Genomic DNA, 57,671 nt, shown 5'->3' on the forward strand with positions numbered 1-57,671 from the left:
GCTTGTCTGGATGAAAATGACATAGAAATGATGCGTGAATGCATCAAACGCTGTCTGGATTGTGCCGATATGTGCAACTTATGCGCCCGATCTGAACAAAGAACCTCTGCTTTCATGCAGGAAATCTGTCAGCTCTGTGCGCAAATGTGCGATTACTGCGCCAAAGAATGCAGTAAGCATGAAGCTGAACATTGCAAGCAATGCGCAGAAACTTGCCAGCAATGTGCGGCCGAATGCCGTAACATGGCTGCCTAAATTAAAGCACATGATCATGCAGAATATTGATGTGAAAATTATTGAGTTATCGGACTAGATATCCCGCTTTATAGGAACAACCATGTTCAGTACAACTCGCTGCACAACATTAAGTCCATAAATAAAAAACCCGCAGGCCTTCACTTGCGGGTTTTGCATCTAAAATTTAAAAAATCTTAGAATAAACGGTTCATACCATTCAATGTCGCTACACGGTACGCTTCCGCCATCGTCGGATAGTTGAACGTCGTTTCAACAAAATACTTGATGGTATTGTTTGGACTGTTCATCACGGCCTGACCAATGTGGATAATCTCTGAGGCATTATTACCGAAGCAATGTACACCCAGAACTTCCAAAGTATCGCGATGAAACAGGATTTTTAATTCGCCAACTGTATCGCCGGTAATTTGTGCACGTGCCAGATGACGGAACGATGCCTGACCCACTTCGTAAGGAATTTTCTCTTCAGTCAACTGTTGTTCAGTCTTACCAATCGACGAAATTTCCGGAATGGTATAAATACCTGTTGGAATATCCGTTACCGGTTTAACATTCTCTTCACCGCTCATGTTTGAACCGGCGCAGCGCCCTTGGTCGTAAGCAGCAGATGCCAGTGATGGCCAGCCAATCACGTCGCCAGCAGCGTAGATATTTTCCACTTCTGTCTGGTACTGTTCATTCACCGTCAATTGACCACGGCTGTTTGGCCTAATGCCTACATTTTCAAGCCCTAAACCATCGGTATTACCCGAACGGCCGTTACACCATAAAATGGCATCGGCTTTAATTTTCTTACCGCTTTGTAAATGCATGACCACGTGATCATCAAATGTTTCAAGATGATCCAGTTGTTCGTTATGACGAATCAATACACCCTGCTCGCGCAAACGGTAAGACAAGGCATCGGAAATTTCATCATCCAAATAGCTGAGTAATTTGTGCTGAGTGTTGATCAGATCAACTTTATGGTCCAGACCAATGAAGATCGATGCATATTCACAACCAATCACACCGGCGCCATAAATGATAATTTTTTGGATGGAAAAATCCAGATCCAGAATTTTGTCTGAATCGAATACACGTGGGTGATTAAAATCAAGCGCCGCTGGACGGTATGGACGTGAACCTGTCGCAATCACTAATTGCTGGAAAACGATTGTTTCAGTTATGCCTTCAGGACTAAAGATCAGTACGGTATTTTGATCTTGGATGTAGGCACGACCATGATAAATATCAATCTTGTTGCGGTCATAAAAACGGGAATGGGTTTCGACCTGTTGCTGAATCACTTTATGGGCATTACGCAATACCTGTTTCATGGTGAACTGTTTCCAGTCGCCCACTTTCTGGAACATTGGGTCACGCTGATAACGTAAAATGCTCGATACCGTTTGACGTAATGCTTTACTTGGAATGGTTCCTACATGCGTACAGTTACCACCCAACTGCTCACGTATATCAACAATTGCAACACGCTTGCCAGATTTGGCAAGTTTCATTGCCGCGCCTTCACCCGCAGGGCCTGAACCGAGAACTACCGCATCGTATTTAACGAAAGTTCCACTAACGACCTCTTTTTTACGTGGCATTCAACGCTCCTATCTTCAATATTGGTCTATCTTGGCTATATTATGACGTAAATACTCGCAATTTTCTGTATTTACCTCACATATATTAAGTGATGACTACATTTATTAAATGAATATCCTTTTTGCCCCATTTAGACTCAAGTCCGTTATAATGAGAGACCTAATATATCTAGTATCTCCCCCGTCAAAAAACAGTGGAAAAGTTGAATATGTCTGAAAACCGTAAACCTGAACAGGGTGTCAAACTTCGTGGCGCAGAAAAAGTCGCTCGTATTCCTGTAAAAGTTGTACCTACGGTTGAAACGCCACGCAAGCCGGACTGGATTCGCGTTAAGATGGCGGCACCAGATGAAGTTCAACGCATCAAAACCACCTTGCGTGCACAAAAACTGCATACGGTGTGTGAAGAAGCCGCTTGTCCTAACCTGCCCGAATGTTTTGGTGGCGGTACTGCAACCTTTATGATTATGGGTGACATCTGTACCCGTCGCTGTCCTTTCTGCGACGTAGCACATGGTCGTCCAAATGCGCTTGATCCAGATGAACCGCGTCACATGGCTGAAACCATTGCCAACCTGGGTTTAAAATATGCGGTGATTACTTCGGTTGACCGTGATGACCTTCGAGATGGCGGTGCGCAGCATTTCGTGGACTGCATTAAAGAAGCTCGCAGTTTAAGCCCAAAAACATTATTAGAAATTCTGGTACCCGATTTCCGTGGCCGTATGGACGTGGCGCTGCGCATTATGACCGAATGCCCGCCTGACGTGTTTAACCACAATATTGAAACTGTACCGCGTTTATATAAAGCGATGCGTCCAGGTTCTGACTATCAGCATTCTTTAGACTTGTTGAAAATGTTCAAGGAATATTGCCCGGATGTTCCAACCAAATGTGGTTTGATGGTCGGGATTGGTGAAACTGAAGAAGAAGTGATTGCGCTTTTAAATGACTTAAAAGCACATGACGTAGATTATGTGACGATTGGTCAGTATCTCCAGCCTTCCAAAGAACATGCACCGATTGACCGTTTCGTGACTCCAGAAGAATTTGAACGCTATACCGCCCATGGGCAAAAACTTGGATTTAAAAATATCTGGGCAGCACCAATGGTTCGTTCAAGCTACTTTGCTGACCGTCAATATTATGGTGAACCTGTTCCAGCGGTACGCCGTAAAGTTGACCCTGCAAAGAAAATTGCCGTTCAGACCATTGAAGCTTAATTCCGCCCCAGCTTGAAACCCATCTGATTAATGAATGCCAATCTAAGAAGTTTAGATTGGCATTTTTATTTCTGACTAAAAAAGATAAAAATGAGACATAAAAAATCCCCTATTTGAATAGAGGATTTCTTAAATAAGATAACACAATAAAAATTTAAGCAGCCTGACTCGGCACACCACTATGGAAACGGAAAGTATCATCTTCTGACAGAATCAGATTCTTTTCCACTTCACGAATATGCTCAATACGTCCCTGAATATCTTCTTCCGGATCTTTCATTTTAGAAGTCTTTGCAACGTCTAAAGCCAATGCCAAATAGTCTTCATAATGGCGTGATTCAGACTTGAGCAGATAACGGTAATAACGCCCCAATTCTTCATCAACGAATGGCGCAAGCGCATAAAAACGCTCACAAGAACGTGCTTCTACAAAGGCGCCAATAATCAGGATATCGATTAAAGCTTCAGGCTCATAGGTCCGGATTTCCTTACGCAGAATGCCTGCATAACGGCCTGCGCTCAGAGCTTTCCATTCCTGTCCACGTTTAGACATGAATTCCAGCACTTGCTCATAATGCAGCATCTCTTCACGTACCAGCTGTGCCAACTTGACCTGCAAGTCGGTAAAAAAACTGTAGCGGAACATCAAGTTCATGGCTGTTCCGGCTGCCTTTTTTTCACAATTGGCATGGTCTTGCATCAGTAACTCTAGGTTATTGAGTGCTTCATCTAACCAGACTTTTGGCGTTTCACATCCCAAGAAGCCAATGACTGGCTTCATGAGATCATAATAATTTGTTAATGACATAATCTAAAAACTTATCTTGCTGCTTTAATCACAGCTTTCATTTGTTGAACAGCTTGAGCCAAACCGACAAACACCGCATCGGCAATAATAGAATGACCGATATTGAGCTCATGAATCTGTGGAATGGCAGCAATCGGGGTGACATTTTCCAGGTTCAAACCATGACCTGCATTCACGATCAGACCTTTCGCAGCTGCATATTCCGCGCCTTTGACAATACGCTCAAGTTCATGCTGCTGGGCTTCTGCGGTTTCAGCATCGGCATAAGCACCTGTATGTAACTCGATAGTTGGCGCACCGCAAGCCACGGCTGCATCAATTTGCGCAAAGTCGGCATCAATAAATAAAGACACTTCACAGCCAATTGCCGACAAGGCCTGAGTAGCAGCTTTGACATCTTCAAAATGACCCACCACATCCAGGCCGCCTTCAGTGGTCACTTCCTGACGCTTTTCTGGCACAAGGCACACATGATGCGGCTTGATTTCCTTGGCAAATTCCACCATTTCCGGTGTTACAGCCATTTCCAGATTCATATGGGTCTTTAACACCGGACGCATGCGACGCACATCATCATCCTGAATGTGACGGCGGTCTTCACGCAAATGCAGGGTGATGCCCTCTGCGCCTGCCTGTTCGCAAATTAAAGCCGCATTCACCGGATCTGGATAAGTGGTTCCGCGCGCCTGTCGCAAAGTCGCCACATGGTCAATATTTACACCAAGCAATGCAGCCATAACAATTTCCTAACGATGTTTTAAATTAAGATTGAGTATTTTGAATCCACAATTGACGGCTTTTCAGCGGTCGGTCGCCCAAAAGAGCGGTAATGATCTGCCGATACAGCTTAGCCAATAATTGTAACTGCTCGGAATTAAAATCCCTACCTTTTTCATAATCCTGCATCGAAAGAATCTGCCGCCCAGATAAAGTCGAACGTGACTGTTGTACTGTAGGAATAAAACCATCATTGAGCTGAAACAGATAAGATTGCGATTCCTGAATTTTATGTTGCTGTGCATCCACGGTAAAATCAAGTGCATAGCCCAGATCTTCTAACAGTGCATGTTCGAACTGACGTAAAATTTGTCTTAAGAAAAGATCAGGATGCTCCTGCTGTGCCAATTGTTGCAATTGCTGCAAGGTTTGATGGTATTGCACAAAGGTTTGCGGCATTTCCACTTCAACAGGACATAAACGTAGGATAATTTCATTCAGATAGAAACCGGAAAAGAACGCATCGCCAAAAAAGAAAATCGGCTGATTGACAATTTCCAGCTTGGTAAAATTTTTAAGCTCAGATTTACCGGAAGCCTGTACACAAATCGGTTGGTATTGCGGAGGTGGGGTTTGTCTCAAAATTCCATCCACACGGCCATACTCCTGAGTAAACAGATGCACAATATGGCTGCGCTCACGGTATTTACGATGATGGATTAAATAACCATGCAACAGTTCATTTCGCATGAATAATTCAGTCTAATCCTTTTTCTTTTCCGAATCAGAATCTTCGTCATCCCCATCCGGGATGATGGCACCCACCACAGCTGTTGTACCTTTAACCACGCCTTTCGTGGTTTTATAAGCCACTTTGACCGGAACCGTAACGATCTTGTGAATACAGCCTTGCAAGAACAATACACATGCAACAATAGTCAGTACTTTCATCATTAGGGTTCCTTTCAAAGTGAAAACTTAGATCCTAGATATCACTATAACCCAAGCTTTTTAATGCACGTTCATCATCAGACCAGCCACCTTTGACTTTCACCCAAAGCGTGAGCATGATTTTCTGTTCGAACATTTTTTCCATATCGGTACGGGCATCCATACCAATTTTTTTCAGCTTAGACCCTTTTTCACCAATTACGATGGCTTTTTGCCCTGGACGATCGACAAAAATGGTCGCATCAATATAAGTACATGCCGCTTTAGGACGACCTGTCTTCGGATTGATAGTGGCTTCTTCGGTCTTGAAAGATTCAATTTGCACAGTTAAATCATACGGCAGCTCTTCACCCAATTGACGCATAATTTTTTCACGAATCACTTCTGAAGCGAGGAAACGCTCTGAACGGTCAGTAATCTGATCCAGTGAATAAAGTGGCGGCTGGAAGGGCAAATACGTTTCAATGGTATTACGAAGATGCTCAAGGTTGGCACCACGTAACGCCGATACGGGCACAATCTCGGCAAAATTCATCAGCTTGGCACGCTCTTGAATCAATGGCAGTGCTTGATTCTTGTTTTCAAAAGTATCCAGCTTATTGATGACCAGGATGACCGGCATTTCTGCGTTTTTCAGTTTTTCCAATACAAGCTCATCGTTTTGGGTCCACTTTTGAGCATCCACCACGAACAGCACTAGATTAACATCACGCAGTGCAGAATGTGCAGCACGGTTCATCATTTTGTTGATGGCACGTACTTCTTTTTTATGCATCCCCGGCGTATCGACAAAAACTGCCTGAGATTTCTCGCGGGTATCAATCCCGACAATCTTATGGCGCGTAGTTTGCGGTTTACGTGAAGTAATCGAAAGCTTTTGACCCAATAAATGGTTCATTAATGTTGATTTACCCACATTCGGGCGTCCAACAATCGCAACAAAACCACTTTTGAAATCAGATGGAATGGTTGTTCCTTCTGAGCTAAAGAACTGGTTAATTAAATCGTTACCGCTGTCTTGGTTTTGCGGTTCGTGATCAGCATCGATGTGATCGGAATGAGTAGTCATTAAGACTTTTGCTCCAATTGTTTTAAGATATCTGCCGCGACTGCCTGTTCGGCAAAGCGACGACTTGAACCTTCACCATACAATACCGGCAAGCCCTCAATCATGCATTCCACTTTGAAATGCTGATTCGGAGCATCACCTTGAATATCTACAACGTCATAAACAGGGAGAGGTTTTTTACGTGCCTGTAAATATTCCTGTAAGCGTGACTTAGGATCTTTGAGTTGGTCTGTAGGTTCGATATGGTCCAAATATGGCGCGTACCATTTCAGTACAATCTCTTGCAAGACTTTTAAATCGTTACAATCAACATAAATTGCACCAATAATCGCCTCTACAGTATCAGCAAGAATAGATTCCCGATGATGTCCACCCGATTTCAACTCACCCGTGCTTAAGATTAAACACGGACCAAGTTTTAAATCGTTTGCAATTTTGCCTAATGCTTCCTGACGAACCAATGTGGCCCGCATACGCGTTAAACGCCCTTCATTTTCTTGCGGGTAGGCTTGATACAAATAATGGGCAATGATCATCCCTAACAATGAATCGCCTAGAAATTCCAGGCGCTCATAGTTAGTTTTATGACTCACCGATCGGTGGGTCAGTGCAAGCTGCAATAATTCAGGCTGTTTGAACTGATAACCGATACGGTTGACTAAGCGCATATTACTTAGTTTGGGCTGACCTTTGATCAAAACTTTTCTCGAACTTTAACACTAAATCTATATTGAGTAAGAAAGGCTTTCTTATCTCATACTCTTTTTTCACTTCCAGACCGTCAACGTTTACTACTTTCGCAATTTCATCAAATTTTAGATCGCGCACATTATTCATGTCTAAACGCTGACTCATCTGGCTTGAGAATTTCGAAGGAGCAGTATTGGCCGGACTACTTTGTAGCAACTCCACAATTTGGCTATCCACTATTCGATCATCCCAATACGGTCCCCAAACCGCAATTGCAATTTTCACTAAAAAAGCAAAACCAATAATTGCAATTAAAATTGCAATATACGACGCCCCTTGTTGATTTTTACGCATTTGTTATTTTTTCCAGTCATGCTTAATCAATTACACCGTTGCGGTTAAACGACGGTAATTTAAATCCAGGTTCTTTATGCATCCATTTATAGAAGGCACGACCTGTTAGATTTTGTTCTGGTACAAAGCCCCAAAAACGACTGTCAGCACTTTGATCGCGATTATCCCCCATCGCAAAGTAATGACCTTTAGGTACTTTGACTTCCCAATATAAACCATTTTCAGATGAATATTTACCATTTTCAACATAGTTAATAAACGGTGCCTGACGAGCAACATTCACCCCTTCCAGCTCACGCATTTTAAAGGTGTGCTTACCCAATGTTTCCTGATGGTAAATTGAAGCTGGTGTATCCAGGATATCTTTTTCACGGCTAAATTCTACCGGAACTTTCGCCACTTTTTGTCCATTGATAATCAGTTGTCCATGATCATAGACAATATGGTCACCTGGCAAACCGACTACACGTTTGATATAGCTGATGGTCGGTTGTGGCGGATAACGGAACACAATTACATCACCGCGTTCTGGTTCACCTACATCAATGATTTTAGTATTTACGATGGGTAAACGCACACCATAATTAAATTTGTTGACTAAAATAAAGTCCCCAGTTTCCAGGGTCGGAACCATCGAATCTGAAGGAATATTAAAGGGTTCATATAGGAATGAACGCAGCACCAGCACAACTGCCAGAACTGGCCAGAAGTCATATGCCCATGTGATAATGAAATTTTCATTCCCCTTACCTAAGGTTTGTCTTTGTTTGAAAACAAACTTGTCGAGTAGCCACACCAAGAAAAAAATCAGCGTGACAGGAACGAGAATTAAATTAAAATCAAAATCCATGAGCTATATGACCTCTATTATTATCTTTCTACTTTCAACACAGCAAGGAACGCTTCTTGCGGGATTTCAACACTACCCACCTGCTTCATACGCTTCTTACCTTCTTTCTGTTTAGAAAGAAGTTTTTTCTTACGTGATACATCACCACCATAACATTTCGCCAATACGTTCTTACGCATCGCTTTTACAGTAGAACGGGCAATAATTTGCGCACCAATGGCCGCCTGAATCGCCACATCAAACATTTGACGCGGAATGAGATCTTTCATTTTTTCAACCAGTGCAATACCACGGTGACGTGCATCCTGACGGTGACAGATCATGGCCAAGGCATCAACTTTATCGCCATTAATGAGTACATCAACCTTCACCAGCGATGAGCTTTCAAAACGGATAAAGTTGTAATCGAGTGAGGCAAAACCGCGTGAACATGATTTCAATTTGTCGAAGAAATCCATCACCACTTCAGCCATTGGAATTTCAAAGGTAATCGAAACCTGATTGGCCATAAACTTCATGTCTTTTTGCACACCACGGCGCTCTACACATAAAGTCATCACATTGCCCAGATACTCTTGTGGTACCAGGATATGACACTCAGCAATCGGTTCACGTAAATCTTCAACGGTAGAACCATCTGGCATTTTTGATGGACTGTCGATATAGATCGTCTCACCATTTTTCATCACGGCTTCGTAAATTACGGTTGGCGCAGAAGAAATCAGATCCAGATCGTATTCACGCTCTAGACGCTCTTGTACGATTTCCATATGCAGCATCCCGAGGAAGCCACAGCGGAAACCAAAACCTAAAGCATCTGAGCTTTCAGGTTCAAAGAATAATGCCGAGTCATTGATTTGCAGCTTATGCAATGCTTCACGGAATGGTTCAAAATCACTTGAATCAATCGGGAATAAACCTGCATAGACCTGCGGTTTGACTTTTTTGAAACCGGGTAAAGTTGCAACATCAGGTGTGGCCGCAAGGGTAATGGTATCGCCCACAGGCGCACCAAAAATATCTTTAATACCGGCAATGATAAAACCGACTTCTCCGGCTTCTAACATTCCGGTTTCTGTATGTTTAGGATTGAAGATACCCACTGACGTAATGATATGCGATTGACCTGTTGATTTAATCAACATTTTATCACCCTTACGCACGCGCCCCTGCTTGATACGCACCAAAGACACAACGCCCAGGTAGTTATCAAACCATGAGTCAATAATCAGGGCTTGTAGCGGTGCATCACGGTCACCTGTAGGTGCAGGAATCACATTGACCAGCGTTTCAAGCACCCCTTCAATGCCAAGGCCTGTTTTCGCAGAACAGGTTGGTGCCTCTGTCGCTTCAATCCCGATAATATCTTCAATTTCCTGAATTACACGTTCAGGTTCAGCCTGCGGCAAGTCAATTTTGTTGAGTACAGGAAGTACTTCAAGCCCTTGCTCAATGGCGGTATAGCAGTTCGCAACCGACTGCGCTTCAACCCCTTGCGCAGCATCGACAACCAAAAGCGCACCTTCACAGGCTGCTAGCGAACGTGATACTTCGTATGAAAAGTCCACGTGTCCTGGCGTGTCAATAAAGTTTAATTGGTATTCTTGACCATTCGGATGGGTATAGTACAACGTCACTGAGGCCGCTTTAATGGTAATACCACGTTCACGTTCCAGTTCCATAGAATCCAGAACCTGAGCCTGCATTTCGCGATCTTGCAAACCACCACAGGTTTGAATAAAGCGATCTGCCAGAGTCGATTTACCATGATCGATATGCGCAATAATCGAAAAGTTACGAATGTTTTTAATATCAACAGATTTTTTAGCTTGCGCCATGGGCTACCTTGAGAAAAAACACGCCATGCAACCAATAATTAATGCATGGCAAAAGCTGAATAGAAATTGCGTAGGATTATAGCAGATGGATTTTTCAATGTATCCTAAATAATGAATTCCTTTTTCGCTTTGAGCGTTATTTTGAAAATAAAACTCAATTGAACCTATGTACTCAGTTTGAAGCCATCCCATCATATTGACTAAAATCCAGCGGATTCAGTTGTTCTGATATCGGCTGATAGGCCTGAATAAATGTCGGTGACATGCGTTTTGGTCGACCTGTCGCAATTTCCACACAGGCCCATTTGGTATTACCCATAAATAAAACACTTTGGTCGTGAGGACGATAAAACACATATTGGCGGAAAGAATACAAGGCATTGACATCATCCAGCCAGGTACGCAAGACAATTTTTTCGCCTTCAAATGCCGCCTTACGATATTGCACATGGTGTTCTACCGCGACCATGGCATGTTTCAGTTCCAGGTATTGTTTCACCCCTAAACCCAGGGCATCAATATGTGCAGTGGCAACATCCTGCATCCAGTGCATATACACGACATTATTCACGTGTCCCAGACTGTCAATATCTTTTGCTTGAACGGTGATTTCCAAATCAAAAACTGTGCTCATCTATTTTGCTTACCCTTACGCTGTGTAAAAACGACCTTCAAGGTCAGACAGTCTACGTAATTTTAGATTGCAGTAAAATTGCAAAATATAAAAAAACCACTCATGCATAGAGTGGTTTTTATTTGATGGACTAGGACTATTCAATCCGCATACCTAAAATAGCGCGCTGATCCTGACGGATAATTGAAACCCGGGCAACTGAACCTTTTTTCAATTCAGATGCAGATTTAACAAAATCTTCACTATTCAAAATGGTTTTATTATTTACTTTGGTAATCACATCTCCTGCCATCAAACGTGATTGAGATGCAATCCCTCCGCGCTTAACTTCCTCTATCAAAATTCCGCCTTTAATATCCAGTTGTTTTTGCTCACTGGCAGTTAAATTACGAATCGTTATGCCTAAAACTGGACCTTTATTTTGAGCCGTCTGTTCAACTTTAGCCGGCGTATCGTCTGGTGCAGTCGTCAACGTTGCCGAGATATTACGAGTTTTATCATCCCGCAAAACTTGCAGTTGAATATTTTGGTTTGGTGAAGTTCTATTCAGGTAATTCAACAACTCTGAAGTTCTGGAAATAGGCGAGCCATTATATTTCAGGATGACATCGCCCGCCTTAAAGCCAGCTTTGGCTGCCGGAGAGTTGGGTGCGACCTGTGTTACCAATGAACCTTCAGGTTTGGACAGGTTATAAGATTCTGCAAGGTTGCGGTCAATGTCTTGCAACATGACGCCCAAATATGAACGGGTCACCTTGCCATTCTTTTTCAACTGCTCTGCCACATCCATTGCGACATCAATCGGAATGGAAAATGACAACCCCATATAGCCGCCAGTACCACTAAAGATACGCGAGTTTACCCCGACCACTTCACCGTTCTGGTTAAACAAGGGACCGCCTGAGTTACCCGGATTCAAAGCTACATCGGTTTGAATAAAGGGTACCGAGGTTTCCCCCATCATGTTACGCATTTTTGCACTGACAATACCAGCAGATGCAGAATAGTCAAAACCGAAAGGTGAACCAATAGCAAGTACCGGCTCACCGACTTTGAGCCGGTCTACATTTCCGGTACGCAATTCAGGGAAACTGGAACCATTGACTTTGAGTAGCGCTACATCGGTACGCGCATCACTTCCGACCACAGTCGCATCAATTTCACGGCGGTCATTTAGCATAATAGTAACTTTAGATGCATCTTCAACCACATGATGATTGGTCAACAGATAACCATCCTTACTGATAAAGAATGCACTACCATAAGCGGTTTTTTCTTGCTGAGCCTGTTGCTGCGGCACAATCACCTGATTTCCAAAAAAACGTTTTAAAATTTCAGGTATTTGTTGTTGTATCAGCTCTTCCTGAGTCATTTTTTTAACGACGTTTACACTCACCACCGCAGGACTGACCTGTTCAACCAGATTAGAAAAGTCTACCGAGGAAGCTGCTTGTGTTTGCATGGCCGCCATTGTAAATACAGCAGCATACATTCCTTTTTGTATATCGCGATTATTCATGTAAAGCATTTACTCCATTCATTACAACTATGCGTAGACAGTATTTAGCATAAAATATGTCTGTTTTGGGTAATAATACGTTTGATTATATTTGTATAAACAACAGCTTAAATCTTTCTTAAAAGTTTGTTGCTTTATTACTTTTTCTCATCATACATTAGCATATTAGCTCTTGTCTTTTGATCAAAAAAGCGGTGTTATTAGCAAACTTTTTTTCAAATTAGCTGATGGACATGTCTAATTTAAATACAACGCATCGTTTTGACATGATCATTGTGGGCAGTGGCGGTGCAGGGTTAAGTCTGGCCTTATCATTACCCGATCATTTCAATATTGCTGTTTTGGCCAAATCGGCACTCACCGAAGCCAGTACTTTTTATGCACAAGGGGGTGTCGCTGCGGTTTTAGATGAAACTGATTCAATTGAACAGCATATTGATGACACCATGATTGCAGGTGCACAGTTATGCGAGCGTGAAGCCGTCAAGCAGACTGTAGAAGGTGGCAAGCCTTCAGTGGATTTCCTGTTAAAACATGGCGTGCAATTTACTTTAGATGAACAGGAACAGCTGCATTTAACCCGCGAAGGCGGTCACTCTCATCGCCGTATTATTCATGCTGCAGATGCGACAGGTCGTGCCATTTCAACTACGTTAGTTGAACGCGCCCAAGAAAAACACAACATCACTATTTTTGAAAATTATATTGCCATTGATTTAATTACTTCAAAAAAACTTGGCCTGAAAGATCAAACCAATCGTGCCCTGGGCCTATACGCGCTTGATGAAAAAACTGAAAAGGTTCATACCTTCTTGGCAGCTTCTACTGCCCTAGCGTGTGGCGGCGCCATGAAAGCCTATCTGTATACCTCTAATCCGGATATCGCGACCGGTGATGGTATTGCCATGGCTTATCGTGCCGGTTGCCGGGTTGCCAATATGGAATTTAACCAGTTCCACCCGACCTGTCTGTATCATCCTCAAGCACGATCTTTTTTAATTACCGAAGCCATGCGTGGTGAAGGAGCTTATTTACGCTTGCCTGATGGTGAACGTTTTATGCTGCGCTTTGACGAACGTGCTGAACTGGCGCCGCGGGATATCGTGGCACGTGCCATTGACTATGAAATTAAACGTTTGGGGATACGTCATGTCTGGCTCGACATCACCCATAAAGATGAAACGTTTATTAAAGAGCACTTCCCGACACTATATGCACGTTTACTTGAATTAGGCATCGACATTACCAAGGACATGATTCCTGTGGTTCCTGCGGCGCACTATACTTGTGGCGGTGTGGTGGTCGATGAAAATAGCCAGACCGACATTGAAGGTTTATATGCCATTGGTGAAACCTCTTATACCGGTTTACATGGTGCTAACCGAATGGCCAGTAACTCACTTTTAGAATGTTTCGTCTATGGAATGAGTGCAGCAAAGCATATCGAAAGTCTGTTCAATCCAGATTATGTTTCGCCAGCTATTCCTGCTTGGGATGATTCCCAAGTGACCAATCCGGATGAAGATGTCGTTATTCTGCAAAACTGGGATGAACTGCGGCAGACCATGTGGAACTATGTCGGTATTGTACGGACCACCAAACGTCTGCAACGTGCTTTACATCGTATCGAAATGTTGAAGCGTGAAATCACTGAATATTATCAGGATTACCAGGTCAGCAAAAACCTGATTGAACTGCGTAATCTGGTTTTGGTGTCCGAGATGATTGTGCGCTGTGCCATGGAACGCAAGGAATCACGCGGTTTGCATTACACCCTGGATTATCCGGAACTTGGGCCTGAACTGCGTAAAACCGTACTGACTCCACCCAACTTTCAGGTGGAAACCCCGTTGGTCAATGTAGATGCTTAAACTCGTGTAGCATATATAAAAAAGCCGAACATCTGTGTTCGGCTTTTTCAATCTATTACAGCTATTTATTGCCGGGGCGGTATGGAATAAGTACCCACTGCATGTGCAATGGGTTCATCCAGATCAATAGAATATAACCACACATCACCGACAATCAGTGCCTTGCCCACTTTCATTAATTGGCACACTGCACGAATATCCTGTGCTGCCGTTGGCTTTCTTAAAAAATTGATAGATAAATTGGTCGTGACAGCCAACGCAACAATACCGATTTCCCCAAGAATCGCAATATACAGGGCATAATCGGCAGCGGTCATCATAGTCGGTCCAGACACTGTACCCCCAGGTCTTAAATCCGCTGTTCCCACATGATAAATAATGGATGCACTTTTTTCAGTGACTGATTCTATTTCGCATTTTTTCAGGCTTTGCGGAAATTCACGTTGCAAAAACTCAATAATTTCGGCTTTATTACTTTTCATTGTTTATAAAAAAAATCTTCCATAATGTTAGCCACTATAGAAGATTTTTCATTTAAACCCAATCGCTGGGAATGACTACACCGATTGCAAACACGCAAGTGCCTGGTTAAATACCTGTTCGGGCGTTTGGGTGGCATCCAGACGTTTAATTCGCTCACCCTGCCGTTCCCAAAGTTCCTGATAACCAGATCTTACTTTCTCAAAGAAAACAGCTTTCTCCTGTTCAAAGCGATCAAGCGCACCCCGTTCACGCGCGCGTGCCATGCCCAATTCAGTCGGCGCATCCAGCCAAAAGGTAATATTGGGCATATGCGATACGAAATTGGCATTCAACAATTGCAATTTTTCTTTGCTTAAACCACGACCTGCACATTGATAGGCAAAACTGGCATCGGTAAAACGGTCACACAGCACCGTTTTACCTGCAGTTAATGCTGGAACAATCACTTGCTGCAAATGCTGTGCACGTGCCGCATACATGAGTAGCAATTCAGTATCATTGGACATGCTTTCCTCATGATTCACTGACAACAACAGGGAACGGATCTGTTCTGCCATCGGTGTACCGCCCGGTTCACGCGTCAGCACTACATCATGACCTTGCTGCACTAAATAATCATAAATTTTACGAATGAGTGTGGTTTTCCCGACACCTTCAGTGCCTTCAAAACTAATAAACATCCCCACTCCTTAATTTTTTGAACGAATGACAGTTAAATATTCTTGCACGGCACGATTATGCTCATCCAGACTTGCAGTAAATTTATGCCCACCATTGCCAGTAGCAACAAAATAAACATTATTCGAATTGTCTGGGTGCATGGCAGCTTCGATGGCTTTTTGACTTGGCAATGCAATCGGCGTTGGCGGTAAACCATTGTTCGTATAAGTGTTATAAGCAGTCGGTGTACGCAAATCTGTACGCGTGATATTGCCGTTATAACGATCTCCCATGCCATAAATCACGGTTGGATCAGTTTGCAAACGCATTCCTTGTTGTAAACGACGGATAAATACTCCTGATACCTGATTTAACTCACGATCCAGACTGGTTTCTTTTTCTACAATAGAAGCCATAATCAGTGCTTCATATTTATCCTTATACGGTAAACCGCTGGCACGGTTGTTCCATGCCTTATCCAAAGCCTTCATCTGACGCTTATATAAATCGGTCAAAATCTTTTTATCGGTTTCACCTTTGGCAAAGAAATAGGTATCGGGTGCAAACAGGCCTTCAGGATGGTTAAACGGAATACCTAAGGCTTGCAGCATTTGCTCTTGAGGAAGATTCAACACTTCTTTAGTGACCAAATCATCTTTTTTCAATTGTGCAATCAGCTGTTTAAAGGTCGTACCTTCAATCACCAGAATACGGTTCATCTGGGCATTTTCAGCATTCGATACCAGCTGCATTACTTCACGTACCGACATGCCCTGATGCACTTCATAAACCCCGGCTTTCATGCTGTCATGAATGATAAACTTTTGATAAAGTTTTAATACAACAGGAAAACTGACTTTATCTTCCTTGGCTAAACGATCAATAAAACCTGAATAGGTATCCCCGTCATCGATGGCCAGCATCTGCTTTTGACCTTCCACAGGATAGGCTTTAAATAAACTTGACCATAGAATCACCACAATCAAAACCACAAGACCTGCAAATAGAACGACGAAGCCTTTAAATGGAAATGCGCTTGTTGCTTTCTTTTTTGATTTTTTTTTGCTGCTGGACATATTAATGAATCTGATCTAATTGAAGGATATTAAAAAGTTCAATACAGGGTTGAACATGCAAAGCTTGCTGGTTAAGTTCAGTCACAAGTTTCATTGGACTTAAGGCATTACAAAAAAACAGGCTTTCAAATTTTGAGATGTCTTCCATATCAATAAAACGCTGTTCACAGTGAATGCCGTGCTGCTGCATCCGGGATAAAATTTCCGCCCGCATCACACCATGGACGCCATTATAACGAAGTTCTGGCGTAATCCATGTATTGTTTAAACGAATGAAACAATTACTGCTTACTCCTTCAACAACAGTGCCTTGTACATCGGTCACTAAAGCTTCTGCCCAGCCGCGTTGCTCGGCTTCATGTTTTAACAATACCTGTTCCAGACGGTTCAGGCTTTTTAAGCCCACCAAAGCTGGCATGCTCAGACCCAAAGCTTGCTGCAATACACCAGACTTAATTTTTTCAATCTGAAAATTCTCTACCACCTGAGGATAAAAAAATACCCAGACATCTGCCGGATGGTCAGGCAAGCTATAACCGCGCTGCCCTTCACCGCGACTGATGATAATTTTTAAGGTGCCATTCACATGCAGAAATTGCTGCTGCAACACGGCCAACGTTTTTTCAATGAAGCTTAAATCTGCTTGTAGCATCAGCCGTTCACAACTTAACTCTAGCCGTGCCCTATGCAGGTTTTCAAGTTCAATTTTGCCATGTCGCACACGCGCAGTGGTAAAACAGCCATCTCCGTAATGGAAAGCCCGATCCAATAATGAAATTTCGCTGATTTGCTGTGCATTTTTAAAACATGGCATATCCGAACATCCTGTAAATGATGACTTAGTTTAAAAACAGCAGCGTTAAATTAATAGCTTTTTTATTCATATCAAATTCATTTCTTATTATTTTTTCAACAAAAAAGATAACGCTATCCTTCGCCTTGTTACAAAACATTAATAATTCAAATTCAAAGGATATCAACATGCGTACATTAAAAATCGGGGTTTTAGCAGCGCTTATTTCAGCAACATCTGTTAGTGCACTAGCAAAAGACTTTTTAAACGTTTCCTATGATCCAACACGTGAATTGTATGAAAACTATAATAAAGAGTTTGGTGCATATTGGAAAAAGACGACAGGTCAAGAGCTTAATTTCAAACAGTCACACGGCGGTTCTGGCAAACAGGCACGTTCAGTGATTGACGGTCTGGATGCCGATGTGGTGACTTTGGCACTTGCAGCAGATATTGATGCGATTGCTGAGAATTCAAATCTTTTGCCCAAAAACTGGCAGAAAAAATTCCCGAATAACTCTACCCCTTATACCTCAACCATCGTGTTCCTGGTCCATAAAGGCAACCCAAAAGGCATTAAAGACTGGGGCGATCTGGTTAAACCGGGTGTAGGCATTATTACCCCTAACCCTAAAACCTCTGGTGGTGCACGCTGGAACTACTTGGCGGCTTGGGCTTGGGCGAAACATCAGGCCGGTGGTAACGACAAAACCGCACAAGAATTTGTGCGTCAAATTTATAAAAACACCAAAGTTCTGGATTCAGGTGCACGTGGAGCAACCACAACATTTGCTGAACGCGGCATTGGTGATGTATTACTGGCCTGGGAAAACGAAGCTCACTTAGCCATTCGTGAACAGCCGGGTAAATTTGAAATCGTGACACCATCATTGTCTATTTTGGCTGAGCCACCGGTAGCGATTGTCGAAAAAAATGCCGAGAAAGATGGCAACCTGAATTTAGCCAAAGCTTATCTCAACTATCTGTATTCACCTGCCGGTCAAACGATTGCTGCCAATAACTTTTATCGTCCACGCAATGCGGCGGTATTGGCAAAATATAAATCCGTATTCAAACCTTTAAAACTGGTCACAATTGATAAAGAATTTGGTGGATGGACCAAAGTTCAAAAAGCACACTTTGAAAATGGTGGCATATTTGACCAGATCGTGAAAGCCAATAGCATCAAATAATTTCAGTTAATTCATCACAGCATCAGTTTTATTCATAAGACTGATGCGAGGATGATAAATCCAACCTTGTTTATCTTTTTTATTCATATTAAATTCGTTTTTTATTATTTTTTATGCATAAAGAATGGCGTTATTCTCTGTCCATGTCATGAAACATATTAAGAATATTGAGGTCCGCATGAGCATTTCAGCAAAATTGAAACTTGGGGTTTTAGCCGCAGTAGTATCGACCATTTCTTTGGGTGCTGCAGCAAAAGATTTTCTCAATGTATCTTATGACCCGACACGTGAACTGTATGAAGACGTGAACAAAGATTTCAGTAAATACTGGCAAAGCCGTACTGGACAAAAAATTAACTTCAAACAGTCTCATGGCGGTTCAGGCAAACAAGCACGTGCGGTTATTGATGGCCTGGATGCAGATGTCGTGACTTTGGCGCTTTCTGCCGACATTGACGTGATTCAGCAAAAAACCAAACTTTTGCCAGCCGACTGGCAAAAGAAACTACCACATAACTCAACACCTTATACCTCAACCATCGTGTTCCTGGTCCATAAAGGCAACCCAAAAGGCATTAAAGACTGGGGCGATCTGGTTAAACCGGGTGTAGGCATTATTACTCCTAACCCTAAAACCTCTGGTGGCGCACGTTGGAACTATTTAGCTGCATGGGCTTGGGCGAAACATCAGGCCGGTGGTAACGACAAAACCGCACAAGAATTTGTGCGTCAAATTTATAAAAACACCAAAGTTCTGGACTCAGGTGCACGCGGTGCAACCACAACATTTGCTGAACGCGGCATTGGTGATGTATTGCTGGCATGGGAAAACGAAGCTCACTTAGCCATTCGTGAACAGCCGGGTAAATTTGAGATTGTAACGCCATCATTGTCTATTTTGGCTGAGCCACCGGTGGCGATTGTGGAAAAGAATGCCGAGAAAAAAGGCAATAAATACCTGGCTCAAGGCTACTTAAACTTCCTTTACTCGCCACGCGGCCAGCAAATCGCTGCTGAAAACTTCTACCGTCCACGCAATCAGAAAACACTGGCGCAATACAGCAAGGTATTTAAGCCACTAAAACTGGTCACGATTGATCAGGAATTTGGTGGCTGGAGCAAAGTTCAAAAAGCACACTTTGAAAATGGCGGCGTATTTGACCAGATCGTAAAAGCCAATAGTGCTAAATAATCGCATTCGATAGACAGGAGCATCGACATGATACATACCGTAATTGTTCCAGGCGTAGGGGGTAGTGAAGCTGCTCACTGGCAGTCATGGCTACAACGACAACTCATGTCATGCTCCCGTGTGCAACAACAGGACTGGAACACGCCTGTGTTACAAAAATGGATTGCGGAATTTGTAAATACCGTAGCGCCCATTCAGGGCAATATCCAGATTGTCGCGCATAGTTTTGGTTGTTTAACCACTGTGGCAGCACTGGCTCAGCATCCGGAACTCAATCAAAAAATTAAGAATTTGATTTTGGTTGCCCCGGCCAATCCTGCCCGTTTTGGCGAAGCTGGCTTTGCACGTGATAGCCAGCAAGATTATCAACACTATTTTCATCAGCTTAAAATTGCTGTGCCAACCACGTTACTGATTAGTGAAAATGATCCCTGGTTAAATTTTGAAGATGCCTTGCAACTTGCGCAAGCGTGGAAGCTGAATCCAATTAATTTGGGACAAGTGGGGCATATCAATGTCGCTTCCGGTTTTGGTCCGTTTCCTGAAATTTATGATTATCTGATTTCAGAAAATGTATTGCACCATATCAATTTTACTGATGAGAACAAGTGCTTTTTTAAATTTGCAATTTGAAGTCTGCAAATTATGCTTGTGCCGATTTAAACTTTTATTTTCGCTGACTTAATTGGTCAGCATCGCTCTTTTCAGGAGTCATCATGTCGCAGCGATCCCGAGTGCTGCCAGGATTTGGTCTTTCTCTAGGCTTTACCCTAGCGTATTTGTCATTAATTGTTCTTATTCCACTGTCTGCGGTATTTATTAAATCGCTAGGTATAGGCTGGGACGGTTTATGGGAAATTTTGAGTTCAGAACGTATCTTAAAATCTTTGCAATTAAGTTTTAGCGCTGCCCTAATTGCAGCCTTAATCAATGTCGTGTTTGGCTTGTTACTGGCATGGTGTTTGGTGCGTTATAGTTTTCCCGGTAAACGCATTATCGATGCTTTGGTGGACTTACCCTTTGCCCTGCCAACAGCTGTGGCCGGTATTGCCCTAACATCATTATATGCACCAACTGGCTGGATCGGTCAGTATCTGGAACCCCTCGGTATTAAAGTGGCCTATACCCCGATCGGGATTACGCTTGCACTGATTTTTATTGGTATTCCATTTGTAGTGCGTACCGTACAGCCAGTACTCAGCGATCTGGAAACTGAACTGGAAGAAGCCGCATCTGCGCTGGGCGCAAACCGTTTTCAGATTGTGACCAAAATTATTTTACCGATTCTTTTCCCTGCACTATTGACCGGTTTTGCCTTGGCCTTTGCACGTGGTGTTGGTGAATACGGTTCGGTAATCTTTATTGCCGGTAACCAGCCTTTTGAAACTGAAATTGCACCACTGATGATTATTTCTCGTCTGGAAGAATATGATTACGCCGGTGCGACCACCATTGCAGTCGTCATGCTGGTACTGTCATTTGCGATTTTATTCCTGATTAACTTGCTACAAGCATGGGCAAGCCGTCGTACAGGGAGAACAGCACGATGAGTTTAATCACCAATAGCAATGCTTTAGCCGAGAAATTACAGTCCCGTGATGCAACGCGTGAACCAGTCTGGGTTCGCTATTTATTGCTTACGATTGCGATGATTTTCTTTTTAAGCTGCCTGATTCTGCCTTTAATCCTGGTTTTCGTTGAAGCATTTAAACAAGGTGTCGGGGTTTATTTTCAGGCGCTGGTCCATCCAGACACCTTGTCTGCAGTGAAACTGACTTTACTGACTGCCGTGATTGCCGTGCCTTTAAACGTGGTGTTTGGTGTAGCAGCCGCATGGTCGGTAGCGAAGTTTAATTTCCGTGGCAAATCCATTCTGACCACTATTATTGATTTACCTTTCTCGGTTTCACCTGTCATCGCAGGTATGATGCTGGTGCTGATTTTCGGTACCCAAGGCTGGCTTGGCGGCTGGCTGATGGACAATGACATTAAAATTTTATATGCCGTTCCTGCCATTGTGCTGGCAACCGTGTTTATTACTGTGCCTTTTGTGGCGCGTGAACTGATTCCGTTGATGGAAGCACAAGGCACAGAGGAAGAAGAAGCTGCGATTGTCCTAGGTGCTTCAGGCTGGCAAACCTTCTGGAAAGTCACCTTACCCAATATTAAATGGGGTCTGATTTACGGTGTGATTCTGTGTAATGCCCGTGCCATGGGTGAATTCGGTGCAGTATCGGTGGTGTCTGGTCACATTCGTGGTGAAACCAATACCCTGCCGCTACATGTTGAAATCCTTTACAACGAATATACCTTTAGTGCAGCGTTTGCGGTGTCATCGCTTCTGGCTTTACTTGCAATTGTGACCCTGATCTTGAAAACATGGGTAGAAGTGCGCCAGGAAAAACAAAACAAACGTAATGACGATTCAACAGTTTCTTAAGGAATGACATCATGAGTATTCAAGTTAAAAATATTGAAAAACACTTTGGTGCATTCCATGCACTTAAAAACATTTCACTAAATTTTCCAGATGGTCAGCTGGTGGCATTACTCGGTCCATCTGGCTGTGGCAAAACCACACTGCTGCGTATTATTGCAGGGCTGGAATCAGCCGATGGCGGTCAAGTCATTCTAGAAGGCGAAGATGCAACAGATGTGCATGTGCGTGAACGTGAAGTCGGCTTTGTATTCCAGCATTATGCCTTGTTCCGTCATATGACTGTATTTGACAATATTGCTTTTGGTCTGCGGGTTCGTCCGCGCAAAACCCGTCCATCAGAAGCTGAAATTAAAAAACGTGTCACCCGTTTGCTTGATCTGGTTCAGTTGGGCTTTTTGGCGGACCGTTATCCTGCGCAACTCTCTGGTGGTCAACGTCAGCGTATTGCCTTGGCACGTGCTTTAGCCGTTGAACCTCGCGTATTACTGCTCGATGAACCGTTTGGCGCACTTGATGCCAAAGTGCGTAAAGAACTACGCCGCTGGTTACGTACCCTGCATGATGAATTGCACATTACTTCTATTTTTGTAACCCATGATCAAGAAGAAGCTTTAGAAGTGGCTGACCAGATCGTGGTGATGAATAAAGGCAATGTTGAACAGATTGGTTCACCTCGTGAAGTGTATGAAAAACCGGCAACGCCGTTCGTATTCGACTTCCTCGGTCAAGCCAACCGTTTTGAAGGGCAAAACCAGCAAGGCATCATTCAGATTGGGGATGACCGTCTGCAACTGCCACAGGTGAAAAATGCTCCGCAAGGGAATGTGATTGCCTTTGCCCGTCCAAATGAACTGCGTATTCATGCAACACCACAGGAAAATGCCATTCAGGCCACTTTCCTGCGCGAAATCTGGATTGCCGGTAAAGTTCTGGCTGAACTTCAAGATCGTCAAGGCAATTTAATTGAAATTTCGCTTAACTCGGACGAAGCGAAACTACACCAATTCAAACCAAATCAAACCGTGTGGTTAAGTCCAACAGCATTGCATCTGTTTGCAAACGATGTCGCTTAATAACAAATAGATGGGGCAAAAACAGCCCCATCCTCTTTAGGGTAAACAGCATTATGAATTTCCAACAATTAAGAATTATTCGAGAAACCGTTAGACAAAACTTTAATTTAACCGAAGCTTCGGCAGCACTTTACACCTCACAATCAGGGGTGAGTAAACACATCAAAGATTTAGAAGATGAACTGGGGGTACAGCTGTTTATCCGTAAAGGTAAACGTTTATTGGGCTTGACTGAACCGGGTCAGTCTTTACTCGGTATTGTTGAGCGCATGCTGGTCGATGCAGACAATATTAAACGTCTGGCAGATGACTTTAACCGCGTTGATGAAGGTACCTTGACCATTGCCACCACACATACCCAGGCGCGTTATGTGTTGCCGCCCATTGTGAACCAGTTTAAAAAAGAATTTCCGAAAGTTCACTTGATTTTGCAACAGGCGAGCCCGGTTGAAATTACCGAAATGTTGCTTCAGGGTGAAGCGGATATTGGCATTGCGACCGAATCCCTCACCACAGAAGAAAATCTGGCCAGTGTGCCTTACTACAACTGGCAGCACAGTATTATTACACCGAAAGACCATGCGCTTGCCCACAAAGCAGACATCACGCTGGAAGACTTGGCGCAATATCCGATTATTACCTACCATGGCGGTTTCACAGGTCGTTCTAAAATTGACAAAGCCTTTGAAGATGCAGGTATTGATGTCGATATTGTCATGTCAGCACTGGATGCCGATGTCATCAAAACCTATGTCGAACTGAACATGGGGGTCGGTATAGTCAATAATGTTGCCTATGATGCTGAACGTGACTATCGTTTAAAGCAAATTCCAACTGATATCTTTGGTGTAAATACCACCTGGATTGCGGTGCGCAAAGGTCATTTGCTACGCGGTTATGGTTATGAGTTTATTTCACTGTGCTCGCCAGAAGCTGACATTAAAGCACTGAAAAAAGTGGCTTATCCAGAAGACTAATTATTCCATTTTTTCTAAAATCAGGGATATAAAAATATCCCTTTTTTTATTGATATTTTTACGCAACCTAATTCAAAACAATCATTTAAATATCAAAAACTTCAAACAACACTTGCCGATTATGCCTAAAATCAAATAAAGTAAAACATTGGATAAAAAACATTCAATTTCATGTTTATATTTATACTTTTTACAGACATTGAATCATTAAAAAATTAATTGAGGGTATCTATGAAAGCTACGGCATTCGGCATCAGTCTTGGTATTTTCATGCCTGGCTACCTCTATGCTGCGGCACTGGAAACCTCTAACCAGTCCATCGCATCTTTTTTACAACCCGATCATTATGCCGAGTTCTCAACAGCCATTATAAAAGCCAAAATTTCTGGCAAAACCTATCGACCAGACCCGAATAACCCATCCACATCTAGTGAAATTTCGACCCACAATTTTGCCAACACCTTTTATGTTTCGAATCTCGCATTAAAATTACAAGTACACCCGAATTGGTCTTTTGGGCTGATTTACGATCAACCTTTTGGTACAGATATCGGCTACGCTTTAGAACCGATTAACACCAGTCCTGCCGATTTAGTCAATGCTGTAGATTTTGAATTGAATACCCATAATTTAACCGCCCTGTTCGGTTATCAGCCTAATCCATCCTGGAATTTGTACACAGGATTAAGCTATCAAACCCTGGACACTCAGCTGAAAATTTCAGGACAATCTATGGGAATACTGGCCGATTATGTTGCAGATACCGATCAAGATTCAGGCCTAGGCTGGTTAACCGGAATCAGCTATCAAATACCGGAATATGCCCTAAAAACCTCACTCACCTATCGTTCTAAAATTCGACATCAACCGCAATTTTATGAACAAACTTTTTCTACTCCTGCAATTCCGGCCTTGAATTTAAGCTTTAAACAGCCTATCAACATCGAAACCCCTCAGTCCCTGAACTTCGAGTTTCAATCGGGAATCACTCCGCGTAATCTGCTCTATACTTCATTACGTTGGGTGAATTGGGAAAAATTTAAAATGATTTCTCCCCTAATGAGTTCAAGTGCACCTACATCGGTCAATTTGGTGGATTATCAAAAAAATCAGCTTTCTGCAACCTTGGGACTGGCCCATATATTCAATGAGCAATGGACCGGAGCTCTAGATATAGGACTGGATTCAGGTATTGGCAATCCAGCTTCCACTTTAAGTCCTTCGGATGATTACTATAGTCTGGGTGTCGGTGGTTTTTATAATCTGAACTCTAATTTATTTATTGCCGCGGGGATTAAATATTTTAGCCTTAACAAAGCCAAAGTTGAGCAGGATCAAGATGGTTCAGGCAGTTTATTTGGTGTGTTGTCTTCACTAGACAATAACCGGGCGGTTGCCTATGGATTCAAGATGGGTTATCGCTTTTAACTCAAAATAGTTTAAGTTTAAATAGCTTAATTTTGGAAAAATAAAAAACGAGCCGAAGCTCGTTTTTTATTGCCTGAAAGATTAGAAGCGGAAACTTACACCCAGTTTAGCAACTGGTAGCCACTCGTATTTATTGTCATTTTCAATATCACGCTCTTCTTGCTCAACTGCAGAGATAAAATCTACCCCTGGTTGCGTAGTTACAGCAGTACCAGTCGCAGTTAAATTAGCTTGTGGGTTACCGTTGTAATAAGCACCGATTTCACCAAATACCCCCCAACGATTGGTAATTGCTGGTGAGAAACCGATACCTACATATGGAGCCAAATTGTTTTTATACGATAATTGACCACTGATATTTGCTCCACCAGTGCCAGCTACGAAGTCCGTACCGTTCACTGTGAATCCTTCAGAAGCACCTACACGACGTTGGATATCGTAATCGTTATCAATATAACCGACACCAGCAGCCATATAGAACCAGTTTGCCCAAGGACGGATTTCAGCGTTTAAATAGGTTAGATTGTTTTCCATATCTAAATCATATTCTGATCCATTAATAGATAGATCATCCGACCAAGAAATATCACCGCCGTTATAACCTAAAGTTACACCAACATACGGATTGGCACTCCAAGAAATAGCACCACCATAACCTGTTGTACCAACCTCAGCACGAACTGAGCCTGGTTTAAAGAAAGAGAATTCAGCAACGCCATCATTCGTTACTATTGTTTCATCTGCTGCCATAACAGAGCTAGCTGCTGTAGCTAATACAGAAATCGCCAAAATTTTATGTAAAGTTTTCATTATTTCTCTCCTCAAAAATAACTTTTTTTTCATCATTAATACTATTTATGATGAGTTAACTATAAATGAGTTTATGACCACTTTTTACCCACGTTTTGCTCATGTTTTGTTATTTTTTGATACATATTTATTTTCTTTTTGATAAACAAGTTATTTTTAAGTTTAAAATTTAACTTTAATTTCATTTTATTAATATTTTATAATTCTAATTTATGATTAATTCCGATCCAAAGCCACTTTTTCATCTATTTCTGTCTCAATATAGTGTAAAATCTTGAAAATTTTTTTTCTGGAAGGAAGATCATGTCTCAGCTTTCAACAATCATTGAACAAGCGTTTGAAGACCGTGCGAATTTCACAGCAGCGGATTGCTCACCTGAAATTCGTCAAGCCGTTGAAGAAGTCATTGCTGGCCTGGACAATGGTAGCTTACGTGTTGCTGAAAAAATCGAAGGTGAATGGGTTGTTCATCAGTGGATTAAGAAAGCTGTATTGTTATCCTTCAAATTGAATGATAACAAACCAATGGAAGCATGTGATCTTCGTTTCTACGACAAAGTCGACACTAAATTTGCTGATTGGACTGAAGAACAGTTTAAAGCTGCTGGCGTACGTGTAGTACCTCCTGCTGTGGCACGTAAAGGTTCTTTCCAGGCGAAAAACGTAGTATTGATGCCTTCTTATGTGAACATCGGTGCATATGTAGATGAAGGTACCATGGTCGATACATGGGCGACTGTGGGTTCATGTGCACAAATCGGTAAAAATGTTCACTTGTCTGGTGGTGTAGGTATTGGTGGTGTTCTTGAGCCACTTCAAGCGAACCCAACCATTATTGAAGACAACTGCTTCATTGGTGCACGTTCTGAAATCGTTGAAGGCGTGATTGTAGAAGAAGGTTCTGTGATTTCAATGGGCGTATTCATTGGTCAATCTACTAAAATCTTTGATCGTGAAACTGGCGAAATCCATTACGGCCGCGTTCCTGCAGGTTCTGTAGTCGTATCTGGTAGTCTTCCATCTAAATGTGGTACTTACAGCCTATATGCTGCAATTATCGTGAAAAAAGTAGATGCGAAAACCCGTGCGAAAACCAGCCTGAACGATCTACTTCGCGAAGACTAGGTCTTAAATTTTTAGGAACTTAATATTCCTCAGAGCTTTAGTCGCTCTTCGTCTCTACGGTTAGCAATAGCCGTAGGGATTTTTATTTTTATACCCTATCTATCCTGAGTTGGATTATGTTGTTATGAGTACTCTTCGATCTTCCGCTATTCCTGTTTCCGATCCGTCTGCGGGGTTACGTATTACGGAGATTTTCTATTCATTACAAGGTGAAGCCAGCGCCGCAGGATTACCGACCGTATTTATCCGTTTAACCGGTTGCCCTTTACGTTGTACGTATTGTGATACTACTTATTCTTTTGAAGGTGGTGAGCGCAAATCTTTAGACGACATTATTCAAACCACACTCGATTTTAAAACACCTTATATTTGTGTGACCGGTGGTGAACCATTGGCACAGCCTAACGCCCTGCCATTGATGCAGCGTTTAGCCGACTTGGGCTGTGAAGTATCTTTAGAGACCAGTGGTGCTTTAGATGTGTCTAAGGTAGATCCGCGAGTTTCTAAAGTACTCGATTTAAAAACGCCAACTTCTGGAGAAGTTGCGCGAAATTTGCTTAGTAATCTCGATCATTTAACCCGGCACGACCAAATCAAGTTTGTGATTTGTAACCGTGAAGACTATGAATGGTCAAAACAGCAAGTTGAACAATACACACTGGCCGACAAAGTCAGCACCGTCTGGTTCTCACCCGCTTTTGCTGTAGAAAAAGGCGCGGTGAAGTTACCGCAACTTGCGCGTGATTTGGCTCAATGGATTTTAGATGACCATCTCCCTGTTCGTTTCCAGTTGCAATTACATAAATTGCTCTGGAACGATGAAACCGGTCGTTAATCTGTTTTGTTTTTAAATACCTATTTTTTGGAGATTTGGATATGCGCCCTCGTGCCATAGTTTTGTTATCTGGCGGCTTAGACTCAACAACTTGTTTGGCTTGGGCGCAAGCACGTTATGAATGTATTGCTTTAAGTTTCATGTATGGTCAGCGTTCAACCACTGAACTGGATGCCGCTCGAGCATTAACCCAGCGTGCTGGTGTCGAACATCGTGTGATTAATATCGATTTGGGTAACCTCGGTGGCTCTGCGTTAACAGACCATAACATTGATGTACCCGAACAGGAACAAGAAGGTATTCCTGTAACTTATGTTCCAGCACGTAACACAATATTTCTGTCTTATGCGCTCGCCGCAGCCGAAGTTTTTGGTGCAGAAGCAATTGTGATTGGTATCAATGCCGTTGATTATTCAGGCTATCCTGACTGTCGCCCTGAATTTATTGATGCTTTTGAACGCATGGCGCGCTTGGCAACCAAGGTGGGTGTAGAAGGAAAACCTCTTAAATTTGAAACACCTTTGTTACATTTATCCAAAGCAAATATCATTCGCTTAGGTATAGAACATGGCGTAGACTATAGTCAAACGGTGTCTTGCTACCAAGCAGACGACCAAGGACGTGCTTGTGGTAAATGCGATAGTTGCCGCTTACGTAAACAGGGTTTTGCTGACGCGGGTATCGCCGATCCGACACGTTATATACCGTCATAACAGGGTACAGTACATGAAAAATTTGAAGTCAAACATTATTCTTTCTACATTGGTTTCTGCGGTTGCATTGATGGCTACTGCTTCAAATGCAGCTGAAACAAATAAGCTTCAAGAGGCTTATAAAAGCACTAATGTAAAATCTGCTTTAATTAATGTTTGTAAAGAAGAAACTGGCAAAGGTAAAAAACTTAGCTCAGCTGAAGTAAGCAAATACTGTTCTTGTGCAGTGGAAGCTGATGGCCGTTTAACCAATGCTCAAAAATGGGAAATCCAAAGTACCATTAACCAGAAGAAAAGCCCTGCAACTTTAGCTTTTGTACAAAAACAAAATAAAGATCTTCAAGCTTGTTTTGGTCCACAGTTAACAGGCAAACTTAAAAGCTTGACTGAAGAAGCAATGAAATCTGCTCAACAGCCTAAAAAATAAGCTGACTTAGATTGAATAAGAGCCTGCACTTGCAGGCTTTTTTATATTTTAAAATTCATTATCAGTTGTGCATTAAATGCTTAAAAGTCGTTATCATTAACTGATAACTTCAAGATCAATATGACAATTTAACTTTATAAGGATCAATGCATGTCTGCTATTACCCTGCCCAATCAAATTTTTCCAACTACCACTGGAGAAATCAACCTAACTGAAATGCCAACAGAATGGCTGATTGTGTATTTTTATCCCAAAGATTCTACGCCCGGCTGTACCACTCAGGCGATTGGTTTCTCGTGCCTGAAAGACCAGTTTGATGCCTTAAATACCACTATTCTTGGGATTTCACGTGATTCTGTAAAAGCCCATCAGAACTTCACTGAAAAACAGAATTTGAGCATTAATCTGATTAGCGACAAAGAAGAAGTATTATGTAAAATCTTTGATGTGATTAAAGAAAAGAACATGTATGGCAAACAGGTGATGGGCATTGAACGCTCAACCTTTATTTTCCATAATGGCAAACTCGTCAAAGAATACCGTAAAGTCAAAGCAGCGGGTCATGCTGAACAAGTGCTGGAAGACTTAAAAGCATTACAAGCAGCTTAAATTCTTTCTTAAAAAAGGCATTCATTTCCTAATGCCTTTTTTTATTTATTTAGCTCATTAAAGAAATGGCAATCGACCACATTACGCAGCCAATCAGCACGTCCAATATTTTCCACGCTTGTGGACGTTGAAATATAGGCTGTAACAACCGCGCAGCATAACCCAAGCTAAAAAAGAACAGGAATGATGCCGTGATAGCCCCTAAGGCAAAATATAATTGCGTGTTCGGATATTGAGTCGAAATTGAACCCAGTAATACCACCGTATCCAGGTACACATGTGGATTCAGCCAAGTTAGTCCTAAACAGATCAACACCACCTTGCCTAAAGAAGGCACATGGTTTTGACTGGCCTCTAAACGCTGTTCACTTTTCCAGGCCTGATAAAAGTGCTGTGCGCCATATATAAACAAGAATGTTGCCCCGAAATACTTGGCAATATTTAGCCAATCGGGATGCAATAGAACCAGTTCTGAAAACCCCAATACACCTGCTGCAATCAATATGGCATCAGACAAGGCACAACACAGGCAAATGGCAAAAACATGTTGCTGTTTTAAGCCCTGTTTCAATACAAATGCATTTTGTGCACCAATCGGTAGAATAAGACTTAAACCCATGGCAAAACCGTGTACGGCACTGTTCAACATAACTACTTAACTTAAATAATTTAAAAATCTTGTCCTGAATTATCACCGCTTAAAATACAAATTAAGTATGATTAAGAAAATATCAGTTTTACTAAGTTTTTCTTAGATTACATTTATGCTCTCAAATAAATCATGCGAAGCTTTTCTTGCCGTAGCTGAATCCGGCAGTTTTGAAGAAGCCGCTCAACAGCTTTGCATTACTGCATCTGCGGTAACCTTACGCGTGCAAAGCTTGGAAAAAGATTTGGGACAGATTTTACTGCTGCGCGAACGTCCATGTCGGGTCACTCAAGCGGGTCAAAAGCTGTTAGAGCATTTACAGCATCAACGATTACGTGAACAGAATCTTCTGCAACAATTCATGGGACAATCCAGTCAGCATGAATTTCATCAATTCAGTATTGCCACCAATGCCGACTCTTTATCGACCTGGCTGCTCAAAGTCCTGCAAACCACATTAATCAAGCATAAAATTGCCTTAAAACTGTCGCTGGATGATCAGACCCAAACCCATCAGCTACTTGAAACCGGTCTGGTCAATGCGTGTATCTCGACTGAATCAACTGCCATGAAAGGCTGTGAAGTGCATTACCTGGGACAGATGACTTATCGCATGGTAGCCACACCTTCTTTTGTAGAAAAGTGGTTTAAAGATGGCATTTATCGTGATGCGTTAAGACAGGCCCCTGCGATTATTTTTAATGATAAAGATTTGATGCATCATCAGGTGATTCTGAATTTGTTTGGATTAAACCAGCAAAGCTATTCACATTATTTTATTCCTTCTTCTACCGCTTTTTTAGAAGCAGTGCATCTGGATTTAGGTTTTGGTTTGTTGCCTGAATATCAAATTGGTGATGATCTGCAGACCGGGAAATTGATGGAAATTATGCCAAACGCCAAAACCGAGATGAAACTGTATTGGCATCACTGGAAGCAGCAATCTGTGCTACTGCAACAATTGACGATTGACCTGCTCGAAAAGGCTCAACAGCAGATGAATTAAAAAATAGACGTTAGTAGATATTTTATGACAAATCCGGCAGCTTATTTGAGCTGCCATTGTCCAGATACTTTAATATTGACTTTCTCCCCGATCCCGCCAAATGCTTTTTTCATGCCAAAATCACTGCGCTTAACCAGAGTGGTAGCTTCTACATCCATGAGTTTTGGATCAGATGGATTAGGTTCTAGGGAGGTATCCAAAATCACCGGCCGGGTGATACCGCGCAGAGTCAGATCCCCTTTGATCTTATATTGATTATTCCCTAAAGGTACAAATTCATGACTGTTAAAAGTCGCGTTTGGGTATTTATCTGCATAAAATAAATCTTCACCCAAAATCATATTTTTCAGGGAAGGCTTACTCAAACTTAGGCTATTTACATGCAGTACAAACTGGGCCGAAGCATTTTCTGGTCTTGCAGGATCAAAGCTCATGCCAGACTGAACCCGCTGAAATTTTCCTTTTACAATAGACAAACCCATCGACTTCACATCAAAGCCCACATAGGTTTGTGGAGTCAGTGTCCACTCCTGTGCATGAACCTGCACAACAATACTTAGATTGATTACACTGGCAATCAAAACACTTTGTAAGGTGGTTTGGATATTCATCTTATCCACTCCTGGGTCGTGGCAATGCTCTGCCTCGACCTAGAAGCTTACTTAAGATTGTTCCAGATTGGTTTTATCTTGTGTCAGGTATTTGTGCTGCAATTGTTGATAAGTGGAGGTATTCTGAAATTTGTGTAAAAACTCGCTGGTACCGAATGGAAAAGCAGATTCAATAATTTCACCACGATAATACGCTTCACGTAGCGGCGTGGCTGAAATTGCCCCAACCAGACTTTCCAGTTCCACCATTTGCCACTCTGGGAACAGCTTAAGATAATAAGAAGATTCATCCTTAAAATGACCAATTAAGCCGACTTTTGCTTCAGGCTCTACCATATCCGCCACCAAAGATTGCACCAGTTGTTGCCATTTTTGATCATCATAAACATCAATCACATGCACAAACTTAATTCGCTTCTGATCTGCTTCTGAAAAATTGGACAAAATCATTTGTTCGCGTTCAGCAGCACTAAAAGGATTTTTAATATTGCGTTCATTCTGCGCAGAACCGAGTGCCAAAATCACATTCTGACTTTGCTCTAAAGCGATTTTAATCGTTTGCATATGTGCCAGATGAAAAGGCTGAAAGCGACCAATGAAAACCAGATAATCAAATGTATAGTTCATAACAGATCAAGTTTTTTATGACTCGTGAGTTGTGCCGCCCCAATAAATATGCGACATAATAAACGCCATAAAATCAAATTAAATTTTAAAGCAAGGATAGTACGATGACACTGAGCTGTATTCAACAACCACATCAACATTTAAATGCGAATTTAGACAATGGCGTACTGACCTTAGCCATTGATCGTCCTGAAGCTAAAAATGCGTTATACACTGAATTGTATTTAAAAATTGCTCAGGCGCTGGATGAAGCCGATCAGGATAAAGACGTTCGGGTAGTGATTTTACGTGGTTCTGATGCTGATTTCAGTGCTGGTAACGATATGCAGGATTTCATGAAATCTGTAGCACAAAAAGGTCAGGCTCCGGCTTCGGAAGGTGCGCCTTTTATTTTGCTTAAATCTGCTGCAAAATTTTCCAAGCCTTTAATTGCTGCGGTTCGTGGTGTTGCAATTGGTATCGGGGTAACGATTTTACTGCATGCTGACTTGGTTTATAGTGATAACACTGCTCTATTTCAGATTCCGTTTGTGAGCTTGGGTCTATCGCCTGAAGGCGCTTCAAGCAAATTACTGGTTGAGCAGGCAGGTTACCACAAAGCTGCAGAGTTGCTTTTAACAGCTCAAAAATTTAACAGCGAAACTGCTGTTGCTGCAAATTTAGTTAATAGTATTGAAGAAGATGTCTATGCGACTGCCGCAAAAAAAGCTGCTCAGTTGTCTGCCCTGCCATTGGCTTCATTAGTACAATCCAAAGCCTTAATGAAACATAATCTCGATGAGATTGTGCAATGGATTGATCATGAAGCTGAAATTTTCATGAATCGCGTAGGCTCACCTGAAATGATGGAAGCTGTTTCTGCATTCATGCAAAAGCGTAAACCAGATTTTACCCAATTTAATTAATTGTTTGTATTGTTAAATGAAAATCCACTGAATGATGACATTATTTGGTGGCTTTATGCTTTTTAATAGATATAAATTTCAAGTTTTAAAAGCTGAGTAGATAAAGATGACCCAATCAAACGATACCCAAACTGAAAAGAAACGTTATTATGAGCCAGCTCCGACAGATATTGATGTCGAAAACTTTAAAAAAGTTGTGCAAAGCCGTCGTTCGGTACGTAAATTTACCAAAAAGCCCATTCCTGCGGAAGTGCTAGATGACTGTTTAGACCTTGCTTTGCTTGCGCCAAACTCATCCAATTTACAGCCTTGGACTTTTTATGTAGTGCAGACCCCTTCCAAAAAGAAACAACTGGTCAAAGCCTGTTTAAGCCAGCTTGCAGCAAAAACAGCATCAGAATTAATTGTCTGTATCGCACGTACCGACCGTATTGATGAAATGGCGAAGATGAATATTTCTGAGTTTCCATTTCCTGAAGCACCTGCTGCGGTGCAGAAGTATTACAAATATATTCCATATAATTATAAAACCGGTTATTTCAATGCCTTGGGTAACTTTAAGAAAGTTGCTTTCAAAATTGCTCGTACGCTGGATAAGCAGTTGCCAGTGACTGCTTTTAACCCAGCAGATGCAAGACTTTGGGCAAGCAAAACTACAGCTTTGGCTTGTGAAAATCTGGTATTAGCCTTGCGTGCGTATGGTTTTGATAGCTGTATGATGGAAGGTTTTGATGAGCCGATGGTTCGTGAAATTTTGGAATTAAATGATGAGCAATATCCGGTTATGGTGATTGGTGCAGGTGAACGGGCTAAAGACGGCGTGTTCTTCCCGCAGTATCGTTTTGATCGTGAGTTATTTATTCAGAAGGTTTAAGTTGAAACCTGGTATTTATAGACATTAAATACTTTAATCGGATAGATATGTTGTGACATGGATGTCACGTAATTTATTCTTTATTTGCTAAGGTCTGTAACGGGAGATAGATCTCAACTGAATCAAAGCCAATTACAAAACAGCACTTACCTTTAAAGCAGTATGTTGGATTAAAAGAAAAATGAAAACAATATTAATAATGAGTAATTTATTTATTTTAAGTGGTTGTCAAACAATTGCACCCACTATGAAAAATAGTATTATCTTTGAAATGAATAATCAATATTGGCCAAACCATAGCATAATTTACAAAAACAACTGGCCTGAATGTGGCAATTTATCGGGCACACCAGATGTGATAAAAAAGCAAAAATATATTACTACCTATAGTAGCTGTAAAGTATCTCCTAAAGGTTATGTGCCTGAACAAATTATTATTGAATATGCGCCTTGGTTAACATATGAGGAACAGCAAAAAATTCCTGAACTGAAAGGAAAAAAAGTTATAATTACTGGTGATAGAGTAACCCCTTATGGTATTACGAAAGATGCCTTTCTAGGTAAAGATGAAAATGCTCTTAAATACAATACAACCATTCTTAAGAAAAATATTGAATCTGCTATCGACAAACTTCCCCCTTCTGCATGGAAACGGATTGTACTTACCCCACCTAAAGAAGTACAAAAATATAAGTATCAGGTTCCCGAAGGTAAAGGCAACCGTAGTCGAGGTAAAGAGATTCATTACCTCATCTCCCTAAATCCAGATGGTAGCTACGATATAGAAACCAAATTGTACTGGGTCTCAAAATATCAAGATAAATGGAATTGATCTTCTATTATAAGCATACGGTAAACCCGTTTGATTTCAGGCGAGCTTCTAATTGTGCACAGCAATTTCTCAATCTATCTCATTTTTTAAGTCGAAGTCTTTTCAGCACATCACTCAGATAAGTATAGAAATCCAGTCCCTTCAGTTTGGCTGAATGGATTAAGGCTGTGTTTAAAGCTCCTATTCTTATAGATGTCTCCCACACTCGAATTTAATATCATAAAAAATTATATTAATGATTAACTTCTATTATCTGTATAAACTCAAACGCTGGCTCTTCATAAGGATGGCTAGCCTTGAGTGCTTTTGCCACATTGGATGCTTGATCTTCAGGAACAATGGTTTCTACCCGCCATTCCTCCACCTGTTCTAGTTCTCCGACTTCCCCAATAAACGGATTGGCCCCTTTCACTGGTTTAAACTGTCCTGTACCCAAAACCTGCCAGGCACAATGCTCATAATTGCCAATCCCACCTGCACCCGCTTGAAACACGGCGTTTTTGGTTGATTCCAGATGAGATTCAGGAACGTAATAGATCAGTTTAAGCATTCCGATATTTCTCCAAATTTATTGATTGTTATAGTAATACTACATACGCACGCATCTTTCTGTATGATTTATTACTTATTCAAAAATAATAAAAATCTAAATAGATAAAGATACAAGCCGTTATTACTTTTCGTGACATTTCTCTTACAGTTCAATCTTTTACACTGTTCAAAAAACACTCTATTTTAAAAACAAGATTTAATTTTATAAATTCGGGATGGAAGTTTTTCATTCATCTTCCGGTCTTAACAACAATATTTTTATTACACCTAAAGTCATTCCAATAAAACAGTGCGAGAAGTGATCTTGCGATTTTCAGATACCCTTTCCTGTTTCTCTGACTTTGATCTGGTGTAAGCAACTGGAGAAAATAAATGCTATTCATCATCAGTGTGCTTATTCAATTTTTTACAATCTGGGCAGTTTTCTTTTTTGCATTGAGCCGTAATACCGGGGCAATTACAACCATTATCGTTGCAGTAGTCACTGCCTTTATTAGCCCATGGTCGCTGATTTTTGGTATTCCGCTCATCCTCATCAGTTTAATTGTGATGATTGATTCATTACGAATGGCATTGATTACCAAACCTGCCTATAAGGCTCTGGCGAATGCCATGCCGACAATGAGCACTACTGAGCGCGAAGCTCTGGATGCGGGCACCAGTTGGTGGGAAAAAGACCTTTTTATGGGAGCACCCGACTGGTCCAAATTTGAAAGCTATCCTTATCCTACACTTTCTCCAGAAGAACAGTCTTTTTTAGATCATGAAGTCGCACAGTTATGCAGCATGCTAAATGACTGGGATATTCATCATCACTATAAAGACTTGCCGCCTGAAGCATGGACCTACATTCGCGAAAATGGTTTTCTAGGTCTGATTATTCCCAAAGAATATGGCGGACGTGCCTTTAGTTCATTTGCGCAAAGCCGGATTATGAGCAAAATTGCCTCGCGCTCATTGACCGCTGCCGTGAGTTGTATGGTACCTAACTCTTTAGGACCGGGCGAGTTGCTGCTGCATTATGGGACTGAAGAACAAAAAAACAGATATTTACCCGGCCTAGCCAAAGGTGATGAAATCCCCTGTTTTGGTCTCACCAGTCCAGAAGCTGGTTCAGACGCCGGTGCAATTCCAGATACCGGTGTTGTCTGTTATGGCGAATTTGAAGGTCAGCAAGTGCTTGGCCTACGCATGAATTTTTCTAAACGCTGGATTACCCTTGCTCCAATTGCGACCGTTATTGGTCTAGCTTTTAAGCTGTATGATCCGGATGGATTATTGGGTGATAAAAATAAGATGGAATACGGCATTACCTGTGCCCTGATTCCTGCCAGTCACGAGGGCGTAAAAGTGGGAGCACGGCACAATCCCGGTTCCCCTTTTATGAACGGAACAGTAGATGGCAAGGATGTATTCATTCCACTGGACTGGATTATTGGCGGTGCTGAAAATATTGGTAAAGGCTGGCGTATGCTGATGGAATGTCTGGCCGTCGGTCGTGGTATTTCCTTACCTGCCTTATCGACCGCTGCAAGTGAAGTAACATATTTGACCGTAGGTGCCTTTGCCAAAATCCGTCAGCAATTTAAGATTTCAGTCGGTAAATTTGAAGGCGTGCAGGAAGCGACCAGTGATATTGCCAGTGATACCTATATGCTTGAAGCCTTCCGTTATTTGGTCACTTGTGGATTAAATCAAGGTGGTAAGCCGGCTGTTATGACCGCAATGGCAAAATATTACGCCACTGAAACCATGCGCCACGTCGTCAATCATGGCATGGATGTGGTCGGTGGTCGTGCCGTGCAAATGGGACCGCGTAATTTCCTAGCTTTGTATTATCAAGCTATTCCCGTATCGATTACCGTTGAAGGCGCTAACATACTCAGTCGTTCTTTAATGATTTTTGGTCAGGGTTCGATGCGTTGTCATCCTTATCTGTTTGAGGAATTGCAACTGCTGCAAGCCAAGGATAAAGAATCTACCTTAGCTACCTTTAACGATATGCTGTTCAAACATTTAGGCTATACCTTTAACCGGACTGCGCGCGCCTTTGCTTATGGCTATGTGGGTGGCTCATCTGATGCACCAAAAAGTGTTGATGACTTTACTCGCCCCTACTACAAGATTATTAACCGTTTAAGTACTAACTTTTCGCTAACTGCCGATATGTGTTTAGGTTTGCTTGCGGGAGATATTAAACGCAAAGAAATGCTTTCCGGGCGCTTGGCTGATATTCATGCCAATCTGTTTATAAGCACGGCTATTCTTAAATATTATGAGCATGGCAAAAAAACGGAAGCTGAACAGGTTCATGCCAAACTGGCCCTGGAAAAATCCCTGTTTAACGCTCAAGAAGCTTTTTATGGTCTGTTTGCCAACTTCCCTGTCGGCATTGCTGCTGGCTTAGTCAAGTTTATTTGCTTCCCGCTCGGTCGTCCTGTTAATAAACCAAGCGATGCGTTGAAACAACAGGCTGGCGAGATCATTATGCAGGACAATGCTTTCCGCGATGAACTGAAAAAACACGTGTTCTATAACACAGCAGAAGACGATGTTACTGGCCGTATGGAATCGACCTTTAACATGTTGCTTGAGTTAGAGCCACTGTGGGACAAGTTCAAGAAAGCGGAATCGAAAGGGAAATTTAAAGGTTTAACTTTTGATGAACGTATTAGCAATGCGGTTGAGACAGGTTTTATTACTCAACAGGAAGCCTCCAGTCTACTGAGCTATAATGCCAAACGTTACGACAGTATGCTGACCGACGTTTTTGATTCTGAGCTTGATCAGACTTTGGAACTGGAAAATCCTTATAATGATGAGGAAGAGTCCGCGCCTATGCCTGATCCAAAACAGCAAGAACCATTATCTCCATAAAAATTTTAGAAATAAAAAACGGCTTGTTGAGGCCGTTTTTTTATAGTTACCATTCTAGTAAGTTACTGAATCTGAGTATTCAAACTTTATCGAAGTTTAGTTATGATCTTTTCAGTCATAATTACCTATAAGAAAGATGAGCTGTGTCTAATAAACAAAATATTAATGAAATAGCCTTATCAACTGCAGAAAATATTGCTGATGAGTTAATTTTTAAATCAGCAACAACATTCGTTGAAGATTTAGCTAAATCAGTTCCTGTTGCTTCAGTAGTGCTAGGATTAACAAAAGCGATATCCAACTATAAGACTGCAAAAGATCAACGCCAATTATTAGCTTTTATTCAAGAAGCTCAAAATACTGATCGAGGCTTTATAGAAAAATTCTTTAAAGATAAAAACAATACTGAATTAGGTTTTGAAATTCTAGGAATTCTTGATCAAACTTATTTAGAAAAACAAGCTAAGATGATTGCTCGCTCCACTAAACTATTTAAGGATCAAATAATTTCAAAGCAACAATTTGATCAATATACTTATATAGTTACTAAGCTAAATAATTATCTTATAAACCTTTTACAGGAACTCTATTCCCTAAAAACTAATAAAGAATATCCAGAATTTGAGTTTGATATTTCTAATCCCAATATGGAATTGGTTAGTTTTCAATTTTTAATAGAAGTTGAATCCCCATTAGTACTTGATGGTAAAACAAAAATTGCTCGATATAAACGTACAGATGAGTTTTGTAATTTTTATGAAAACGTTTTCAAAAACTAAATCACATGACTTGCGACATGGATGTCGCACATTTGGCAGAGATACAAGGATGTATCTTCTGCCAAATAAAAGGGTTTTGTTACTTTTGACCTTTCAAAAGTAAAACCTCGCTTACGCATTATTAATTAAAAATTTGTACAATGAGCGCGGCTATAAATATCAATATTGAAGTCATAAAAAACCACCTCACGGTGGCTTTTTCAATTTAAAAATTTAAGAACCTTGAAGCAAATAGCTACCAATCAAAAATAGCATTTGCAGCCCAACAACTGCCATAAAAAACATCCAGCCTTTCTTACGTAAAGTCGCTTTATCAAGCGTTGTATATGTCACAGTTTTTGGCATTGTGTCACCTCACTTAGAGATTCAATCCTGAACTTATATTGAGTAAACCATCTTTCTTTTATATTGCATCATCATTGTGCATAAAACACACAAATTATTTTTCACTCCAATATAAAAGCAAAATCCAAACCAAGTCCAGCGGGAGAAATAAAAATCAAATTAAAAATAAGTACAAAATAAAAAAGCCACCCGAAGGTGGCTTTTTTAGCATCTTAGGGAAGATTAACCAATGAACTTACGTGCATTGCGGAACATGCGTAACCATGCACCATCTTCAGTCCATTCCTCAGGCTTCCAGGAATGCTGGATTGCACGGAAGTTACGTTCAGGGTGCGGCATCATAATCGTTGCACGACCGTCTTTCGACGTCACCCCAGTAATCGCTTCTGGTGAACCGTTCGGGTTCAATGGATATTGTTGGGTAGGATTACCGAAGCTGTCTACATAACGTAGGCTGACTTGGTTGCCTGCATTTAACGCTGCAATTTTGTCTTCAGTCGCAACCACACGACCTTCACCATGCGCAACTGCGATTGGTAAAATCGAACCTTCCATACCATCTAACAAAATCGAGTGAGATTTTTCAACACGAACGTTAACCGCACGCGCTTCAAACACTTCAGAAGTGTTGCGGTGGAAACGTGGCCAAGCATCCGCACCCGGAATCAGCGGAGCCAATTGCGACAACATTTGACAACCGTTACAGATACCCAAAGAGAAGGTTTCTTGACGATGGAAGAATTTCTCGAACTGGTCACGCAGTTTAGGATTGAACAAGACTGATTTCGCCCAGCCACCGCCTGCACCCATGACGTCACCGTAAGAGAAACCGCCACAAGCCACAATACCTTCAAAGTCATCCAGGCTGATACGGCCAGCAAGCAAGTCGCTCATGTGAACATCGACAGTGTTGAAGCCCACTTTGTCGAATGCCGCAGCCATTTCTACATGACCGTTCACGCCCTGTTCACGCAAAATCACCATGTTTGGACGACGTGAATTAATAAACGGCGCTTCAACCGGTTCATTTAGGTCAAATGTCGGCTGAGCAATAATACCTTTGTGGTTCTTGTCGGTAATTAAAGCAAATTCAGAATCCGCAGTTTCAACGTTGTCACGCAAGCGTTGAATTTGATGTGATACTTCAGTCCAAGCCACTTGCAGGTCAGCACGTTCAAGCACTAAACCATTGATAGACAATTGGTCAGAATTGTTTACTGTACCTACTACAGAAATTGCATCTTTTAAGCTAGATGCTGCAGCTTCTGCTTGAAGTTCTGCCCAATCGCTAGTTGCGATTTGAAGTACAGCACCAATTTCTTCGGCGAATAAAGCTTCAGTCGATTGATCTTCAAGTGCTACACCCAAACGTGAAGCGAACATCATTTCTGCAACAGTCGCTAACAAACCGCCATCACCGATGTCATGGTAAGCCTTGATCAAGCCACGGTTATTCCAGTCTTGAACCAAAGCAAAGAAGGCTTTGAAGTCATCGAAGCTATCAACGTCAGGTGTTACAGAACCAATCGCTTTATAGACTTGCGCCAGGATCGAACCGCCTAGACGGAACTGACCTTTGGAAAGATCGATACGTACCAGCACTGAATCTTCATTTTTCAGTTCAGGGGTCAAAGTTTTGCGTACATCAGTCACCGGTGCAAATGCTGTGATCACGCCAGACATTGGAGATGTTACGGCTTTATTTTCGCCTTCATCATTCCAAGTGGTACGCATAGACAATGAGTCTTTACCGACTGGAATCGCGATGCCTAAAGCCGGACACATTTCCATACCGATGGCTTTTACGCCTTCGAACAATGCCTGATCTTCACCCGGTTGACCGGCAGCAGCCATCCAGTTTGCAGACAATTTAATGTCGCTAATCTGCTCGATTTTTGCAGACATGATGTTCGAGATTGATTCAGCCACAGCCAAACGTGCAGATGCGGCAGGATTTAACAATGCAACCGGTGGACGCTCACCCATCGCCATTGCTTCACCAGTGAAGCCGACTAAACTTGTAGTTGTCACTGCAGCATCCGCTACAGGAACTTGCCAAGGACCGACCATCTGGTCACGTGCCACCATACCGGTAATTGAACGGTCACCGATGGTGATCAGGAATGATTTAGACGCAACTGTCGGGTTTTTAAGAACGCGGAAGATTGCGTCTTTTAAATCAACATTTGCAGCGGTGAAGTCATCGCCTGTACGTTCGATGGTCTCAAAAGTACGGCTCATGCGTGGTGTACCACCCAGCATCACCTGCATTGGCATATCCACCGCTTTATTTTCAAACAATGGATCTTCAACAGTTAAGTGACGTGCTTCAGTTGCTTCACCCAACACTGCAAACGGACAACGTTCACGTGCACACAATGATTCAAACAGGCTTAAAGAACTTGGACGAATCGCCAATACATAACGTTCTTGCGCTTCATTCGACCAGATTTCCATTGGAGACATGCCTGGCTCAAGTGATGGAATCTTACGCAGGTCAAGCACTGCACCTAATTCATGGTCATTTACCAATTCAGGCATGGCATTTGAGATACCGCCCGCACCAACGTCATGTACAGACACGATCGGGTTGAAATCTTCCATGCGCCAGCAGGCATCAATTACTTCCTGGCAACGGCGTTCCATTTCCGGGTTTTCACGCTGTACAGAAGCGAAATCCAGGTTTTCACCCAATTTACCGCTATCTACAGAAGATGCTGCACCACCACCAAGACCGATCAGCATTGCAGGACCACCAAGAACGATTAACAGGTCGCCCGGTTGAATCGCATCTTTTTCAACATGGTCAGGACGGATGTTACCGTAACCACCGGCGATCATGATTGGTTTATGGAAACCTTTCACTTCACCATTGACGTTTTGTTCGAAAGTACGGAAGTAACCGTTTAACGCAGGACGACCAAATTCGTTGTTAAACGCAGCACCACCTAATGGCCCTTCAATCATGATTTGAAGTGGTGATGCCATACGTGATGGCTTGCCGTAATTTTCTTCCCAAGGCTGTTCAAAGCCTGGAATGTTCAGGTTAGACACAGTGAAACCGGTTAAACCTGCTTTCGGTTTACCACCACGACCCGTTGCGCCTTCATCACGGATTTCACCGCCCGAACCGGTCGCAGCACCGGCAAATGGTGCAATTGCTGTTGGATGGTTGTGGGTTTCCACTTTCATCAGGATGTGAGCCGCTTGGCTCTTGTATTTATAAACGTGGTGACCGGTTTCATTGTCTTTTTTAGGATAGAAACGCTGCGTGTCAAAGCCCACGATCACAGAAGCGTTGTCTTTATATGCCGACAATACGTCTGTTGGAGATTCTTTATAAGTGTTCTTGATCATCTGGAACAATGATAATGGCTGTTTTTCGCCATCAATGGTCCATTCAGAACCAAAGATTTTATGACGGCAATGCTCAGAGTTGGCTTGAGCAAACATCATCAGTTCGATGTCGTGCGGATTGCGACCCAGCTTGTTAAATGCTGCGGTTAAATAATCAATTTCTTCATCAGACAAGGCAAAACCAAATTCAGAATTAGCTTTAACCAGTGCTGCTTTACCTTGACCTAAAATATCAATGCTATTTAAAGGTTTTGGTGCAGTTTCAACAAATAAAGCCGCAGCGTCATCAATATGATTGAACACGCTTTCAGTCATACGGTCATGTAAAACCTGTTTAACTTCATTCGATACTTCAGAAATACCCTTTAAAGTAAACAAAACACCGCGTTCTAGGCGGTGTATCGGAGTATTACAGTTGGCAAAAATATCAGTCGCTTTAGAAGACCACGGCGAAATCGTGCCTAAACGTGGCGTTACAAGAATCTGAATTTCATCACTTGCTGCCTGGCGAACTTCAAAAGAAGCACCATCATTTAATAGTTGTAATGCAGATTGATGCTGCTGCTCGTTGAGCGCTTGATCAAACAGATAAATCCATTGACTTTCAATTGATTGAACAGAACTCATTGACGCGAGACGGTTTAAGAGTTGAGTTTTCTTAAAAGAAGAGTGTGCTGGTGCACCGGCCACGATAAACATGCTGATTTTGGCTCCACGGGCAGGTCTATTGGACCATACCGCCAATGTGACTTAGAGAGAGCGCATATTCTACTGTGTATTGACCAAATCAGCTAGATAGAAATTCATGAATGTGTCATGTATTCATTAAAGAATACTCAGGAATACTTTATTTTTCATATAAAAAATTTGAATCTCGTGACAATTTGAGCATTCACTATCTTGTTTCTAAATATTATTGCAATACTGAAGCTTATACTCAATTCCCTATCTTTTAATCAGTGTCATGTAATTCTGCATTTTTCATTTTTGATGTCTTAGAGTTCTTTCATAAATCATTTTTCAATAACTATAAGCTATTCGCAAAGTCAAAAGAAAAAATAGATTTTAGCAGCGATTGGATTCATGAGTGTGGCATGGATGCCACACGTTTTCCATCACGACAAGGAGGTCGTGTATGGGAAACTAAAGGTTTTTGGCTACTTTTGACCTTTCAAAAGTAGAGATCTTGCCTACGTAAAGCTATCAAAATAGTAACAATCAAATGAGGCAGTGCTAATTTAAGGAAACCTAATACTGAACATTTTTTGATTCATGAAAGAGATCTCTTGAATAAATGATCGAGCTCAAACACTAGCACACAATTCAGTGTATTATCAGAAAGACAAATCATGTCGCCCTGCCCTAGTCGCTTGGACTTTTTTTTGGCATGATGCATTCAGGTCATCACTGAATAACGATAAATGGAACAAATGCGTTGGTTAGAACTGCTTTCGACAGTTCGTATTGGTAGCAAAAAACAAAGTTCAGAACAGGCGCGCAGCCCATTCCACAAAGATTATGACCGCATTATCTTTTCGCAAAGTTTCCGCCAGCTCAACCGTAAAACTCAGGTTCATCCGCTGACCCAACATGATGGTATTCATACCCGTTTAACCCATTCTCTGGAAGTGTCGTGTATAGGCCGTTCACTCGGCATGCTGGCAGCTGAAAAAATTAAAGACCAACTGCCGGTCTGGATTTCCCCCGCCGATGTTGGGGCTATTATTCAGGCCGCCTGTCTGGCACATGATATTGGCAATCCACCTTTTGGACATGCCGGTGAATACGCGATTCGTGAATGGTTTGACGATGCTTCACATGGCAATTTTCTGGAAAAACTGACTCCGGAAGAACAAGCCGATGTACGCCAGTTTGAAGGCAATGCCCAAGGCTTACGCTTACTGACTAAAATTGATTATCATCCGAATGATGGCGGTATGCGCCTGACTTACGCAACCTTAGGGGCTTACTTAAAGTACCCTTGGCTGTCTAAAACCATTGCCTCACAAGGTGATCGTCCGGCCAATCAACGCGCAAAATTCGGTTGTTATCAGTCTGAAAAAGAGATTTTAAAGCAAATTGCTGAACAACTCGGACTGATCCAGTTGGGAGATTATCAGTATTGCCGTCATCCGCTGACTTATTTACTGGAAGCCGCCGATGACATTTGCTATGCGCTGATTGATCTGGAAGATGGCATTATTTTAAATATGCTCTCTTATGAAGAAGTGGAACCGATTTTCCTCGATCTGATTGCAGATTATGGCAGACCGGAAGAACTGTCTATAGCAACCACCACTTGGCAGCAAAAAATTGCCGCCCTGCGTGGCCGGGTGATGAAACGATTGGTGGATGAAGTGACCACGGCATTTGCAAAACATCACTTTGAAATATTGTCGGGACAACTTAAAGGCAGCTTATTGCAATATTGTTCTGAAGATATTGAACATGGTATTGACCGAGCGAAGAACTTGGCGCGTGACAAGATTTTTGAACATCCGCAAAAGGCTGGTCTGGAAATTATTGCCCATCAAAGTCTACAAAACATTTTAGATGCCTTTATCCCGCTGACCACGCCGCATAAAACCTTGAACTTTAAAGAACAGCGATTGATGTCGATGCTGCAACGTGCCGGTGTGAATTTTCAAAATAATCATTATGAAAATATTATGCAGGTGCTGGACATTATCTCTAAATTTTCAGACCATCAGGCCTATAACCTGTCGCAAGAGTTACAGGGCAATCAAGCTGGTTTGATGTAAAGATGTTGCAGATATTCCAACCAAAATTTCTGCAGAATTTAAAGATTTAAGCGTGAGCATTTTGCCTTTATGACAAATGCTCACTACTATGCAACGAACGATAGATGAAGTGACAAATTAAAATGATTGGATGTCTCATTGGTGAAGTGTTTGCTTTAGAAGCACCGACAGTACTGTTAAATGTAAATGGTGTGGGCTATGAAGTGGATACTCCGCTTTCTACATTTTGCCAGTTACAAAAAGGACAAAAAGTAACGCTGTGGACGCATTTGGCCGTGCGTGAAGATGCTCAATTGCTATATGGTTTTTTAGATGCACAAGAGAAAACCATTTTCCGTACCCTGCTGAAAGTCAACGGCGTGGGTCCAAAAATGGCGCTGGGTATTCTATCGACTTTAAGTGTAGAAATGCTGATTCATACCGTTGAACATGAAGATGTGAATACCTTGGTTAAAGTACCGGGTGTAGGCAAAAAAACTGCTGAACGTTTGATGATTGAACTTCGTGACCGCTTTAAAGCCATGTCTGCAGGTAATGTTCCGACCAATTCAACAGCGCCACAAATTCAGTTTACCTGCAATTCTGCTGTGGCAGAAGCGGAAGCGGCCTTACAGTCTTTAGGCTACAAACCTGCCGAAGCACAAAAACTGATTAATGCCGTTAAAGCGGACTTTACTGAAGCTAGTGACATTATCCGTGCAGCATTAAAGTCGATGAATAAATAAGCTCTCTACTTATTAGCAAATTTTCAGCCAAAATTTGCTAGCACTTTGGCGACATGGATGTCGCCGTTAAACTGTGCTACAAGGATGTAGCATCAGTTTAACAAATGGGTTTTGTCACTTTTGCCCAGTCAAAAGTGAAAATTGCCTACACAAAGGCATATAAAACCTAATAGATTCTTGAGGCTGTGAATTAATCCACCTCAAATGACCGTAAAGAGATAGATTAAACACATATGCAAGACCGTCTCATCAGTGGTTCTGAAAAACCCGAAGATCATTTTGATCGTGCCATTCGCCCCACTTCACTGGATGACTATGTTGGTCAACCGGTGGTACGTGAGCAAATGGAAATCTTTATTGGCGCAGCCCGTGGCCGCGGCGAAGCACTCGACCATACCCTGATTTTTGGTCCACCGGGTTTGGGTAAAACCACACTGGCCAATATTATCGCGCGGGAAATGGGCGGTAATTTAAAATCGACTTCTGGCCCTGTACTGGAACGTGCCGGCGATTTGGCAGCCATGCTGACCAATCTGGAAGAAGGTGACGTTTTATTTATTGATGAAATTCATCGTCTTTCTCCAGTGATTGAAGAAATTCTGTATCCGGCAATGGAAGATTACCAACTCGATATCATGATTGGTGAAGGACCGGGTGCACGTTCGATTAAACTGGATTTACCACCTTTCACACTAGTTGCAGCAACGACACGTGCCGGCTTGCTCACCTCTCCGCTACGTGACCGTTTTGGTATTGTGCAGCGTTTAGAATTTTATTCGGTTGAAGATTTAACCCATATTGTGACCCGTTCAGCATCGTTAATGGATGTCCCCATGACTGGTGATGGTGCCAAAGAAATTGCCCGCCGTGCGCGTGGTACACCACGTATTGCCAACCGTTTACTGCGTCGTGTGCGTGACTATGCTCAAGTCAAAGGTACGGGTGAAGTTAATCAGGATATGGCGCAACGTGCGCTGGATATGTTGAAAGTCGACAAAGATGGTTTGGACACTTTAGACCGTCGTTACTTAAGCATGTTGCTAGAGCGTTTTGATGGTGGCCCTGCCGGTGTGGAAGCGTTGGCTGCTGCCATGGCAGAAGATTCAGGCACATTGGAAGATGTGATTGAACCCTATTTGATTCAGCAAGGTTATGCGATGCGTACTGCTCGAGGACGAATTGCCACCAATATGGCGTATTTGCAGTTTGGGATGACACCGCCTGAACCGAAAGAGAAGTGATATATAAGGGAGATTTATTCTCCCTTTCTTTTATTAGGTAATTCTTCTTCAAAGTAGTCTGTAAGATTTAGCTTGAAATTTCTAATTTCATCCTGCCAATAACTTACATCAACATCGTGTTTTTCTCTCTTTAAACCAGGAGTAATTTCTCTAATCAATCCTCGCTTAAGCATAAGAATACTAGCGCTTAAATCTGATTTCCCTAAGTACAATTCCAATCTTGTCCCATTGATTTCCATTAGATCTCTTTTTTGGGTTAGCTCTGCTAAATAGTCAATTGGTAATGTTCCAATTAGATTATTCTGTAAATTTTTAGCTTCATACATTAAGTGTTCGCATAACGAAATAAATTCAGCAGCTACCGAACGAATTGAATTACATCTTTCGTTAGCTATATCCATTCTTTTTAAGTTTTCTTGGCTTTCAATAAGTTCACGATTTGATGAAGCCATTAAATCCTCTGAGCTTTTAATTTGTTTTATGACAGCCTCAAAAGATTGTTTTGTTAAATCAAAACTTTTCCTTCCATACCAAATCGCAATAATCGTGGCAGAAATTCCTAAAATTAAAGCAACTATCATGGCTATAACAAAAGACCAAATTGCAGTGGTATCAGTTGAATGATTTAAGTCCAAATACACTTTCTGCCCATTCGGCTGTTGCAAAATAACAGTTTGTGTATTTTCTTGTCGCGGTACTGTCCATGGAAGCTGGATCATTAACGCTTGTTTGCCTTCTTGTTCTACCATCTTTCTCCCAACTTATTTTTTAAATATCTGTTGGGGGATATCTTAAATGTTTTTTCTTTTCATTTTAATCAATTAGATAATTATAAATTAGAGATGACACGTACCTCTTCCACCAGCATCAACTCACATGCACCATTCCCCGTATCTTCACGACTTAAAGAACTCCGCCATGTCCATCCATCTTGTGCTTTGACTTCCACTAACTGGCCTTTTAAATATATCAAATCATCTTGATCAATAGCTTTCAGCTGCTTGGCAATTTGTTTCGAGGCAGGAATTAAATGTGTATTGGCACTATGCGTTGAAATTTCATTGACTGGAATGGGTGGAGCATTTTCATAACGCCAATAATACCAACGATTGCTCTGGCTAATCGATAACTGTTTATAAACCTCAGGATCAGCCATTTTGTCCCATCCCAAAGCAAAATCGACAGGGCTAATCTCAGACTCGCGTCCAAAGTTATAGTTTTCTCTCGATAAAACCCGAAACTCTCCTTTATAAGGCTGCAAATTGGTGATGCTATAATTATTAAACTGATGAACTCGCTTTGCAGTTTGATAATCAGCAGCATCTAAAATGCCTTTATCCAGTTTCAGCCAATAATTCCACAGCGCAAAGCCAATGGCGAAAATAATTAAATATTTCAAAAAACGACTCACTTAAAACTCTAAGGCTGATCAATGCTGTAACAAGCCAATCATAGATTGAATCAAATTAAACTGCTGTGTCACAGATCTGAAAATTTACTGTTACAACCACAATGTATATAAGTTAATTTCACCTTAAAATACATAAATTTACAAAGTAAAAGTATAAACAAAAGCCTTATATTCCAATCATTAAAATGCGCTATACCTTAAAAGTATATTTAACATACCAATAGGGTTTTGGTTAAATTTACAACAATATGCAACTCTAGAGAATCACTTTAACCATTTCAAACTCTTCAGGATTCTCCCAAGATATGAACATGTACAAGCAGATTTCCCTTTGTCTTCCACTTATCCTTTGCAGCCAGATGAGCCTTGCAGACTGGATTGATGATTCCGTTAAAAACGTAGAAGCGCATACCATTAAGCTTCGACAACATATTCATCAACACCCTGAACTTGGGAATATGGAATTTAAGACTTCTGAGCTGATACAAAAAGAGTTGAAATCTTATGGCATTGAGGTGCGTAAAGGCTATGCCAAAACTGGTGTGATTGGTGTACTTAAAGGGGCGAAACCGGGTCCAGTAATGGCATTACGTGCAGATATGGATGCCCTGCCGATTGAAGAAAAAACTGGACTTCCGTATGCCAGTAAAGCCAAAGCTATTTATCAGGGTGCAGAAACTCACGTGATGCACGGTTGTGGTCACGATGCCCATACCGCAATGCTATTGGGTGCCGCTAAAGCTTTAGCCACGAATAAAGATAAAATTGCAGGTACGGTGGTATTTGTATTCCAACCAGCGGAAGAAGGCGGTGCCGATATTGATAACTTTACCCAAGGTCATTTAATCGGTTCACGTAAAATGATTGCCGATGGGGCATTGAACAATCCAAAACCGGAAGTCATTTTCGGCATGCACGTGATGGCAGGCATGCCAAGCGGCAATATCCTGTATAAAGATGGCGCGATTCTGAACAGTGCCGATCATTTGCGCATTCAAGTCAATGGTAAACAGGTGCATGGCTCTATGCCTTGGCTCGGCCGCGACCCCATCTATGCGTCTTCGCAAATGATCAACAACATGCAAAGTTTAGTCAGTCGTACTGCAGATTTGACCAAAGGCATGGGCGTAGTCAGTATTGGCAGTATCCACGGCGGAACAACAGGTAATGTCATCCCCGACCAGGTCAATATGGTCGGTACCATTCGCTCCAACAGTGAAGATGTCCGCCAAGGCATTTTAAAAACTTTACCGAAAATGGTCGAACATAATGCTGTAGCCAATGATGTCACTGCAAAAGTGGAAATTGCGCCATATGCGCCGGTAACCACCAATGACAAAACCTTAACCAAGCTGATGCAACCTACACTTGCCCAAGTCAATGGCAAAGATAAACTGCATGTGCTGGACAACAATGCCAGTGCCAGTGAGGACTTTGCCTATTATGGTCAGCTTATGCCGTCTTTGTTTGTCTTCGTGGGTGCAACGCCTGCCGATCAGGACATGGCGAAAGCCGCACCTAACCATAACCCGTTATTTATTGTCGATAATGCAACTTTAAAAACTGGGGTAGAAAGCCATGTGCGCTTCATCCTTGATTATCCAAAAGTTGCCGGACAGGTACAGACAGACTGGAAAAAGATGCAAGCTGCGAAAAAATAAAGTACATTTTTAAAAAAATGTGAGCATCCTTTGCTCACTTTTTTATATCTAAAGGTTTTGTTGAGTAAATATAGAATAGATTTCATTTGAAACCTTGTGCCATTGGACTAAAAGCTCAAGCTGCTAAACTGCAACGCGTTACACAGCTTGACTCTTAGCGAAAAAAACCTCATTTTCACAGATCTTTTAAGCCGCTAAAAGTACAGCTAAAACCATAAAACTGAATTGAAAAACGGGACACAATCATGGCGAATAAATTCGAATTCAACATTCGTGTATATATTGAAGACACTGATGCAGGCGGCATTGTCTATCACGCGAATCATATTCGTTTTATGGAACGTACCCGTACTGAATGGCTACGTGCTTCAGGCGTTAGTCATTATTGGCATCAAAAAGATTACAACTTTGTCGTGCATAAAATTAACGTGAAATATTCACGTCCTATCCTGATGGATGACCTGATTACTGTTACAGCGAGTGTAGTTTCGTGTAAAGCGACATCTTTTGTATTGCAACAAAATATTTATCGTGGTGAAATCATGCTTGCATCTGGTGAAGTCGAATTGGCATGTATCAGTGTAGACGGCATGCGTCCAACACGACTTCCTGAAGAAATCCGTACACTAATTCTGAAAGAATTAGGACAAGACTAAAAAAATTTATTGGCACATTGTAACTATGGCAACACAACTAGAATCTTCGCTACACGTATCAGATCTTATTTTACAAGCAAGTCCTGTGGTTCAACTGGTAATGCTGCTGCTGCTTCTGGCATCACTATATAGTTGGTATCTGATTGCCAAGTTACATATGAGTTATAAAAAAGCCCAGGCCGATGATCAACATTTTCAAAAAATTTTCTGGTCGGGTGCCGAATTAAATACCCTGTATAACAATGCCCAGCTCAATTCCAAACGTGTCGGTCTGGAAGATATCTTCTATCAAGGCCTGGGTGAATTTTTAAAACTTAAAAAACGCAATGCGCCGGCCCAGCAAAGTATTGAAGGCACAGAACGTCTGTTACGCGTTGGCTTAAGCCGTGACCAGGGTAATCTGGAACAAGGTTTGGGTGCCTTGGCGAGCATTGGTTCAGTTGCGCCCTATGTCGGCCTGTTCGGTACGGTTTGGGGGATCATGAATGCCTTTATTGGTCTGGCAGATGTCGATCAGGTTACACTGGCAACCGTTGCTCCGGGTATTGCCGAAGCATTAATTGCAACCGCAATTGGCCTGTTTGCAGCCATTCCAGCCGTGTTGGCCTTTAACCATTACACCGCAAAAGGTGAAGCAGTTTATTCAGACCGTGCTTTATTTGCTGAAGAAATGGTGGCGCTATTACAACGTCAAACTGTGGGTTCTACACAGGAAAATGACTGATGGCGATTCAACGTTCCGGACGCTTCGAGCGTATTAAAAAACCGTTAAAAAGTGACATGAATGTCGTCCCTTATATTGACGTCATGCTGGTGCTTTTGGTGATTTTTATGGTCACTGCACCCATGATTACGACCGGAGTAAAAGTCGATTTGCCTCAAGCCAATGGCACACCCATGCAGGCTGAAGACCGCCCTGCCATTGTCACGCTTGAAACAGATGGCACCATTAAACTTGAAGATAAATCACATAGTAATGACGTGTTGACTCTCGATGAATTAAAAGCTGTGCTGACTGAATCGCAACGTGAAGCTTCAGAACAGAAAAAACAAATGAGTGTACTGATTAACGGCAGTGAATCTCGTCCTTATGGTGAAGTCATGAAACTCATGTCTGCCCTACAGGATGCAGGATTAACTCAAGTAGGTTTACTGACTGAGCCATTAAAATAATTTATGAAAGATCTCACAAAGCCACAATCTAAAGAAAAAACGATTGCGCTTGGATTTACTATCGGTGTCCATGTGGTGGCAATGACTGGTTTACTTTTTTTAGGTATGAGTAAACCACCTGAGCCTCCCAAAAAGATCACGACGGTTTTAGTTAAACCGGAAGATTTACTGCCGCCGCAACCTTTAAAGCAGACGGACTCAGCAGAAACTACGCATGAAAAAGTCGCTGAACAGGTTCAGCAAACAGCCAAGCCAAGTGCGGAACCTGCTCCGGTTATTCCAGTTACTCAACCTACACCTCCGACACCGGCACCAAAACAACCTGATACCAATAAAGCGGCTCAACAAGCCAAAGCTGCTGCTGAAGCAATGCAAAAAGCTGAGCAACAAGCTGCGGAAAATGCAAAAGTTGCTGCAGCCAATAAATTAAAAGCCCAAGCTGAGGCAGCTGAAAAAGCCAATGCAAAAGCTGCGGCTCAAGCCAAGGCTGATGCTGCTGCAAAAGCGGAAGCAGATGCTAAACGTAAAGCAGATCAGGCTGAACGTGCGAAAGTAGAAAAAGTCAAAGCGGATGCGTTAAGAAAGGCAGAAGCGGATAAACAGCGCGCTGAAGCTGCCGCAAAGGCCAAAGCCGATGCTACTGCAAAAGCGAAAGCCGATGCGACTAACAAGGCAAAAGCGGACGCTACTGCAAAAGCGAAAGCCGATGCGGCTAACAAGGCCAAAGCGGATGCTGCTGCAAAAGCTAAAATAGATGCAGCGAATAAAGCAAAAGCCGATGTGGCCAATAAAGCAAAAGCGGACGCTGCTGCGAAGGCGAAAACTGATGCTGCAAATAAAGCTAAAGCTGATGCAAAAGCCAAGGCAGATGCAGCGAATAAAGCTAAAGCGGACGCTGCCAATAAAGCAAAAGCAGATGCGGAAGCACGTGAGCGTGCCGTAGAAGAAGCCAGAGCATCATCTGCTAAACAGGCGGCAGAAGAAGCGGCAACCCAAAAGGCTGAAGCAAAGAAAATTGCCTCAACTGCAAAACGTGATTTTGAAAATAAAATCAAACGTGCATGGGATATTCCGAGTGGTTCATCAGGTCAAAAAGCAACTGCCCGTGTGACTTTAAGTGATAGCGGTTCGGTTCAATCCGTGATTGTTAACTCAAGTGATCCCGACATGAAAGCCAGTGTAGAAGCCGCCGTTCGGGCAGCTGCACCTTATCCAATGCCTTCAGATCCCGATGCGCGTCGTGAAGCGAGAACCTTTACTTCCAGCTTTACGGCCAGATAAATAAAAGCCACATCAAATTTTGATTGATGTGGCTTTTTTTGACATTTAAACTGGACAGTCGATAAAAAAGCTAAAATTTTATTCATTTTTCACAGTCTTATAACAGTTTAGTCATCATGATGTGCTTCCAATCACTCAAAATCATGCCATTATGTGACGCAAGCAAATTCACAATAATTTATATTTTTTAGAGTACGTAGCAGATGATGGAAATGACGCGTAAACATCTACTTTGCCTGACCATTTTGACCGCTTTAAGCCCAGTATTCGCCACGCAATCCTATGCACAATTGCATCTGGAAATTGCTAAGGCACCTGAAGAAGCGCCAAAAATTGCCATTATTCCTTTTAATAATGATCAAAGTATTTATCCAATCGTCGAAAATGACCTGAATCGTTCAGGTAAATTTAGTAGCGCTTCAAAGAACCTCCCTGCAACAGCGAGTATGAATACTCCAAATGCCGAGGCATGGAAAGCTGCCGGTGTGCCTTATGTCGTAACAGGTACAGTAAAAGCCACGGATAATGGCAGTTTTGAAGTTCATTATCAGCTTTATGATGTAGAAAAACAGCAATATCTATTAAATGAATTATTGACTGTACCTGCTTCACGTATTCGCCAAGCTGGTCACATGATTAGTGATGCCATTTATCAGGCATTGACCGGAATTGCAGGCGATTTTAGCGGTCGTATTGCCTATGTACTGCGCAACCCCGCAACACCAGAACAGCGTTATACTCTACAAATTGCCGATACCGATGGTGAACAGCCAAAAACCATTCTGACGTCCCGTGATCCTATCTTGTCACCGGCCTGGACACCGGACGCGAAAAAAATTGCTTACGTTTCATTTGAAACCAAACGTCCAGCCATTTATGTACAGGATCTGGCTACAGGAAAACGTGAAAAACTGGCCAGCTTCCGCGGTTTAAATGGTGCTCCTAGCTTCTCACCGGATGGCAAGAGCATGCTGTTTACAGCTTCGATGCATGGCAATCCTGAAATCTATCAAATGAATCTGGATACACGTGAACTCCAGCGTATGACCAATGACAGTGCCATCGATACTGAAGCACGTTATGCTCCAGACGGTAAATCTTTTATTTTCACCTCTGACCGCGGCGGTTCACCACAAATCTATACCTATAGTTTTGCCAATAGCACAAGTAAGCGTTTAACCTTCCGTGGCGCATTTAATGCCCGTGGTACCTTAAGTGCAGATGGCAAGAAAATTGCTCTGGTCCATCGTCCAAGTGGCAGTAACTATAAAGTGGCCATTCAGGACATCAACAGCGGTATTACTAATATTCTTACCCCAACCAGTCTGGATGAGTCACCAAGTTTCTCGCCAAATGGTCAAATGGTGGTTTATGCAACCCGTGAAGGAAATCGTGGTTTATTGTCGATTATGTCACTAGATGGTCGTTTCCGCATGAATTTACCAAGTGAACAGGGCGAGGTTCGTGAACCGGCCTGGGCGCCTAAATAACAATTTCTCAAATTAATTTTATTAATCTAAAGTAATGATAATCATGGAGATAAAGATGAAAGCAGTTCAATTATTCGCGCTTCCTATTTTGGCAACTGCCTTGGTGATGACAGGTTGTGCCAGCCGTAAACCTGCCACTGATATTCAGGCAGGACAAAACCCGAGTGAAGCCACCACCGTAAGTACTGAAGGTTTAAGTGAAGATGCAGCTTTAAATGCACAAAACCTGGCAGGTGCTTCTTCTAAAGGTGTCACTGCTGCGAATAAAGCATTTTTAGCTAAACGTGTGGTTCACTTTGACTATGACAGCAGTGAACTGTCGAATGAAGACTATCAAACTCTTCAGGCACATGCTCAATTCCTTGTAGCCAATGCCAACTCAAAAGTGGCTTTAACAGGTCATACCGATGAGCGCGGCACACGTGAATACAACATGGCTTTGGGTGAGCGTCGTGCTAAAGCGGTAGAAAGCTTCCTAATTACCAACGGCGTTGCTGCAACCCAATTGGAAGCGGTAAGTTATGGTAAGGAAATGCCGATTAATGCAGGTCATGATGAAAATGCATGGAAAGAAAACCGCCGTGTAGAAATTAACTACGAAGCAGTTCCACCATTACTCAAATAATGGTTCTCATAAAAAAGCGCTCAAGTTGAGCGCTTTTTTATATTTTACTCAGAACCTTAAACCTTCTCAGATTCATTCGTTTCTTCTTTTGGATGTTGCATGGATTCAATCAGATCGTGCTTGTTGAATTCTTTGTATTCAGGTTTAGCCTCATAACCTTTCCATGCTTCTTTCACTTTTTCGACAGAAATATCCTCTAAATTCATAGCTTCATTTGGCGTTGGAGTCGCATCAAACTTTTGCGTTGTCATAACTGTGCTCCTATCACGTTTTCCATAACCTATAAACCTCAACATAGCATTTTCCACAAAACTTACAAGAGTAAAATCGCGACAAATAGTCGAGTTTAATTGTTCTTTTACTGCATTCTCATCTAAAATAGTTGCCCATATTCTTTTGATAATTTTTTATCATTTTCTAATTGGAGTTTTCCTGTCATGTCATACCTCACCCTTTCCCAATATTTACAACAACAAAACGGGAATCTAACACCTGAGCTCGCTCAAGTTATTGAAACAATTGGTAATACATGTAAAGACATCGATCAATTATTGCAAAAAGGTGCTTTGGCTGGTGTGCTAGGTAGTGCACAACACGAAAACGTTCAAGGTGAAGAACAAAAGAAACTTGATGTTATTTCCAATGATTATTTAATTGATGCGCTAAAAGTTCATCCTCATGTCGGCGGTTTAGCGTCAGAAGAACTAGATGATTTCACGCCTGCCCAAGAAAATGGTGAATTCCTTGTTCTGTTTGACCCTCTTGATGGTTCAAGCAACATTGACATCAACATGTGTGTCGGCACAATTTTCTCTATTTTGCCTGCTAAAAATGCAGTGACCAAAGCTGAAGACTTCATGCAAGCTGGCACCAATCAGGCCGCTGCAGGTTATGTTCTTTATGGTCCATCAACCATGATGGCACTGACTGTTGGTGCGGGTGTTGTATTCTTTACCTTTGACCCAGAATCTAAAGAATTTTTACTGACTTCTGAAAATATTCAGGTTGCAGCAGATACTAAAGAATA

59 protein-coding genes (1 of these 59 only partly in view) are annotated in these 57,671 nt (G+C 42.0%); 33 read left to right on the forward strand and 26 right to left on the reverse strand.

Annotated elements, in window-relative coordinates:
• The coding region (locus B4C48_RS05885; RefSeq protein ID WP_291354679.1) for a four-helix bundle copper-binding protein at positions 1-255 on the forward strand (255 nt) is incomplete at its 5' end.
• A 176-nt stretch (positions 256-431) separates the two neighbouring features.
• Here B4C48_RS05885 and sthA read toward each other — a convergent pair.
• A complete protein-coding gene (gene sthA, locus B4C48_RS05890; protein ID WP_291354680.1) occupies positions 432-1,847 on the reverse strand; it encodes a Si-specific NAD(P)(+) transhydrogenase in 1,416 nt (471 codons plus the stop codon).
• Positions 1,848-2,056: 209 nt separating this feature from the next.
• On the opposite strand from sthA, the gene lipA reads away from it, so the two are divergent.
• Positions 2,057-3,070, forward strand: coding sequence for a lipoyl synthase (lipA, locus tag B4C48_RS05895; protein WP_291354681.1), 1,014 nt, complete (start codon positions 2,057-2,059; stop codon positions 3,068-3,070).
• Positions 3,071-3,224: 154 nt separating this feature from the next.
• On the opposite strand, the gene B4C48_RS05900 is transcribed toward lipA, so the two are convergent.
• From B4C48_RS05900 to B4C48_RS05950, 11 genes are all read right to left on the reverse strand, one after another.
• Positions 3,225-3,878, reverse strand: a complete 654-nt coding sequence (locus tag B4C48_RS05900) for a tRNA-(ms[2]io[6]A)-hydroxylase (protein WP_291354682.1) — start codon at positions 3,876-3,878, stop codon at positions 3,225-3,227.
• An 11-nt stretch (positions 3,879-3,889) separates the two neighbouring features.
• Entirely contained in the window at positions 3,890-4,615 is a 726-nt protein-coding gene (gene pdxJ, locus B4C48_RS05905; protein ID WP_291354683.1) for a pyridoxine 5'-phosphate synthase, read from the reverse strand.
• A 25-nt stretch (positions 4,616-4,640) separates the two neighbouring features.
• Positions 4,641-5,345, reverse strand: coding sequence for a DNA repair protein RecO (gene recO / locus B4C48_RS05910; RefSeq protein WP_291354684.1), 705 nt, complete (start codon positions 5,343-5,345; stop codon positions 4,641-4,643).
• 12 nt (positions 5,346-5,357) lie between these two features.
• Positions 5,358-5,549 carry an NF038104 family lipoprotein gene (locus B4C48_RS05915; protein ID WP_291354685.1) on the reverse strand — a complete coding sequence of 64 codons (192 nt, stop codon included), beginning with the start codon at positions 5,547-5,549 and terminating at the stop codon, positions 5,358-5,360.
• A gap of 31 nt (positions 5,550-5,580) precedes the next feature.
• Positions 5,581-6,615 (reverse strand): GTPase Era, encoded by a 1,035-nt coding sequence (gene era / locus B4C48_RS05920; protein ID WP_291354686.1) that lies wholly within the window; start codon positions 6,613-6,615, stop codon positions 5,581-5,583.
• Positions 6,615-7,313, reverse strand: coding sequence for a ribonuclease III (gene rnc / locus B4C48_RS05925; RefSeq protein WP_291354687.1), 699 nt, complete (start codon positions 7,311-7,313; stop codon positions 6,615-6,617). Before rnc ends, era begins: the two co-directional genes overlap by 1 nt.
• Positions 7,285-7,659: a DUF4845 domain-containing protein gene (locus B4C48_RS05930; protein ID WP_291354688.1), complete on the reverse strand. Its 375-nt coding sequence runs from the start codon at positions 7,657-7,659 to the stop codon at positions 7,285-7,287. The genes rnc and B4C48_RS05930 overlap by 29 nt, the downstream gene beginning before the upstream one ends.
• 22 nt (positions 7,660-7,681) lie before the next feature.
• The gene (gene lepB / locus B4C48_RS05935; RefSeq protein WP_291354689.1) at positions 7,682-8,509 is read right to left on the reverse strand and encodes a signal peptidase I; all 828 of its coding nucleotides are present in this window, start codon (positions 8,507-8,509) and stop codon (positions 7,682-7,684) included.
• Positions 8,510-8,529: 20 nt separating this feature from the next.
• Complete coding sequence (gene lepA / locus B4C48_RS05940) at positions 8,530-10,347, reverse strand: translation elongation factor 4 (protein WP_291354690.1); 1,818 nt, start codon at positions 10,345-10,347, stop codon at positions 8,530-8,532.
• 172 nt (positions 10,348-10,519) lie between these two features.
• On the reverse strand, positions 10,520-10,981 hold the full coding sequence (locus tag B4C48_RS05945) for an acyl-CoA thioesterase (protein ID WP_291354691.1): 462 nt from the start codon (positions 10,979-10,981) through the stop codon (positions 10,520-10,522).
• Positions 10,982-11,117: 136 nt separating this feature from the next.
• Positions 11,118-12,500, reverse strand: coding sequence for a Do family serine endopeptidase (locus tag B4C48_RS05950; RefSeq protein WP_291354692.1), 1,383 nt, complete (start codon positions 12,498-12,500; stop codon positions 11,118-11,120).
• Between the two features lie 227 nt (positions 12,501-12,727).
• Here B4C48_RS05950 and nadB point away from each other — a divergent pair, with 227 nt between their 5' ends.
• On the forward strand, positions 12,728-14,371 hold the full coding sequence (nadB, locus tag B4C48_RS05955) for an L-aspartate oxidase (protein WP_291354693.1): 1,644 nt from the start codon (positions 12,728-12,730) through the stop codon (positions 14,369-14,371).
• Positions 14,372-14,436: 65 nt separating this feature from the next.
• Here nadB and B4C48_RS05960 read toward each other — a convergent pair whose 3' ends face one another.
• From B4C48_RS05960 to pabC, 4 genes are all read right to left on the reverse strand, one after another.
• Positions 14,437-14,853: a PaaI family thioesterase gene (locus B4C48_RS05960; RefSeq protein ID WP_291354694.1), complete on the reverse strand. Its 417-nt coding sequence runs from the start codon at positions 14,851-14,853 to the stop codon at positions 14,437-14,439.
• A gap of 75 nt (positions 14,854-14,928) precedes the next feature.
• Positions 14,929-15,534, reverse strand: a complete 606-nt coding sequence (tmk, locus tag B4C48_RS05965) for a dTMP kinase (RefSeq protein ID WP_291354695.1) — start codon at positions 15,532-15,534, stop codon at positions 14,929-14,931.
• A gap of 9 nt (positions 15,535-15,543) precedes the next feature.
• Complete coding sequence (mltG, locus tag B4C48_RS05970) at positions 15,544-16,590, reverse strand: endolytic transglycosylase MltG (protein ID WP_291354696.1); 1,047 nt, start codon at positions 16,588-16,590, stop codon at positions 15,544-15,546.
• Position 16,591: 1 nt separating this feature from the next.
• On the reverse strand, positions 16,592-17,404 hold the full coding sequence (gene pabC / locus B4C48_RS05975) for an aminodeoxychorismate lyase (protein ID WP_291354697.1): 813 nt from the start codon (positions 17,402-17,404) through the stop codon (positions 16,592-16,594).
• Between the two features lie 167 nt (positions 17,405-17,571).
• Here pabC and B4C48_RS05980 point away from each other — a divergent pair, with 167 nt between their 5' ends.
• From B4C48_RS05980 to B4C48_RS06015, 8 genes are all read left to right on the forward strand, one after another.
• Positions 17,572-18,576: a sulfate ABC transporter substrate-binding protein gene (locus B4C48_RS05980; protein ID WP_291354698.1), complete on the forward strand. Its 1,005-nt coding sequence runs from the start codon at positions 17,572-17,574 to the stop codon at positions 18,574-18,576.
• 178 nt (positions 18,577-18,754) lie between these two features.
• Positions 18,755-19,768 (forward strand): sulfate ABC transporter substrate-binding protein, encoded by a 1,014-nt coding sequence (locus B4C48_RS05985; RefSeq protein ID WP_291354699.1) that lies wholly within the window; start codon positions 18,755-18,757, stop codon positions 19,766-19,768.
• Between the two features lie 27 nt (positions 19,769-19,795).
• Positions 19,796-20,401, forward strand: a complete 606-nt coding sequence (locus tag B4C48_RS05990; RefSeq protein WP_291354700.1) for an alpha/beta hydrolase — start codon at positions 19,796-19,798, stop codon at positions 20,399-20,401.
• Positions 20,402-20,484: 83 nt separating this feature from the next.
• Entirely contained in the window at positions 20,485-21,318 is an 834-nt protein-coding gene (cysT, locus tag B4C48_RS05995; protein WP_291354701.1) for a sulfate ABC transporter permease subunit CysT, read from the forward strand.
• On the forward strand, positions 21,315-22,208 hold the full coding sequence (gene cysW / locus B4C48_RS06000) for a sulfate ABC transporter permease subunit CysW (protein WP_291354702.1): 894 nt from the start codon (positions 21,315-21,317) through the stop codon (positions 22,206-22,208). Before cysT ends, cysW begins: the two co-directional genes overlap by 4 nt.
• A gap of 11 nt (positions 22,209-22,219) precedes the next feature.
• Entirely contained in the window at positions 22,220-23,281 is a 1,062-nt protein-coding gene (locus tag B4C48_RS06005) for a sulfate/molybdate ABC transporter ATP-binding protein (protein WP_291354703.1), read from the forward strand.
• A 53-nt stretch (positions 23,282-23,334) separates the two neighbouring features.
• Positions 23,335-24,258: a CysB family HTH-type transcriptional regulator gene (locus B4C48_RS06010; RefSeq protein WP_291354704.1), complete on the forward strand. Its 924-nt coding sequence runs from the start codon at positions 23,335-23,337 to the stop codon at positions 24,256-24,258.
• A 231-nt stretch (positions 24,259-24,489) separates the two neighbouring features.
• The gene (locus B4C48_RS06015; RefSeq protein WP_291354705.1) at positions 24,490-25,686 is read left to right on the forward strand and encodes an OmpP1/FadL family transporter; all 1,197 of its coding nucleotides are present in this window, start codon (positions 24,490-24,492) and stop codon (positions 25,684-25,686) included.
• 81 nt (positions 25,687-25,767) lie between these two features.
• On the opposite strand, the gene carO is transcribed toward B4C48_RS06015, so the two are convergent.
• Positions 25,768-26,496: an ornithine uptake porin CarO gene (gene carO / locus B4C48_RS06020; protein ID WP_291354706.1), complete on the reverse strand. Its 729-nt coding sequence runs from the start codon at positions 26,494-26,496 to the stop codon at positions 25,768-25,770.
• 303 nt (positions 26,497-26,799) lie between these two features.
• Between carO and dapD the strand changes: the two genes are divergently transcribed.
• The 5 genes from dapD to B4C48_RS06045 all read left to right on the forward strand — a co-directional run bounded on the left by dapD (position 26,800) and on the right by B4C48_RS06045 (position 30,205).
• Complete coding sequence (gene dapD, locus B4C48_RS06025) at positions 26,800-27,621, forward strand: 2,3,4,5-tetrahydropyridine-2,6-dicarboxylate N-succinyltransferase (RefSeq protein WP_291354707.1); 822 nt, start codon at positions 26,800-26,802, stop codon at positions 27,619-27,621.
• Between the two features lie 124 nt (positions 27,622-27,745).
• Entirely contained in the window at positions 27,746-28,456 is a 711-nt protein-coding gene (gene queE, locus B4C48_RS06030) for a 7-carboxy-7-deazaguanine synthase QueE (RefSeq protein ID WP_291354708.1), read from the forward strand.
• Positions 28,457-28,497: 41 nt separating this feature from the next.
• Positions 28,498-29,169: a 7-cyano-7-deazaguanine synthase QueC gene (gene queC, locus B4C48_RS06035; RefSeq protein ID WP_291354709.1), complete on the forward strand. Its 672-nt coding sequence runs from the start codon at positions 28,498-28,500 to the stop codon at positions 29,167-29,169.
• 13 nt (positions 29,170-29,182) lie between these two features.
• Positions 29,183-29,596, forward strand: a complete 414-nt coding sequence (locus B4C48_RS06040; protein ID WP_291354710.1) for a hypothetical protein — start codon at positions 29,183-29,185, stop codon at positions 29,594-29,596.
• Positions 29,597-29,746: 150 nt separating this feature from the next.
• Positions 29,747-30,205 (forward strand): peroxiredoxin, encoded by a 459-nt coding sequence (locus B4C48_RS06045; protein ID WP_291354711.1) that lies wholly within the window; start codon positions 29,747-29,749, stop codon positions 30,203-30,205.
• 49 nt (positions 30,206-30,254) lie between these two features.
• On the opposite strand, the gene B4C48_RS06050 is transcribed toward B4C48_RS06045, so the two are convergent.
• Positions 30,255-30,854: a LysE/ArgO family amino acid transporter gene (locus B4C48_RS06050; RefSeq protein WP_291354712.1), complete on the reverse strand. Its 600-nt coding sequence runs from the start codon at positions 30,852-30,854 to the stop codon at positions 30,255-30,257.
• 115 nt (positions 30,855-30,969) lie between these two features.
• On the opposite strand from B4C48_RS06050, the gene B4C48_RS06055 reads away from it, so the two are divergent.
• The gene (locus B4C48_RS06055) at positions 30,970-31,860 is read left to right on the forward strand and encodes a LysR family transcriptional regulator ArgP (protein WP_291354713.1); all 891 of its coding nucleotides are present in this window, start codon (positions 30,970-30,972) and stop codon (positions 31,858-31,860) included.
• 41 nt (positions 31,861-31,901) lie between these two features.
• Here the strand turns inward: B4C48_RS06055 and B4C48_RS06060 are convergent, their stop codons facing one another.
• On the reverse strand, positions 31,902-32,471 hold the full coding sequence (locus tag B4C48_RS06060; RefSeq protein WP_291354714.1) for a YceI family protein: 570 nt from the start codon (positions 32,469-32,471) through the stop codon (positions 31,902-31,904).
• Between the two features lie 51 nt (positions 32,472-32,522).
• Positions 32,523-33,098, reverse strand: coding sequence for a nicotinate-nicotinamide nucleotide adenylyltransferase (locus tag B4C48_RS06065; protein WP_291354715.1), 576 nt, complete (start codon positions 33,096-33,098; stop codon positions 32,523-32,525).
• Between the two features lie 104 nt (positions 33,099-33,202).
• Between B4C48_RS06065 and B4C48_RS06070 the strand changes: the two genes are divergently transcribed.
• From B4C48_RS06070 to B4C48_RS06080, 3 genes are all read left to right on the forward strand, one after another.
• Positions 33,203-34,003, forward strand: a complete 801-nt coding sequence (locus B4C48_RS06070) for an enoyl-CoA hydratase-related protein (RefSeq protein ID WP_291354716.1) — start codon at positions 33,203-33,205, stop codon at positions 34,001-34,003.
• Between the two features lie 106 nt (positions 34,004-34,109).
• On the forward strand, positions 34,110-34,877 hold the full coding sequence (locus B4C48_RS06075) for a nitroreductase family protein (protein WP_291354717.1): 768 nt from the start codon (positions 34,110-34,112) through the stop codon (positions 34,875-34,877).
• Positions 34,878-35,058: 181 nt separating this feature from the next.
• Positions 35,059-35,709 (forward strand): hypothetical protein, encoded by a 651-nt coding sequence (locus tag B4C48_RS06080; protein WP_291354718.1) that lies wholly within the window; start codon positions 35,059-35,061, stop codon positions 35,707-35,709.
• 232 nt (positions 35,710-35,941) lie between these two features.
• Here the strand turns inward: B4C48_RS06080 and B4C48_RS06085 are convergent, their stop codons facing one another.
• Positions 35,942-36,259, reverse strand: a complete 318-nt coding sequence (locus tag B4C48_RS06085) for a YqfO family protein (protein WP_291354719.1) — start codon at positions 36,257-36,259, stop codon at positions 35,942-35,944.
• A 374-nt stretch (positions 36,260-36,633) separates the two neighbouring features.
• Between B4C48_RS06085 and B4C48_RS06090 the strand changes: the two genes are divergently transcribed.
• Positions 36,634-39,138: an acyl-CoA dehydrogenase gene (locus B4C48_RS06090; protein ID WP_291354720.1), complete on the forward strand. Its 2,505-nt coding sequence runs from the start codon at positions 36,634-36,636 to the stop codon at positions 39,136-39,138.
• Positions 39,139-39,281: 143 nt separating this feature from the next.
• On the forward strand, positions 39,282-39,917 hold the full coding sequence (locus B4C48_RS06095) for a hypothetical protein (RefSeq protein ID WP_291354721.1): 636 nt from the start codon (positions 39,282-39,284) through the stop codon (positions 39,915-39,917).
• A 213-nt stretch (positions 39,918-40,130) separates the two neighbouring features.
• On the opposite strand, the gene B4C48_RS06100 is transcribed toward B4C48_RS06095, so the two are convergent.
• Complete coding sequence (locus B4C48_RS06100; protein ID WP_291354722.1) at positions 40,131-40,262, reverse strand: KGW motif small protein; 132 nt, start codon at positions 40,260-40,262, stop codon at positions 40,131-40,133.
• A gap of 222 nt (positions 40,263-40,484) precedes the next feature.
• Positions 40,485-44,318: a phosphoribosylformylglycinamidine synthase gene (gene purL / locus B4C48_RS06105; protein WP_291354723.1), complete on the reverse strand. Its 3,834-nt coding sequence runs from the start codon at positions 44,316-44,318 to the stop codon at positions 40,485-40,487.
• A 722-nt stretch (positions 44,319-45,040) separates the two neighbouring features.
• Here purL and B4C48_RS06110 point away from each other — a divergent pair.
• The 3 genes from B4C48_RS06110 to ruvB all read left to right on the forward strand — a co-directional run bounded on the left by B4C48_RS06110 (position 45,041) and on the right by ruvB (position 48,347).
• Positions 45,041-46,381, forward strand: a complete 1,341-nt coding sequence (locus B4C48_RS06110) for a deoxyguanosinetriphosphate triphosphohydrolase (protein ID WP_291354724.1) — start codon at positions 45,041-45,043, stop codon at positions 46,379-46,381.
• Between the two features lie 122 nt (positions 46,382-46,503).
• The gene (gene ruvA, locus B4C48_RS06115; RefSeq protein WP_291354725.1) at positions 46,504-47,106 is read left to right on the forward strand and encodes a Holliday junction branch migration protein RuvA; all 603 of its coding nucleotides are present in this window, start codon (positions 46,504-46,506) and stop codon (positions 47,104-47,106) included.
• Positions 47,107-47,339: 233 nt separating this feature from the next.
• Positions 47,340-48,347: a Holliday junction branch migration DNA helicase RuvB gene (gene ruvB / locus B4C48_RS06120; protein WP_291354726.1), complete on the forward strand. Its 1,008-nt coding sequence runs from the start codon at positions 47,340-47,342 to the stop codon at positions 48,345-48,347.
• A 14-nt stretch (positions 48,348-48,361) separates the two neighbouring features.
• Here the strand turns inward: ruvB and B4C48_RS06125 are convergent, their stop codons facing one another.
• Both B4C48_RS06125 and B4C48_RS06130 read right to left on the reverse strand, forming a co-directional pair.
• A complete protein-coding gene (locus tag B4C48_RS06125) occupies positions 48,362-49,096 on the reverse strand; it encodes a hypothetical protein (RefSeq protein ID WP_291354727.1) in 735 nt (244 codons plus the stop codon).
• 80 nt (positions 49,097-49,176) lie between these two features.
• Entirely contained in the window at positions 49,177-49,758 is a 582-nt protein-coding gene (locus B4C48_RS06130) for a hypothetical protein (RefSeq protein WP_291354728.1), read from the reverse strand.
• Between the two features lie 311 nt (positions 49,759-50,069).
• Here B4C48_RS06130 and B4C48_RS06135 point away from each other — a divergent pair, with 311 nt between their 5' ends.
• From B4C48_RS06135 to pal, 7 genes are all read left to right on the forward strand, one after another.
• Positions 50,070-51,419: an amidohydrolase gene (locus B4C48_RS06135; protein ID WP_291354799.1), complete on the forward strand. Its 1,350-nt coding sequence runs from the start codon at positions 50,070-50,072 to the stop codon at positions 51,417-51,419.
• A 245-nt stretch (positions 51,420-51,664) separates the two neighbouring features.
• Positions 51,665-52,075, forward strand: a complete 411-nt coding sequence (gene ybgC, locus B4C48_RS06140; protein WP_291354729.1) for a tol-pal system-associated acyl-CoA thioesterase — start codon at positions 51,665-51,667, stop codon at positions 52,073-52,075.
• A gap of 25 nt (positions 52,076-52,100) precedes the next feature.
• Positions 52,101-52,799, forward strand: a complete 699-nt coding sequence (gene tolQ / locus B4C48_RS06145) for a protein TolQ (RefSeq protein ID WP_291354730.1) — start codon at positions 52,101-52,103, stop codon at positions 52,797-52,799.
• Complete coding sequence (gene tolR / locus B4C48_RS06150) at positions 52,799-53,248, forward strand: protein TolR (protein WP_291354731.1); 450 nt, start codon at positions 52,799-52,801, stop codon at positions 53,246-53,248. Before tolQ ends, tolR begins: the two co-directional genes overlap by 1 nt.
• A 3-nt stretch (positions 53,249-53,251) precedes the next feature.
• A complete protein-coding gene (tolA, locus tag B4C48_RS06155; RefSeq protein WP_291354732.1) occupies positions 53,252-54,529 on the forward strand; it encodes a cell envelope integrity protein TolA in 1,278 nt (425 codons plus the stop codon).
• 206 nt (positions 54,530-54,735) lie between these two features.
• The gene (gene tolB, locus B4C48_RS06160) at positions 54,736-56,019 is read left to right on the forward strand and encodes a Tol-Pal system beta propeller repeat protein TolB (protein ID WP_291354800.1); all 1,284 of its coding nucleotides are present in this window, start codon (positions 54,736-54,738) and stop codon (positions 56,017-56,019) included.
• A 55-nt stretch (positions 56,020-56,074) separates the two neighbouring features.
• Positions 56,075-56,644 (forward strand): peptidoglycan-associated lipoprotein Pal, encoded by a 570-nt coding sequence (pal, locus tag B4C48_RS06165; RefSeq protein WP_291354733.1) that lies wholly within the window; start codon positions 56,075-56,077, stop codon positions 56,642-56,644.
• 56 nt (positions 56,645-56,700) lie between these two features.
• Here the strand turns inward: pal and B4C48_RS06170 are convergent, their stop codons facing one another.
• Positions 56,701-56,895: an NF038105 family protein gene (locus tag B4C48_RS06170; RefSeq protein WP_291354734.1), complete on the reverse strand. Its 195-nt coding sequence runs from the start codon at positions 56,893-56,895 to the stop codon at positions 56,701-56,703.
• Between the two features lie 186 nt (positions 56,896-57,081).
• Here B4C48_RS06170 and B4C48_RS06175 point away from each other — a divergent pair, with 186 nt between their 5' ends.
• Positions 57,082-57,671, forward strand: partial view of a class 1 fructose-bisphosphatase gene (locus tag B4C48_RS06175; RefSeq protein ID WP_291354735.1) — the 5' portion only. It continues 385 nt past the right edge of the window; only the first 590 of its 975 coding nucleotides appear in the window; it begins with the start codon at positions 57,082-57,084; its stop codon lies off the right edge, out of view.

It is taken from the genome of Acinetobacter sp. UBA3106, from assembly GCA_002365595.1.
Lineage (GTDB): Bacteria > Pseudomonadota > Gammaproteobacteria > Pseudomonadales > Moraxellaceae > Acinetobacter.

Coding starts and splice junctions, on each gene's coding strand:
- sthA (WP_291354680.1), bottom strand. CDS start 1,847: ATGCCACGTAAAAAAGAGGTCGTTAGTGGAACTTTCGTTAAATACGAT.
- lipA (WP_291354681.1), top strand. CDS start 2,057: ATGTCTGAAAACCGTAAACCTGAACAGGGTGTCAAACTTCGTGGCGCA.
- B4C48_RS05900 (WP_291354682.1), bottom strand. CDS start 3,878: ATGTCATTAACAAATTATTATGATCTCATGAAGCCAGTCATTGGCTTC.
- pdxJ (WP_291354683.1), bottom strand. CDS start 4,615: ATGGCTGCATTGCTTGGTGTAAATATTGACCATGTGGCGACTTTGCGA.
- recO (WP_291354684.1), bottom strand. CDS start 5,345: ATGCGAAATGAACTGTTGCATGGTTATTTAATCCATCATCGTAAATAC.
- B4C48_RS05915 (WP_291354685.1), bottom strand. CDS start 5,549: ATGATGAAAGTACTGACTATTGTTGCATGTGTATTGTTCTTGCAAGGC.
- era (WP_291354686.1), bottom strand. CDS start 6,615: ATGACTACTCATTCCGATCACATCGATGCTGATCACGAACCGCAAAAC.
- B4C48_RS05930 (WP_291354688.1), bottom strand. CDS start 7,659: ATGCGTAAAAATCAACAAGGGGCGTCGTATATTGCAATTTTAATTGCA.
- lepB (WP_291354689.1), bottom strand. CDS start 8,509: ATGGATTTTGATTTTAATTTAATTCTCGTTCCTGTCACGCTGATTTTT.
- lepA (WP_291354690.1), bottom strand. CDS start 10,347: ATGGCGCAAGCTAAAAAATCTGTTGATATTAAAAACATTCGTAACTTT.
- B4C48_RS05945 (WP_291354691.1), bottom strand. CDS start 10,981: ATGAGCACAGTTTTTGATTTGGAAATCACCGTTCAAGCAAAAGATATT.
- B4C48_RS05950 (WP_291354692.1), bottom strand. CDS start 12,500: ATGAATAATCGCGATATACAAAAAGGAATGTATGCTGCTGTATTTACA.
- nadB (WP_291354693.1), top strand. CDS start 12,728: ATGGACATGTCTAATTTAAATACAACGCATCGTTTTGACATGATCATT.
- B4C48_RS05960 (WP_291354694.1), bottom strand. CDS start 14,853: ATGAAAAGTAATAAAGCCGAAATTATTGAGTTTTTGCAACGTGAATTT.
- tmk (WP_291354695.1), bottom strand. CDS start 15,534: ATGTTTATTAGTTTTGAAGGCACTGAAGGTGTCGGGAAAACCACACTC.
- mltG (WP_291354696.1), bottom strand. CDS start 16,590: ATGTCCAGCAGCAAAAAAAAATCAAAAAAGAAAGCAACAAGCGCATTT.
- pabC (WP_291354697.1), bottom strand. CDS start 17,404: ATGCCATGTTTTAAAAATGCACAGCAAATCAGCGAAATTTCATTATTG.
- B4C48_RS05980 (WP_291354698.1), top strand. CDS start 17,572: ATGCGTACATTAAAAATCGGGGTTTTAGCAGCGCTTATTTCAGCAACA.
- B4C48_RS05985 (WP_291354699.1), top strand. CDS start 18,755: ATGAGCATTTCAGCAAAATTGAAACTTGGGGTTTTAGCCGCAGTAGTA.
- B4C48_RS05990 (WP_291354700.1), top strand. CDS start 19,796: ATGATACATACCGTAATTGTTCCAGGCGTAGGGGGTAGTGAAGCTGCT.
- cysT (WP_291354701.1), top strand. CDS start 20,485: ATGTCGCAGCGATCCCGAGTGCTGCCAGGATTTGGTCTTTCTCTAGGC.
- cysW (WP_291354702.1), top strand. CDS start 21,315: ATGAGTTTAATCACCAATAGCAATGCTTTAGCCGAGAAATTACAGTCC.
- B4C48_RS06005 (WP_291354703.1), top strand. CDS start 22,220: ATGAGTATTCAAGTTAAAAATATTGAAAAACACTTTGGTGCATTCCAT.
- B4C48_RS06010 (WP_291354704.1), top strand. CDS start 23,335: ATGAATTTCCAACAATTAAGAATTATTCGAGAAACCGTTAGACAAAAC.
- B4C48_RS06015 (WP_291354705.1), top strand. CDS start 24,490: ATGAAAGCTACGGCATTCGGCATCAGTCTTGGTATTTTCATGCCTGGC.
- carO (WP_291354706.1), bottom strand. CDS start 26,496: ATGAAAACTTTACATAAAATTTTGGCGATTTCTGTATTAGCTACAGCA.
- dapD (WP_291354707.1), top strand. CDS start 26,800: ATGTCTCAGCTTTCAACAATCATTGAACAAGCGTTTGAAGACCGTGCG.
- queE (WP_291354708.1), top strand. CDS start 27,746: ATGAGTACTCTTCGATCTTCCGCTATTCCTGTTTCCGATCCGTCTGCG.
- queC (WP_291354709.1), top strand. CDS start 28,498: ATGCGCCCTCGTGCCATAGTTTTGTTATCTGGCGGCTTAGACTCAACA.
- B4C48_RS06040 (WP_291354710.1), top strand. CDS start 29,183: ATGAAAAATTTGAAGTCAAACATTATTCTTTCTACATTGGTTTCTGCG.
- B4C48_RS06045 (WP_291354711.1), top strand. CDS start 29,747: ATGTCTGCTATTACCCTGCCCAATCAAATTTTTCCAACTACCACTGGA.
- B4C48_RS06050 (WP_291354712.1), bottom strand. CDS start 30,854: ATGTTGAACAGTGCCGTACACGGTTTTGCCATGGGTTTAAGTCTTATT.
- B4C48_RS06055 (WP_291354713.1), top strand. CDS start 30,970: ATGCTCTCAAATAAATCATGCGAAGCTTTTCTTGCCGTAGCTGAATCC.
- B4C48_RS06060 (WP_291354714.1), bottom strand. CDS start 32,471: ATGAATATCCAAACCACCTTACAAAGTGTTTTGATTGCCAGTGTAATC.
- B4C48_RS06065 (WP_291354715.1), bottom strand. CDS start 33,098: ATGAACTATACATTTGATTATCTGGTTTTCATTGGTCGCTTTCAGCCT.
- B4C48_RS06070 (WP_291354716.1), top strand. CDS start 33,203: ATGACACTGAGCTGTATTCAACAACCACATCAACATTTAAATGCGAAT.
- B4C48_RS06075 (WP_291354717.1), top strand. CDS start 34,110: ATGACCCAATCAAACGATACCCAAACTGAAAAGAAACGTTATTATGAG.
- B4C48_RS06080 (WP_291354718.1), top strand. CDS start 35,059: ATGAAAACAATATTAATAATGAGTAATTTATTTATTTTAAGTGGTTGT.
- B4C48_RS06085 (WP_291354719.1), bottom strand. CDS start 36,259: ATGCTTAAACTGATCTATTACGTTCCTGAATCTCATCTGGAATCAACC.
- B4C48_RS06090 (WP_291354720.1), top strand. CDS start 36,634: ATGCTATTCATCATCAGTGTGCTTATTCAATTTTTTACAATCTGGGCA.
- B4C48_RS06100 (WP_291354722.1), bottom strand. CDS start 40,262: ATGCCAAAAACTGTGACATATACAACGCTTGATAAAGCGACTTTACGT.
- purL (WP_291354723.1), bottom strand. CDS start 44,318: ATGTTTATCGTGGCCGGTGCACCAGCACACTCTTCTTTTAAGAAAACT.
- B4C48_RS06110 (WP_291354724.1), top strand. CDS start 45,041: ATGGAACAAATGCGTTGGTTAGAACTGCTTTCGACAGTTCGTATTGGT.
- ruvA (WP_291354725.1), top strand. CDS start 46,504: ATGATTGGATGTCTCATTGGTGAAGTGTTTGCTTTAGAAGCACCGACA.
- ruvB (WP_291354726.1), top strand. CDS start 47,340: ATGCAAGACCGTCTCATCAGTGGTTCTGAAAAACCCGAAGATCATTTT.
- B4C48_RS06125 (WP_291354727.1), bottom strand. CDS start 49,096: ATGGTAGAACAAGAAGGCAAACAAGCGTTAATGATCCAGCTTCCATGG.
- B4C48_RS06135 (WP_291354799.1), top strand. CDS start 50,070: ATGTACAAGCAGATTTCCCTTTGTCTTCCACTTATCCTTTGCAGCCAG.
- ybgC (WP_291354729.1), top strand. CDS start 51,665: ATGGCGAATAAATTCGAATTCAACATTCGTGTATATATTGAAGACACT.
- tolQ (WP_291354730.1), top strand. CDS start 52,101: ATGGCAACACAACTAGAATCTTCGCTACACGTATCAGATCTTATTTTA.
- tolR (WP_291354731.1), top strand. CDS start 52,799: ATGGCGATTCAACGTTCCGGACGCTTCGAGCGTATTAAAAAACCGTTA.
- tolA (WP_291354732.1), top strand. CDS start 53,252: ATGAAAGATCTCACAAAGCCACAATCTAAAGAAAAAACGATTGCGCTT.
- tolB (WP_291354800.1), top strand. CDS start 54,736: ATGGAAATGACGCGTAAACATCTACTTTGCCTGACCATTTTGACCGCT.
- pal (WP_291354733.1), top strand. CDS start 56,075: ATGAAAGCAGTTCAATTATTCGCGCTTCCTATTTTGGCAACTGCCTTG.
- B4C48_RS06170 (WP_291354734.1), bottom strand. CDS start 56,895: ATGACAACGCAAAAGTTTGATGCGACTCCAACGCCAAATGAAGCTATG.